Origin of the sequence: Aeromonas sp. CA23, assembly GCF_002587065.1 — a bacterium.
Classification (GTDB): domain Bacteria; phylum Pseudomonadota; class Gammaproteobacteria; order Enterobacterales; family Aeromonadaceae; genus Aeromonas; species Aeromonas bestiarum.
The window spans coordinates 2555083-2612753 of the sequence record NZ_CP023818.1 but is presented as its reverse complement, the minus strand read 5'-3'; the positions used below and the strand labels follow the sequence as shown (position 1 = coordinate 2612753).

Annotated in this window: 46 protein-coding genes and 1 pseudogene (2 of these 47 only partly in view); 26 read left to right on the top strand and 21 right to left on the bottom strand. The window is 61.6% G+C overall.

All coding sequences use genetic code 11. The features are described 5' to 3' along the window. A protein-coding gene (gene azu / locus CK910_RS12275) for an azurin (RefSeq protein WP_042871224.1) crosses the window boundary here: on the bottom strand, positions 1-362 show its 5' portion. It extends 79 nt beyond the left edge of the window; only the first 362 of its 441 coding nucleotides appear in the window; it begins with the start codon at positions 360-362; the stop codon falls past the left edge of the window. Positions 363-694: 332 nt separating this feature from the next. Here azu and CK910_RS12270 point away from each other — a divergent pair, with 332 nt between their 5' ends. From CK910_RS12270 to CK910_RS12220, 11 genes are all read left to right on the top strand, one after another. Then, complete coding sequence (locus tag CK910_RS12270) at positions 695-1735, top strand: FAD:protein FMN transferase (RefSeq protein WP_098983339.1); 1041 nt, start codon at positions 695-697, stop codon at positions 1733-1735. A gap of 110 nt (positions 1736-1845) precedes the next feature. Continuing rightward, positions 1846-3492 carry a tetratricopeptide repeat-containing response regulator gene (locus CK910_RS12265; RefSeq protein ID WP_043134270.1) on the top strand — a complete coding sequence of 549 codons (1647 nt, stop codon included), beginning with the start codon at positions 1846-1848 and terminating at the stop codon, positions 3490-3492. A 60-nt stretch (positions 3493-3552) separates the two neighbouring features. Continuing rightward, complete coding sequence (locus tag CK910_RS12260) at positions 3553-4515, top strand: ion channel (RefSeq protein WP_043134271.1); 963 nt, start codon at positions 3553-3555, stop codon at positions 4513-4515. Between the two features lie 225 nt (positions 4516-4740). Continuing rightward, complete coding sequence (xthA, locus tag CK910_RS12255) at positions 4741-5547, top strand: exodeoxyribonuclease III (protein ID WP_042871215.1); 807 nt, start codon at positions 4741-4743, stop codon at positions 5545-5547. 340 nt (positions 5548-5887) lie between these two features. Continuing rightward, positions 5888-7087 (top strand): efflux RND transporter periplasmic adaptor subunit, encoded by a 1200-nt coding sequence (locus CK910_RS12250; protein ID WP_098983336.1) that lies wholly within the window; start codon positions 5888-5890, stop codon positions 7085-7087. 9 nt (positions 7088-7096) lie between these two features. Beyond that, positions 7097-10225, top strand: coding sequence for an efflux RND transporter permease subunit (locus CK910_RS12245; RefSeq protein WP_098983334.1), 3129 nt, complete (start codon positions 7097-7099; stop codon positions 10223-10225). A 217-nt stretch (positions 10226-10442) separates the two neighbouring features. Next, a complete protein-coding gene (locus tag CK910_RS12240; RefSeq protein WP_098983331.1) occupies positions 10443-10895 on the top strand; it encodes a hypothetical protein in 453 nt (150 codons plus the stop codon). 322 nt (positions 10896-11217) lie between these two features. Then, positions 11218-12747, top strand: a complete 1530-nt coding sequence (locus tag CK910_RS12235; protein WP_098983329.1) for an efflux RND transporter periplasmic adaptor subunit — start codon at positions 11218-11220, stop codon at positions 12745-12747. Next, the gene (locus tag CK910_RS12230; protein ID WP_098983327.1) at positions 12744-15872 is read left to right on the top strand and encodes an efflux RND transporter permease subunit; all 3129 of its coding nucleotides are present in this window, start codon (positions 12744-12746) and stop codon (positions 15870-15872) included. The genes CK910_RS12235 and CK910_RS12230 overlap by 4 nt, the downstream gene beginning before the upstream one ends. A gap of 46 nt (positions 15873-15918) precedes the next feature. Next, on the top strand, positions 15919-16275 hold the full coding sequence (locus CK910_RS12225) for a copper-binding protein (protein ID WP_098983324.1): 357 nt from the start codon (positions 15919-15921) through the stop codon (positions 16273-16275). Between the two features lie 410 nt (positions 16276-16685). Further along, positions 16686-18221 carry a glycosyl hydrolase family 18 protein gene (locus CK910_RS12220; RefSeq protein WP_098983322.1) on the top strand — a complete coding sequence of 512 codons (1536 nt, stop codon included), beginning with the start codon at positions 16686-16688 and terminating at the stop codon, positions 18219-18221. A 224-nt stretch (positions 18222-18445) separates the two neighbouring features. On the opposite strand, the gene CK910_RS12215 is transcribed toward CK910_RS12220, so the two are convergent. The 3 genes from CK910_RS12215 to CK910_RS12205 form a co-directional block, all read right to left on the bottom strand. Further along, complete coding sequence (locus CK910_RS12215) at positions 18446-19234, bottom strand: hypothetical protein (protein ID WP_098983319.1); 789 nt, start codon at positions 19232-19234, stop codon at positions 18446-18448. Positions 19235-19463: 229 nt separating this feature from the next. Continuing rightward, the gene (locus CK910_RS12210) at positions 19464-21158 is read right to left on the bottom strand and encodes a pyridoxal phosphate-dependent decarboxylase family protein (RefSeq protein ID WP_098983317.1); all 1695 of its coding nucleotides are present in this window, start codon (positions 21156-21158) and stop codon (positions 19464-19466) included. A gap of 176 nt (positions 21159-21334) precedes the next feature. Then, positions 21335-22351 (bottom strand): lipoate--protein ligase A, encoded by a 1017-nt coding sequence (locus CK910_RS12205; protein WP_098983314.1) that lies wholly within the window; start codon positions 22349-22351, stop codon positions 21335-21337. A gap of 443 nt (positions 22352-22794) precedes the next feature. Between CK910_RS12205 and CK910_RS12200 the strand changes: the two genes are divergently transcribed. Further along, positions 22795-25227, top strand: coding sequence for a diguanylate cyclase domain-containing protein (locus tag CK910_RS12200; RefSeq protein ID WP_098983311.1), 2433 nt, complete (start codon positions 22795-22797; stop codon positions 25225-25227). Positions 25228-25348: 121 nt separating this feature from the next. On the opposite strand, the pseudogene CK910_RS12195 reads toward CK910_RS12200, so the two are convergent. The 3 genes and pseudogenes from CK910_RS12195 to CK910_RS12185 form a co-directional block, all read right to left on the bottom strand. Continuing rightward, a pseudogene (locus CK910_RS12195) lies at positions 25349-25782 on the bottom strand (DUF6691 family protein). A 12-nt stretch (positions 25783-25794) separates the two neighbouring features. Then, positions 25795-26208 (bottom strand): YeeE/YedE family protein, encoded by a 414-nt coding sequence (locus tag CK910_RS12190; RefSeq protein ID WP_098983309.1) that lies wholly within the window; start codon positions 26206-26208, stop codon positions 25795-25797. Beyond that, the gene (locus CK910_RS12185; RefSeq protein ID WP_098983306.1) at positions 26208-26525 is read right to left on the bottom strand and encodes an ArsR/SmtB family transcription factor; all 318 of its coding nucleotides are present in this window, start codon (positions 26523-26525) and stop codon (positions 26208-26210) included. The genes CK910_RS12190 and CK910_RS12185 overlap by 1 nt, the downstream gene beginning before the upstream one ends. A gap of 515 nt (positions 26526-27040) precedes the next feature. On the opposite strand from CK910_RS12185, the gene CK910_RS12180 reads away from it, so the two are divergent. Together CK910_RS12180 and CK910_RS12175 are read left to right on the top strand one after the other, a co-directional pair. Continuing rightward, complete coding sequence (locus CK910_RS12180; protein WP_043556778.1) at positions 27041-27415, top strand: hypothetical protein; 375 nt, start codon at positions 27041-27043, stop codon at positions 27413-27415. Positions 27416-27633: 218 nt separating this feature from the next. Beyond that, on the top strand, positions 27634-28362 hold the full coding sequence (locus tag CK910_RS12175) for an MgtC/SapB family protein (protein ID WP_043134302.1): 729 nt from the start codon (positions 27634-27636) through the stop codon (positions 28360-28362). Positions 28363-28453: 91 nt separating this feature from the next. Here the strand turns inward: CK910_RS12175 and CK910_RS12170 are convergent, their stop codons facing one another. The 6 genes from CK910_RS12170 to CK910_RS23730 form a co-directional block, all read right to left on the bottom strand. Continuing rightward, a complete protein-coding gene (locus tag CK910_RS12170) occupies positions 28454-29464 on the bottom strand; it encodes a substrate-binding domain-containing protein (protein WP_043134305.1) in 1011 nt (336 codons plus the stop codon). Positions 29465-29491: 27 nt separating this feature from the next. Continuing rightward, positions 29492-30907, bottom strand: coding sequence for a glycoside hydrolase family 32 protein (locus tag CK910_RS12165; protein ID WP_098983304.1), 1416 nt, complete (start codon positions 30905-30907; stop codon positions 29492-29494). Continuing rightward, on the bottom strand, positions 30907-32271 hold the full coding sequence (locus CK910_RS12160) for a sucrose-specific PTS transporter subunit IIBC (protein ID WP_098983302.1): 1365 nt from the start codon (positions 32269-32271) through the stop codon (positions 30907-30909). The genes CK910_RS12165 and CK910_RS12160 overlap by 1 nt, the downstream gene beginning before the upstream one ends. Before the next feature lie 83 nt (positions 32272-32354). Further along, on the bottom strand, positions 32355-33311 hold the full coding sequence (locus tag CK910_RS12155) for an aminoimidazole riboside kinase (RefSeq protein WP_098985069.1): 957 nt from the start codon (positions 33309-33311) through the stop codon (positions 32355-32357). A 115-nt stretch (positions 33312-33426) separates the two neighbouring features. Next, positions 33427-34917: a carbohydrate porin gene (locus CK910_RS12150; protein WP_098983300.1), complete on the bottom strand. Its 1491-nt coding sequence runs from the start codon at positions 34915-34917 to the stop codon at positions 33427-33429. 183 nt (positions 34918-35100) lie between these two features. Then, a complete protein-coding gene (locus CK910_RS23730) occupies positions 35101-35259 on the bottom strand; it encodes a hypothetical protein (protein ID WP_157774614.1) in 159 nt (52 codons plus the stop codon). 861 nt (positions 35260-36120) lie between these two features. On the opposite strand from CK910_RS23730, the gene mgtE reads away from it, so the two are divergent. Then, on the top strand, positions 36121-37500 hold the full coding sequence (mgtE, locus tag CK910_RS12145; protein ID WP_043134317.1) for a magnesium transporter: 1380 nt from the start codon (positions 36121-36123) through the stop codon (positions 37498-37500). 116 nt (positions 37501-37616) lie between these two features. Here mgtE and dnaJ read toward each other — a convergent pair whose 3' ends face one another. The 3 genes from dnaJ to grpE all read right to left on the bottom strand — a co-directional run bounded on the left by dnaJ (position 37617) and on the right by grpE (position 41673). After that, positions 37617-38759 carry a molecular chaperone DnaJ gene (dnaJ, locus tag CK910_RS12140; RefSeq protein WP_042871174.1) on the bottom strand — a complete coding sequence of 381 codons (1143 nt, stop codon included), beginning with the start codon at positions 38757-38759 and terminating at the stop codon, positions 37617-37619. 113 nt (positions 38760-38872) lie between these two features. Then, on the bottom strand, positions 38873-40798 hold the full coding sequence (dnaK, locus tag CK910_RS12135) for a molecular chaperone DnaK (RefSeq protein ID WP_043556785.1): 1926 nt from the start codon (positions 40796-40798) through the stop codon (positions 38873-38875). A 299-nt stretch (positions 40799-41097) separates the two neighbouring features. Next, on the bottom strand, positions 41098-41673 hold the full coding sequence (grpE, locus tag CK910_RS12130; protein ID WP_043556786.1) for a nucleotide exchange factor GrpE: 576 nt from the start codon (positions 41671-41673) through the stop codon (positions 41098-41100). 267 nt (positions 41674-41940) lie between these two features. On the opposite strand from grpE, the gene nadK reads away from it, so the two are divergent. Both nadK and recN read left to right on the top strand, forming a co-directional pair. Then, positions 41941-42825, top strand: a complete 885-nt coding sequence (gene nadK / locus CK910_RS12125; protein WP_042871168.1) for an NAD(+) kinase — start codon at positions 41941-41943, stop codon at positions 42823-42825. A 114-nt stretch (positions 42826-42939) separates the two neighbouring features. Beyond that, positions 42940-44604 carry a DNA repair protein RecN gene (gene recN, locus CK910_RS12120; protein WP_098983297.1) on the top strand — a complete coding sequence of 555 codons (1665 nt, stop codon included), beginning with the start codon at positions 42940-42942 and terminating at the stop codon, positions 44602-44604. 136 nt (positions 44605-44740) lie between these two features. Here recN and CK910_RS24080 read toward each other — a convergent pair whose 3' ends face one another. Then, positions 44741-44935, bottom strand: coding sequence for a hypothetical protein (locus CK910_RS24080; protein ID WP_172955187.1), 195 nt, complete (start codon positions 44933-44935; stop codon positions 44741-44743). Positions 44936-45133: 198 nt separating this feature from the next. On the opposite strand from CK910_RS24080, the gene CK910_RS12110 reads away from it, so the two are divergent. The 7 genes from CK910_RS12110 (at position 45134) to CK910_RS12080 (ending at position 53943) form a co-directional block, all read left to right on the top strand. After that, positions 45134-46027 carry a DHHA2 domain-containing protein gene (locus CK910_RS12110; protein ID WP_098983295.1) on the top strand — a complete coding sequence of 298 codons (894 nt, stop codon included), beginning with the start codon at positions 45134-45136 and terminating at the stop codon, positions 46025-46027. Between the two features lie 410 nt (positions 46028-46437). Beyond that, positions 46438-46878 (top strand): universal stress protein, encoded by a 441-nt coding sequence (locus CK910_RS12105; protein WP_043134323.1) that lies wholly within the window; start codon positions 46438-46440, stop codon positions 46876-46878. Positions 46879-47137: 259 nt separating this feature from the next. Continuing rightward, entirely contained in the window at positions 47138-48301 is a 1164-nt protein-coding gene (locus tag CK910_RS12100) for an efflux RND transporter periplasmic adaptor subunit (RefSeq protein WP_098983292.1), read from the top strand. Next, a complete protein-coding gene (locus CK910_RS12095) occupies positions 48298-50238 on the top strand; it encodes a MacB family efflux pump subunit (protein ID WP_098983290.1) in 1941 nt (646 codons plus the stop codon). Before CK910_RS12100 ends, CK910_RS12095 begins: the two co-directional genes overlap by 4 nt. After that, positions 50235-51608, top strand: a complete 1374-nt coding sequence (locus tag CK910_RS12090; protein ID WP_098983287.1) for an efflux transporter outer membrane subunit — start codon at positions 50235-50237, stop codon at positions 51606-51608. The genes CK910_RS12095 and CK910_RS12090 overlap by 4 nt, the downstream gene beginning before the upstream one ends. Before the next feature lie 153 nt (positions 51609-51761). Beyond that, positions 51762-52568 carry a siderophore-interacting protein gene (locus tag CK910_RS12085; protein ID WP_043134329.1) on the top strand — a complete coding sequence of 269 codons (807 nt, stop codon included), beginning with the start codon at positions 51762-51764 and terminating at the stop codon, positions 52566-52568. A gap of 268 nt (positions 52569-52836) precedes the next feature. Beyond that, a complete protein-coding gene (locus CK910_RS12080) occupies positions 52837-53943 on the top strand; it encodes a 3-deoxy-7-phosphoheptulonate synthase (RefSeq protein WP_043134364.1) in 1107 nt (368 codons plus the stop codon). Between the two features lie 591 nt (positions 53944-54534). On the opposite strand, the gene CK910_RS12075 is transcribed toward CK910_RS12080, so the two are convergent. Both CK910_RS12075 and CK910_RS12070 read right to left on the bottom strand, forming a co-directional pair. Next, complete coding sequence (locus tag CK910_RS12075; RefSeq protein ID WP_043134332.1) at positions 54535-54945, bottom strand: H-NS family histone-like protein; 411 nt, start codon at positions 54943-54945, stop codon at positions 54535-54537. 402 nt (positions 54946-55347) lie between these two features. Continuing rightward, positions 55348-55770, bottom strand: a complete 423-nt coding sequence (locus CK910_RS12070; protein ID WP_043134333.1) for a GNAT family N-acetyltransferase — start codon at positions 55768-55770, stop codon at positions 55348-55350. Positions 55771-55956: 186 nt separating this feature from the next. Between CK910_RS12070 and CK910_RS12065 the strand changes: the two genes are divergently transcribed. Further along, a complete protein-coding gene (locus tag CK910_RS12065) occupies positions 55957-56457 on the top strand; it encodes an SRPBCC family protein (protein ID WP_011706794.1) in 501 nt (166 codons plus the stop codon). A gap of 45 nt (positions 56458-56502) precedes the next feature. Here the strand turns inward: CK910_RS12065 and CK910_RS12060 are convergent, their stop codons facing one another. Together CK910_RS12060 and CK910_RS12055 are read right to left on the bottom strand one after the other, a co-directional pair. Further along, positions 56503-56985, bottom strand: coding sequence for a hypothetical protein (locus CK910_RS12060; protein WP_098983282.1), 483 nt, complete (start codon positions 56983-56985; stop codon positions 56503-56505). Then, positions 56982-57323: a DUF805 domain-containing protein gene (locus CK910_RS12055; RefSeq protein ID WP_098983279.1), complete on the bottom strand. Its 342-nt coding sequence runs from the start codon at positions 57321-57323 to the stop codon at positions 56982-56984. The genes CK910_RS12060 and CK910_RS12055 overlap by 4 nt, the downstream gene beginning before the upstream one ends. A 187-nt stretch (positions 57324-57510) precedes the next feature. Here CK910_RS12055 and CK910_RS12050 point away from each other — a divergent pair, with 187 nt between their 5' ends. Then, positions 57511-57671: the start of a helix-turn-helix domain-containing protein gene (locus CK910_RS12050; protein WP_098983277.1), read on the top strand. It continues 883 nt past the right edge of the window; the window shows 161 of its 1044 coding nt (coding positions 1-161); it begins with the start codon at positions 57511-57513; the stop codon falls past the right edge of the window.

Sequence of the window (57671 nt, the reverse complement as noted above, 5' to 3'; positions counted from 1 at the left end):
AGGCCGTCGGTCTTGAAGGTAACGCTGGTGCTCTCGCCACCGCCCACCAGCTTGGTGTGGGCCAGCACGCGCGGATCATCCTTGGGCAGGTAGTTGTTGTCGGCACCGGCACTCATGCCTGCGGTGGCCACGGCCTGATAGTCGGCGGTATTCGCCAGCGCCCAGTTGTGGCCCATGGCGGTCACCGGCATCTTGCCGGTGTGATTGAGGGTCACGGTCACCTCTTTGCAGGTGGCAGGTACGCTCATCTCCTTGAGGTTGTACTGCATGGCATCATTGCCTTCGATGACCAACGCGCACTCATCGGCCAGAGCCGGGGCAGCCAGGGTACTCAGAAACAGCAGGGTAATCGCCTTTTTCATCATCCTCTCCTTTGATTGGCAATAGATGGCAACACGATTGCCTGCAGGCGAGCGCCCGGACTGGCAAAGATGCTGTCAAAATCGACCTTATTCTACTCAAATGTTGTCAATCGGCTATGGCTTTAGCGCAAAGCTGCGGGTCAGGTCACCAGATTGACCTTGTTCACAACAGACGCTGAACCTGAATGGATACGCATCAACCCCTCTCCCGGCCCACCCCTGTTTAATTTTCTCCCGCCATTTTCCACACGGCCACTCGCCAGCCGCCAGCCGCTTGGCTAAGCTGGCGGCCCATGGCACCAGGCCCTGTTCAAGATATAGAGATATTGCTTATGTCGTTTCCCCCGGTATTGGCCCTGCGCGGCCTCCTGCTGACCCTGGTACTGGCGCTGACCGCCTGCCAGCCTGCACCGACCCAGACCCGCATTCAGGGCAAGACAATGGGTACCTATTACGTGGTGACTGTGAGCCATCCCTTCCCGGGGGGCGAGCTTGCGCTGCAACAGGAGGTCGATTCCCTGCTGGCGCGCATGAACCACGAGATCTCCACCTATGATCCGAATTCCCTTATCTCACGCTTCAATCAGAGCACGGGCAAGCAGCTCACTGTCATTCCAGCGGCCATGGCCAGGATAGTGCAGCAGGGTATCGACGCCGGGCACCTCACCCAGGGCAAGCTGGACGTGACTGTGGGGCCGCTGGTCAACCTGTGGGGATTCGGCCCGGACAAGCGCCCGCTCAAGCGGCCAGATGCCGGGCAAATTGCCGCAGCTCGCCTCAAGGTAGGCATAGACAAGCTGAGCCTGACGCCGGAGGGGGATCACTTCCTGCTCGGCAAGACAATCCCGGCGCTCTACCTCGATCTCTCCACCCTGGGTGAGGGGGCCGCCTCGGACGAGATAGCCGGCCTGCTCGAGAGCAAGGGGGTACACAACTACCTGATCGAAGTGGCCGGTGCCGTGCGCAGCAAGGGCAACAACGGCAAGGGCAACCCCTGGCGGGTGGCCATAGTCGAGCCGTCCGATCAACCGGGGGCCTTCTCGGACGTGGTGAGCCCGAACGGCATGGCGCTCAGCACCGCCGGCAGTTATCGCAACTATTACGAGCTCGATGGCCAGCGCTACTCCCACATCATAGATCCCGCCACGGGCGCACCTGTGACCCACAAGCTGGTCTCCGCCAGCGTGATCACCCCGACCGCACTGGAAGCCGATGCCCTCGACACGGCGCTCATGGTGATGGGCCCCGAGCAGGCGATGGCCTTCGCCAGGGAACACCAACTGGCCGTCTACCTCATCATCAAGACGGAACAGGGCTTTCGGGCCGACTACAGCCCGCAATTTGCCCCCTATCTGGTGCAGAAAAAGCCATGAATAACGGGGCTTTGCCGAAAAACAGCAGGGCCACCCCATGTTCAATTGCCTGTCTGCGCGCTTTGGTGGCACACTTCTGTTATCCGCCCGTAGCGCCCTGACCCAGACAGATGCAGACACCGGAACCCGAGCCAGAAAAAAAAGCCCCGCCCAAGCCCAAGCGCATTCTGCTGGTCAACGAACAGCGATCCTTTCAGGTGATGATGAAGGCGATGCTGATCAACATCGGCATCAGTCGCATCACCTATGTCAATTCGGCCGAGGAGGCCAGACGTCGCTGTCAGAAAGAGACCTTTGACATCTACCTGCTCGATTACGAACTGGGGGTCGGCGAGAACGGCCGCCAGTTGCTGGAGAGCCTGCGGGATCAGAAGCTCATTCCCCCCCAGAGCGTGGTGATCATGGTGAGCGGCGACAGCTCCCGCGCCATGGTGTTGAGCGCGCTGGAGGCCGAGCCCGACGAATACCTGATGAAGCCCTTCTCCCAGGAGCAGTTCTCGTTTCGTCTCAAACGCGCCCTCGCCCGTCGCCTGGCGCTGGAGAGCGTCTTCATCGCCCTCGCCCAGGACGATCTGCCCACCCTGCTGGCCGCCTGCGCCGAACGGGCCGATGCGGTGCCGCGCTTTGCCAACTTCTGCCGCTGCCTGCAGGCCGATACCCAGCTCAAGCTGGGGCAGGCCAAGGAGGCGCGCAGCCTGATGCGCCAGCTGCTGGCCGGGCAGGAGAACAGCTGGGCCCGACTGACCCTGGGCAAGGCGTGCCATACGCTCGGACTTAATGAGGAGGCGGTGAGCCACCTGCAGGCGACCCTCAAGAATACCCCGCTGATGGTGGAGGCCCACCTCTGGCTGGCGGAATCCCAGCTGGCACTCGGCAATGACGAGCAGGCCCAGCAGGAGCTCAGACGGGCGGTGGACATCTCCCCCCAGTCGGTACAGCTCTCCCGCCGGCTGGCGGAGGTGTGCCTGCTGCGCCACGACTACGCCCAGGCCAAGGACGTGCTGCTGTCGCTCATCGACCTGTCGCGCAACTCCATCCATCGCACCCCCCACTATCTGGGGGCCTATATCCAGGCGCTGACCCTGTACGCCCTCAACAGCAACGACATCTACCACATAGCCAACCTGCAAAAGCAGGTGAATTCGGCCCTCTCGCGCATTCGCGATTCGCTGATGATGTCGGAGTTCAACTACCCGGTGTTCGAGCAGATCTGCCAGGCCCGGGTGCAGATCGCCCTGGGCGAGTTGCTCAAGGGCAAGAAGATGCTCTATCGCGCCAACCAGAACTGGCTCGATCAGCCGGGTACCATGCCCCCCAGCCTGCTGGGCGAGACCATACTCGCCCTCTACCAGCTCGGCGAATTCGAATATGCCGAGACGCTGCAGGCGCTGCTGGCGGAGGATGAAGACAGGCTGCTCACCACCTGCATCCAGGCCACCCGCGACGACAAGACTGTGCTCGAGCGCCGCCAGCGTTATCAGCAGCTCAACGAACTGGGCATCAAGGCCTACCAGAGCGGCGAGCTGGAGCAGGCCCTGGGCCACTTTCGCGAGGCGCTGCGCCGAGCCCCCGCCAATACAGGTGCCGCCCTCAACAAGATCCAGGTGCTGCTGCAACTGATGCAGAAGAACCGCAAGAGCCCGGAGTTTGGCGCCGAGTGCAAGGAGACCCTGGAGGTGCTGGACGGCATTCCCCTGAACCCGGCACAGCAGGATCGTTTTCGCAAACTGCGTCAGGAGTTTACCCAGCTCAGTTGACCCCGGCCACGGCCCGCTCGCCTATGCTGATACAGACTCGGCGAGGGGAGGAAACAGACGATGGCCATGTGTCGATATCTGGTGGCGGACGGGCGCCACTGCAGCGAGGAGGCGGAGGAGCACGAACTGTGCCGCTGGCACGATCCCCACGCCGATCATCAGAGTCCCCATACCGCTCGCGAGCTGGAGCACTACATCCAGCAAGGGGGTCTGTGCCACGGCCTGCAACTGGCCCGCGCCAACCTGGCCGGCCTCAACCTGGTGAAGAAGGGGGCCCCGCAGGGCTTCTTGCTGGAACAGTGCAACTTCTATCGCGCCAACCTGCAGGGAGCTCACCTCTACGGCATCCGCATCAAGGGCGGCAGCCTGATGAAGGCGGATCTCAGCGAAGCCAATCTGCACTGCGCCGAGCTCGACGACGTCAACCTGCTCGGCATTCGCTGGCACAACACCCGGCTCGACAACCTCAACACAGGCAAACGGCTGATGCAGGAGCGGCGCGGCCGCAAGGAGCGCGATCCCGTGCAGGCCCGCATCTGGCTGAAAGAGGCCGAGGAGACCTACCGGGATTTGCGCAAGGCTTCGGAGGCCCAGGGCATCTTCACCATGTCCGGCCGCTACATACAGCAGGAGCTCACCATGCGCCGGCTGCAGTTGCCGCTCTGGTCGACCCAGCGCTTCACCTCCTGGATCGTCGATCTCTTCTGCGGCTACGGCGAGGCGCCCATGCGGGTGGTGCTCTTCTCCCTGCTGCTCATCTTCATCTGCAGCATCTTCTACTTCTTCTTTGGCCTCAGCTTCAACGGCAACCACCTCATCTACCGGCCAGACGCCCCCCTGGAGCAGAACGCCATCTTCCTGCTCGAGTGCCTCTATTACAGCGTGGTGACCTTCACCACCCTGGGTTACGGGGACTTCACCCCCATAGGCCTGTCACGGCTCTTCGCCGCCTTCGAGGCCTTCACCGGCAGCTTCACGCTGGCACTGTTCGTGGTGGTGTTCGTCAAGAAGATGACTCGCTAAAAACCTATCCACGATCTTGCTGCGAGGCCGTGATCAAGGCTCATGTGCTGCTCGGAATCCTCATGTATATCTATACGCTCCGGTTCCTGCGCTGCGCTTCACCTTGCTGACAGCCTCTCGTGACAGCTCGTGAACAGGTTACCGATAGCCCGGCACCTGAACTTGCATCCAGGGCGGATTCCTAGTCCAATAGCGACTTATAAAAATGACATGAGCATCCCGGACATGAAGATCATCTCTTTCAATATCAATGGCCTGCGCGCCCGTCTTCATCAGCTGCAAGCCATCATCGACAAACACCAGCCGGATGTGATCGGCCTGCAGGAGATCAAGGTGCACGACGAGGCCTTCCCGCTGGCGGATGTGGAGGCCATGGGGTATCACGTGGAGTTCCACGGCCAGAAGGCCCACTACGGGGTGGCCATCATGAGCAAGCAGAAACCGGTCGAGGTGCAAAAAGGCTTCCCCACGGATCCGGAAGATGCCCAGCGCCGCATGATCATGGCCACCTTCAAACGGGAAGATGGCTCCCTCATCAAGGTGATGAACGGCTACTTCCCCCAGGGCGAGAGCCAGGACCACGAGACCAAGTTCCCGGCCAAGCAGAAGTTCTACGAGGATCTGCAGCACTATCTGGAGACCCATCACACCCCGGACGATCAACTGGTGCTGATCGGCGACGTGAACATCTCCCCCACAGATCTCGACATCGGTATCGGCGAAGCGAACCGCAAGCGCTGGCTGCGGGATGGCAAATGCTCCTTCCTGCCCATAGAGCGGGAATGGATGGAGCGCCTCAAAGGGTTTGGCCTGACCGACACCTTCCGCGCCGCCAACCCCACCGAGTGCGAGCGTTTCTCCTGGTTTGATTACCGTTCAAAGGGCTTTGACGAGAACCGCGGCCTGCGCATCGACCTCATCATGGCCTCCAACGCCCTCAAGGACGCTGTGACCGAGACCGGCATCGACTACGAACTGCGCGGCATCGAGAAACCCTCGGACCACGCCCCCATCTGGGCCTGCTTCGCCTGATGACGACACACAGTGGGGACGTTTGACGCCCCCACTGTGACCCGGCCCCCACTTCCCCGCCCTTTTCCTTCTTATAATGCCCACCAGACCACCCGTGCCGCGCGCAACGCTTATAGTGAGTGCGTCCGTCACCGGGACACAAGTTGTCGCTGGCTCGCCTCTCTGCCGCCATTGGCACTGATAACTTCCATCCCCGAGCAGCTTGGGTTCAATATTCGTGCTCTATCATGAAAAATTGTCAGTAATCCAATGAGTTGAATTTGTAACCATGCTGTTGATGATGTCAGTTCAGAAGAAAGGTGTGCACGGCGATCGCGATCCATCCAACAGGAGTGTGATGATGAAGGTGCAAAACGTCAGGGAAGATAGGTTCAAGCGTTGTGGTATTGCCCTGGCACTGGCCAGCCTGTTGACCGCCTGTGGCGACGAGCCGACCGCCGGTGCCCAGGCGCTGCCTCCCGTGCCCGTGGTGGTGGCCGAGGTCAAGCTGACCGATGTGCCCCTGACCGCCGAGATGGTGGGTGAAACCGCCGGTTTTCGCGAGATCGATGTCCGCTCCCGGGTGAGCGGCATACTGCTCAAACGTACCTATGTGGAAGGCCAGCCGGTCAGCGCCGGCCAGGAGCTGTTCCTGATCGACCCCGAGCCCTACAAGGTGGCGCTGGAGCAATCCAGAGGCACACTTGCCCAGGAGCAGGCCCGTCTCAACAAGGCCCGCGCCGATCGGGATCGCATCATCCCCCTGTTCAAACGCCAGGTGGTGAGTCGCAAGGACTATGACGACACCATAGCCAACTACGAGGCCGCCATCGCCAGCCATCAGGCGGCCCAGGCCAAGGTGAAGGAGGCGGATCTCAACCTCAGCTACACCCAGGTCACGGCCCCCATCAACGGCATGGCGAGCAAGAGCTCCCAGTCCGAAGGCAGCCTCATCTCCACCAGCGGCGAAAATGGCCTGCTCACCACCATCACCCAGTTCGACCCGCTCTACGTCAACTTCTCCTACTCGGAGCAGGATCGTCTCAACTTCGAGAACTCGGTGAAAAAGGGATTGATTGAGGCCAAGGATGCCACCAACTGGCGCACCCACATCCGGCTGGCCGACGGCTCCGTCTATCCAGAGGCGGGCAAGCTCAACTTCTCCGACAGCCGGGTCGATCCCCAGACCGGCACCATACGTGCCCGCGCCATCTTCGACAACAAGAAGGGCGCCCTGCTGCCCGGCCAGTTCGTGCGCATGACCATCGACCTGGGGCTGCGCAAGAACGCCATCCTGGTACCGCCGCGGGCCATAGTCCAGTCCCAGGCCGACCGCATGGTGATGGTGGTGGATGCCGACAACAAGGTGGTGCCAAGGCCGGTCAAGCTGGGCTCCGTGGTCGACAGCGGCGTGCTGATCGACAGCGGGCTCGCGCCCGGCGAACGCTACATAGTCGAGGGGTTGATGAAGGCCCGTCCCGGTTCCGTGGTCAAGCCGGTTTCGGCCGCCGAGATGAAGGCCATCAGCGCCAATATGGTCAGCCAGGCCGCGGCCAAGTAAGGAGTTCGTATGTTTTCCAAGTTCTTCATCGAACGCCCCATCTTCGCCAGCGTGATCTCCATCATCATAGTGCTGGCTGGATTGGCGGCGATGCGATCCCTGCCCATAGAGCAGTACCCGCAGATCACCCCGCCAGTGGTGTCGGTGACTGCCTTCTACCCGGGCGCCACCCCCGAGGTGATCTCCCAGACGGTGGCCGCGCCACTGGAGCAGCAGATCAACGGCGTGGAGCGGATGCTCTACATGCAGTCCGGTTCGGCCTCCAACGGCCAGATGAACCTCAACATCTATTTCGAGATCGGCACCGATCCGGATCAGGCCACCATCAACGTCAACAACCGGGTCTCGGCCGCCATGGCCCAGCTGCCGGAAGAGGTCAAAAAGCAGGGGGTGACGGTCAAGAAGAAATCGACCTCGATCCTGCAGGTAGTGACCCTGCAATCCCCGGGCGGCACCTTTGACACCACCTATCTGTCGAACTACGCCCTGCTCAACATCATAGATGAGCTCAAGCGGATTCCCGGAGTCGGCGACACCACATTGTTCGGCGGCACCGACTACGCCATGCGCATCTGGCTGCGGCCGGACCGGCTGGCCCAGCTCGAGCTCACCCCGAGCGACGTGATCGGCGCCATCCGCGAGCAGAACACCCAGTTCGCGGCCGGCAAGATAGGCGCCCAGCCCACCACGGCCCCCATCGACTTCACCTACACGGTGCAGACCAAGGGGCGCCTCGAGGATGTGAAAGAGTTCCAGAACATCATCATCCGCTCCATGCCGGACGGCTCGAAAATCCGGGTCAAGGACGTGGCCCGGGTCGAGCTCGGCGGCAAGGATTACGACCTGCTGGCCAAGGCCAACGGCAAGCCCGCCATCGGTATCGCCACCTACCTGCAACCGGGCGCCAACGCCGTGGCGGTGGCCGATCAGGTGCATGCCACCATGCTGCGCCTCAAGGAGCGCTTCCCGCAGGACATCGAGTACCAGATCCCCTACGACACCACAGAGTTCGTGAAGATCTCCATCGAGGAGGTGGTACACACCCTGTTCGAGGCGATCCTGCTGGTGTTCGTGGTGGTCTACCTCTTCCTGCAGAACTTCCGTGCCACCCTGATCCCCTGCATCGCGGTGCCGGTATCGCTGATCGGCACCTTCGCCGGCATGCTGGTGCTGGGCTTCTCCATCAACCTGCTGACCCTGTTTGGCATGGTGCTCGCCATCGGTATCGTGGTGGATGACGCCATAGTAGTGCTGGAGAACGTCGAGCGGATCATGCAGGAGAAGAAGTGCTCGCCCAAGGAGGCCGCCATCCTCGCCATGCAGGAGGTATCGGGCCCCGTCATCGCCATCGTGCTGGTGCTGTGCGCCGTCTTCCTGCCGGTCGCCTTCATGGGCGGCATGACGGGGGTCATGTACAAGCAGTTCGCCATCACGGTCGCGGTGTCGGTGGCCATCTCAGGCCTGGTGGCGCTGACCCTGTCACCGGCCCTCTGCGCCGTGCTGCTGAAAGAGGGGCACCACAAACCGGCCCGCTTCTTCGTCTGGTTCAACAACGCCTTCGATGGCCTGACCCGTCGCTACGTGCGCGGGGTCGCCTTCCTCAACCGTCGGGTCGGGGTGGCGTTCACCATCATCGCCTTCATCCTGGTCTCCATCTACGGCTTGCTGCTGAAGGTACCCGGGGAGCTGGTACCGAACGAAGATCAGGGCTACCTGCTCTCCGCCGTCATGCTGCCGGATGCGGCCTCCCTCACCCGCACCCAGGCGGTGGCGAACGACTTCGACCGGATGGCGATGGCCAACCCCAACGTCAAGGACGTCATCACCTTCTCGGGCTTTGACATCCTCTCCAACGCCATCATCAGCAACAGCGGCATCAGCTTCATCACCCTCAAGGACTGGAGCGAGCGCCAGGGCGCGGGGCAGGACTCCTTCTCCCTGGCCAAGACCTTCCAGGGCATGAGCCTGATGGGGCTGGCGGATGGCTTCGTCGCCTCCTTCAACCCGCCGCCCATTACCGGCATGTCCACCACAGGCGGGCTTGAGGCCTATCTGCAAAACCGCAGCACCGGCAACGCCCAGGCCTTCTCGGCCGAGGTGCAGCGCTTCCTGGAGGCGGCCAAAGAGCGTCCCGAGTTCGCCAGCGTCACCTCCACCTATCGCGCCAACGTGCCCCAGGTCTACCTGGATCTGGATCGCGAGAAGGCCAAGGCGCTGGGGCTGCCCATCAATGCGGTGTTTGACACCATGCAGGCCACCTTCGGTCAGGTCTATGTCAACGACTTCAACCAGTTTGGTCGTACCTACCGGGTGCAGTTGCAGTCAGAGGCGGACTACCGAGCCAAGAAGAGCGACATCCGCAACGTCTATGTGCGCTCCGACAAGGGGGAGATGATACCGCTCAGCAGCCTGGTGACGGTGCGCGATGCCACAGGCCCCGAACTGGTGGAGCGCTTCAACATCTTCCAGGCGGCCAAGATCATGGCGCAGCCGGCGCCGGGCTACAGCTCCGGCCAGGCCATAGCGGCGCTGGAGGCCGTGGCCGACGAGTCCCTCGGCAACGACGCCAAGCTGGAGTGGACTGGCTCCGCCTATCAGGAGAAAGCGGCCGCCGGCAGCGCCGGCACCGCCTTCGGCTTCGGCATAGTGATGATCTTCCTCATCCTGGCGGCCCAGTACGAACGCTGGAGCCTGCCGTTTGCGGTGATCACCGCCGTGCCGTTCGCCCTGTTCGGCGCCCTGCTGGCGACCTGGCTGGTGGGGCTCACCAACAACGTCTACTTCCAGATAGGGCTGGTGACGCTCGTCGGGCTGGCGGCCAAGAACGCCATCCTGATCGTGGAGTTTGCGGTGATGAAGCACGAGGAGGGAATGAGCCTCATCGAGTCGGCGCTGGAGGCGGCGCGGCTGCGTTTTCGCCCCATCGTCATGACCTCGCTCGCCTTCATCCTCGGCTGTGTGCCGCTGGTGACTTCGAGCGGTGCCGGCGCGGCGAGCCGTCACGCCCTCGGCTGGCCGGTCATCGGCGGCATGCTGGCGGCGACCTTCATCGCCATCTTCTTCATCCCGCTCTTCTTCCGCCTCATCATGAAGCGATCGGAGCGACCCCGCGCCCCCGCGCCCCAGCAGAAACAGTGACACAAGCCCCCGCCGATGCGGGGGCTTTTCTATACCTACGCGGCTCATCTGTCGCCCCCTCCTTGCGCTTCCATCTGCGCCTCCCATCCAGGCAACCCCTTACCTCTTCAGGCAAAGCGCAGGCGGGATCACAACCACGCCGATTGGCTTGTACTCACCTTGACCTTACTCTCAAGGTAAGGTTTACAGTGACCCCAATCATCATCAGGACATGTCCATGCTGTCATCGAGATTGCCCACTGAGCGCATTGCCCGGCTGTTGCTGGCGCTCATGCTCGTCTGCAATCTCACCCTCTGCATCAGCTGGCACGGGGCCGAGATCATCTCCCCCGCCATGGCGACCGGCAGCGACGACGCAACCATGAGCGCGACCGCCATGCAGGGGCTCGCCTGCCACACAATGGCACCCGATGATGGCGCGCAGGGCGATGCCATGAGCCAGGGGGAGTGCCAGATGCACGGCGGCCTCACCTCGCCAACCGGTGCCGGCCTGCCACTGCTGGCCGCGCTGCTGACTCTGCTCGTTCTCCCTTTGTTGCTGCTGCCCCATCTGGGGATCGCCAGCCATCTGTTCGATCACTGGCTGCGAGATCCCTTCCTGCGATCTCGCGGTACTCACCCCCCCTCCTGGCCCCGCCGACATCTGATGCTGTCGGTGCTGCGCCATTAGAAAGCACTTCTCTCGCGTGCTCGCGGCAAGGCTCATCTTGTCGCCTATGCACGCCCTTGCCTGACCCTGTCACGACTGGCCATGCCAGTCACCACAGGGAGCCGTGCGCGCTGACACAGCTGCGCCCCGTTTGCCGCCCTGCCCGTGTGTGCTGCCGTGATAACGACAGCCAGGTGCCACTCTGGCGCACTTGTCACCACGACAGCCCGGCGGCCTGACAGAAGAGAAGATATATGATGTCATCTGCCCGCATTCCCGGACACAGCGCCAAGCGCTGCGTCGAACCAAGTGCCACCCGCCTCCCGCAGACAGGAGGTGTGCGATGAGCCAGAAACTGCTGGTCGCTGCCCTGCTGCTCGCCCTCGGGGCCGGTGGCGGCTACTGGGTAGCCAAACAGACGACCGACGGCGCCAGCGCCAAGGAGAAGACGCCGCTCTACTGGGTCAACCCCATGGATCCCCGCGACAAGCGCGATGCCCCCGCCAAGGACAACATGGGGATGGACTTCATCCCCGTCTATGAGGAGAAACAGGGCGGCTCGCCGGGCACCATCACCATCAGCCCCGAGATCCAGCAGAACCTGGGGGTGCGGCTCGCCAAGGTGGAGAAGCTCCCCATCCACCAGCAGATCGAGACCGTGGGTTACGTCGGTTATGACGAAGACAGGCTGGAGGCGGTCAACGCCCGCATGGCGGGCTGGATCCGCACCCTCGCCATCAAGAGCGAGGGGCAGAAGGTGACCAAGGGAAGCCTGATTTACGAGCTCTACGCCCCGGATCTGGTCAACGCCCAGCACGAATACCTGCTGGCGCTCGGCGTAAGCAATACAAAAGGCACCGCCAACCCGCTGCTGCTGCGCGCCGCCGAGGGCAAGCTCAAGTCCCTGCAGGTACCGGCGGACCAGATAGCCGCCCTCAAGCGCAGCCGCCAGGTGCGTGAGACCATCAGTATTTATGCCCCCAGCAGCGGTTATGTCTCCGAGCTGAAGGTGCGCGAGGGCCAGTACGTGGAGCCCGCCGCCGCCCTGTTCAACATCAGTACCCTGCAGCAGGTGTGGGTGAGCGCCGAGGTGTTCGAACGCCAGGCGGCCCAGCTGAAGGTGGGGGATCCTGTCACCATGACCCTGGATTACGCCCCCGGTCGCAGCTGGCAGGGCCGGGTGGATTACCTCTATCCGACCCTGGATGCCGCCACCCGCACCCTCAAGGTGCGGCTGCGCTTTGACAACCCGGACGAGTTCCTGAAACCCAACATGTTCGCCAAGGTGAGCATCCGCACCGGCAAGGGTGAACCCCAAATGGTGGTACCGAGCGAAGCCGTGATCCGCACCGGCAACCAGAACCGGCTGGTGCTGGCACTGGGGGATGGCAGCTTCAAGTCGGTGGCCGTCACCCTGGGCGCCCAGTTTGGTGACAAGGTCGCCATCGAGGAGGGGGTGGAAACGGGTGACAGCATAGTCAGCTCGGCCCAGTTCCTGCTCGACTCCGAATCGGCCATCGACTCGGACTTCCAGCGCATGACGGCGGTGCGCCCCACCCAGGTGTGGACCCAGGGCGAGGTGCAGGGGATCACTCTTGCCAACCGCACCCTGACGGTCTCCCACCAGCCTATCCCCGAGTGGCAGTGGCCCGCCATGGAGATGGATTTCACCGTGGCGGACGGCGTCGACATGACCAAGCTCGCATCGGGCCAGACCCTGCATCTGCAGGTGGAACAGCAGGGGGACGAGTACCGCATCACCAACATCCATGTCGAGGATGCCCCCGCCAACAAGGCCGCGCCTGCCAACGATGACATGACGGACATGGAAGGCATGGACCATAGCCAGCATGATATGGGAGCCAAGCAATGATCCCTTCCATCATTCGCTGGTCGGTGGGTAACCGCTTTCTGGTGTTGCTGCTGACCGTCATGCTCACCGCCTGGGGGCTCTGGTCGGTCAAACAGACCCCGGTGGATGCCCTGCCGGATCTCTCCGACGTGCAGGTGATCATCAAGACCTCCTACCCGGGTCAGGCGCCCCAGGTGGTGGAGGATCAGGTCACCTACCCGCTCACCACCGCCATGCTGGCGGTGCCGGGCTCCACCACGGTACGCGGCTACTCCTTCTTCGGCGACTCCTTCGTCTACGTGCTGTTTGACGACAACACGGATCTCTACTGGGCCCGCGCCCGGGTGCTTGAGTATCTGAGCCAGGTCGCCCCCAATCTGCCGGCCGAGGCGAAACCCCAGCTGGGCCCGGATGCCACCGGGGTGGGCTGGGTCTATCAGTACGCTCTGGTAGACAGAAGCGGCAAGCACGATCTCAGCGAGCTCACCTCGTTGCAGAACTGGTTCCTGAAATACGAGCTGCAGACCGTCAACGGCGTCTCCGAAGTCGCCACCGTCGGCGGCATGGTGCGCCAGTATCAGGTGCGGGTCGATCCGGACAAGCTGCGCGCCTACGGCATCCCCCTCTCCCTCATCCAGACCGCCATCGAGCAGGGCAACCAGGAGACTGGCGCCTCCGTCATCGAGATGGCGGAAGCGGAATACATGGTGCGCTCCAACGGCTACCTGAAGAGCGTCGAAGACCTCAAGCAGATCCCGCTCGGTACCCAGGTCAGGGGCGCGCCCCTGCTGCTCGGCGATGTGGCGGATGTGGTCACGGGCCCCCAGAGCCGGCGCGGTATCGCCGAGCTCAACGGCGAAGGGGAAGTGGTGGGCGGCATCATAGTCATGCGCTACGGCGAGAATGCCCAGCACACCATAGACGGGGTCAAGGCGCGGCTGGCGGAGCTGAAAAGCAGCCTGCCACAGGGAGTGGAAATCGTCACCGTCTACGACAGATCCGATCTTATCCAGCGCGCCATCGACAACCTCTCCGGCAAGCTGCTGGAGGAGTTCGCCGTAGTGGTGCTGGTCTGTCTGGCCTTCCTGTTCCACCTGCGCTCGTCTCTGGTGGTGGTCATCACCTTACCCATCGCCATCCTGACCGCCTTCATCGTCATGCACCTGCAAGGGATCAACGCCAACATTATGTCCCTTGGCGGCATCGCCATCGCCATCGGCGCCATGGTGGACGGCGCCATAGTGATGATCGAAAACGTGCACAAGCATATGGAGCGAGAGGCGCTCACCGACAAGAACCGCTGGCGCATCATCACGGAGGCGAGCATCGAAGTGGGGCCTGCCATCTTCTTCTCCCTGCTCATCATCACCATGAGCTTCTTGCCGGTGTTTGCGCTGGAGGCGCAGGAGGGACGCATGTTCCATCCGCTGGCCTACACCAAGACCTACGCCATGGCGGCGGCGGCCGGGCTCTCCATCACGCTGGTACCGGTGATCATGGGGTATTTCATCCGTGGCAGGGTACTGGCCGAACAAGCCAACCCCCTCAACCGTGGCTTGAGCCAGGCCTATATCCCGCTGCTCAAGGCCGTGCTGGCGCGCCCGAAAACCACGCTGGCCGCCGCACTGCTGGTGACGGTGGCGGGCTTCTGGCCACTCCAGTATCTGGGCTCGGAGTTCATACCGCCGCTCGATGAGGGGGACATAATGTACATGCCCACCACGGCGGCCAACATCTCGGTGGGCAAGGCGCGGGAAATATTGCAGCAGACCGACAAGCTGATCCGTACCGTGCCCGAGGTGCAGAACGTGTTCGGCAAGGCGGGCCGCGCCGATTCGGCCACAGACCCCGCCGACCTGGTAATGATGGAGACCAGCATACAGCTCAAGCCTCGCGACCAGTGGCGCCCCGGCATGACGCCGGAGAAGCTGAAGGAGGAGCTCGACTCCCTCATCCGCTTCCCCGGCCTCACCAACGCCTGGGTGCCTCCCATCAAGACCCGCATCGACATGCTGGCCACCGGCATCAAGACCCCGGTCGGCATCAAGATAGCCGGGCCCGACCTCAAGGTGATCCAGCAAGTCGGCCAGCAGCTCGAGCAGATCGTCGGCAAGGTGGCGGGGGCAGCGTCTGTCTACGCCGAACGGGTGGCCGGTGGCCGCTACGTCAAGGTGGATATAGACCGGCTCAATGCCGCCCGTTATGGCCTCAACATCGCCGACGTGCAGGCGGTGCTCGCCACCGCAGTGGGCGGCATGGACGTGGGCCAGACCATAGAGGGACGCGAGCGCTACCCCATCAACCTGCGCTATCCCCAGAGCTATCGCGATTCCGTGGCAAGCCTGGAGCTGCTGCCGCTGATCACCCCGAGCGGTGCGCGCATCGCGCTGGCGGACGTGGCCCGCGTCTACATCAGTGACGAGGCCCCCATGCTGCGCAGCGAGAATGCGCGCCTGAACGGCTGGGTCTACGTGGATATTCGCGGTCGCGACATCGGCACCTTCGTCGCCGAGGCCAAGGCCGAGGTAGGCAAGCAGCTGGTGCTGCCGGCGGGCTACGCCCTCACCTGGTCGGGTCAGTACGAATACATGGAGCGGGCCAAGGCGCGCCTCGCCTACGTGGTGCCGTTAACCATCGCCATTATCGTGCTGCTGCTCTATCTGGCGTTTCGCCGCATGCAGGAGGTGTTGCTCATCCTCACCACGCTGCCGCTCGCCGTGGTGGGCGGGATCTGGACCATATGGCTGCTGGATTTCAACCTCTCGGTGGCGGTGGGGGTGGGCTTTATCGCCCTGGCCGGGGTGGCGGTGGAGACGGGCGTGCTGATGCTGGTCTACCTCAACCACGCCTGGGATGACCTGGTAGCCCAGGGCAAACCGGACAAGGCGGGCCTGCACCAGGCCGTGATCCACGGCGCCGCCCTGCGCCTGCGCCCCAAGATGATGACGGTAGTGACCATCATCGCGGGTCTCTTGCCCATCATGTGGAGCCAGGGCACGGGCTCGGAGGTGATGCAGCGCATCGCCGCCCCCATGATAGGCGGCATGGTGAGCGCTCTGGTGCTGACCCTGCTGGTGCTGCCCGCCGCCTACTACCTGTGGCGCAGCCGAAGCCTTGGCAAGAGCGCGCACCAGGAAGCCGAATAACCCGAATTTACAACCGATTTTGAATAAACGACTGAAGGAAAACATCATGAATTACAAGACGCTGACCCTGACATTGCTGCTTGGCCTCGCCTCTCTCCAGACCTGGGCCGAAATGACCATGAGCCACGAGGGGCACGATATGGCCCAGATGGAGGGGATGGATATGCAGGCGATGGGAGAGAGCGTGATGACCAAGGGGGTCATCAGCCGTATCGACGAGGCCAGCGGCAAGGTGGGGATCAAACACGAGGCCATCGACAACCTCAAGATGCCCCCCATGACAATGGTGTTCCTGCTGGCCGATCCCGCCCTGACCAAGGGGCTCAAGGTGGGAGATGCGGTGAGTTTTCACGCCGAAAACCCGGCCGGCAAGCTGACGGTCACCCAGTTGCAGAAGCGGTAAAACGACCGCCGTGAAACTGGAATATGGAAGGCGGATACCCTCCGCCTTTCATATTCCCTTTCTTTATTCTTGATGCCACCCCAGCCGGATTATGGTCAAACATCCAAATATAATTCAACAAAGACCTCGGCAAGCAGGCTGGATATATAACCACGAGCTGTTATTTGCATTTAAAACAATGATGAAACACTGACAACAAAGTTAATAAAACAAGCTTGACAGCCATTCAGTTTATATTCAGCAAAAACCAGTCATCTCACCTTATTATCAGGGCTCCTTATTCATAACCGGAGTCACATCAGACCAATAAAATAAACAACCGATAATGTCATCCAAGACAACCCTGTATGAGAGCAAGGATGTTGCTTTCGGCTCTACTGCGCTCTTGTAGAGATCAATAAGGATATTATATGAAACATCACACCCTGTTCGGCGCGATCCCGCTGCTGTTTGCCGGCGCTGCCATGGCACAAACACCAGAAATAACCGCCTACTATCTGAGTGGCTCGGATGCCCCGGCCAATACACCTGGCTACTATGCATCACTGGACAATCTGGCAACCTTGAGCAATCAGGTGGCCAGTCAAAAGAGCAATTTCAACAAGCTGGTACTGTCATTTGTCCAACCCAGCCTGGTCAATTACACGCAAAATGACCTGGCCTGCACCGGATTGTTTGGATATATCTGCGATACCACAACCCAAAACAATCTGGCTGATAATAATAAATCCATCGCCGACTTTTCCCAGCTCAGGGATATTATCAACACCTTCAAACTCCATGGCGTCGAGACCTATATTGCCGTCGGGGGCTGGAACTTCAGCTGCATCCCGGAATACTACGATGTCACGGCGGGCAAGGTGGATGCCTGTGGCCCGGCCGGAGAGCAATACGACTCCTTCCCCAACCCGGGCCCCCGCAACCGCTTCGACAATCCGATATCCGGCCAGGCCGCGGATCAGGCGTATCGCAACGTGGTGCAGCTGGCCAATGACCTCGGCGTGGCAGGCATTGATCTGGACTACGAGGAGTTCTGGCACGCGGATCTCAACGCCTACAGCTGGCGGCTAACGCCGGATTCGGTGCAGCCGCCGGCCAGCAACGTGGAATACCTGGACACGGCTACCCTGATGAGCAGAGGCAAGGGAGTGCGGGTCTACAACGACAGCATGCAACTCAATCCCGCCGAGCAGCCCTATCCCAGGATCATGCCGGACACGGTCGACAAGTTTGCGGCCATCATGCGCTCCCTCTACCAGGCCATCGATGCCATCAACCCCGAGCTGGCACTGAGCACGGCGGCCCCCGCAACCGGCGGTATCCCAAACATGTCGGCCAACTGGGGCAGCAATGCCTATACCAGCAATACCTATGGTGGCGCCTGGTGGGGCGGTAATTTATATGGCCTGATTTACAATACCGCGCTGCAATATCCGGATCTGGTCGATCGGCTCAGTACCATTGGCATAATGTCATATGACCTGAGCGAAACAGACTGTGGGGGCGACACCAATATTCCGTGCGATCTGGCAGGACAGGTTGATTATTATTACGGGGCCTTCTTCAGCTGGCTGAAATCCGGTGACACCATACGACCTGGACACGCAGTGGTAAAAGGATCGCCGAGTTATGCCAGCGCCGCCATTCAACCGCAAAAATTGCTGATAAGTCCAGCCATCACGGTCGGATTTGAAGTTGGCAGACCGGCGACAGGCAATTTACTGCTGAGCAAGGATCTCCTCACGGATATCGCCACGCGCACGGCCAGATATTCCCCCTCCGGCATGATCATGTGGGATCTGTATAAAGACAAACGCCATGATGAACCTATGGGTGGCTGGGATCCTGCATGGGCTCGTCCCAATGATGTGTTGACAGCGACCTGTCATATCATGGGATTAAGTGGCGAACAATATGATTGCGCCAGTACAGTGCCGACTCCCTGATCCCATCACCTTCAATATACCTTGATCACATCATGCCGGTGCACCTTGCACCGGCATGTCTCTATTACGCCGCACTAATGACGCCACACTCGGGCACAAGACGATATTATCCAGGCCGGTGTGAGCCCGCAGAGGCAATCCATCCGATGCCTTGGCGCCTCGCCCGTCATGATGACAAACAGGCCGGCCCCCTGACCCGGCTTGCACTGCGCCATCAGCGCGGCTCACCCGTTCGGATAAGCCTGGGCTATGTTGGCCTGCGCCACCCCCATCAGCTGGGCCGAGATATCCTGCAGCACATAGAGGTCGCGGCGGCGGGTCCAGGGTTGATCGGATTGCTCGTCATACCAGACGGGCAGTTCGATCCCCTCCGGAGCATGGCTCGCCACCTTGCGGGCACGGCAGGTGATGATGCAGCGTTTGACGTGGTCGCGGTGACCTATAACGGCCGCCATGCCGAGAGTGGCGGCATCTCCGCCTGCATAATCCCTGACGATAGCCTCCACCACTCCGTCCGTGCTGAGGTAGATCAGCTTGCCCTCATCATCCCAGTAAGGCTCGATGGAGATGACATCCCGGGCCGGGATATCGGGATAGCGGTCCGAATCGAGGAAGCGGGCTATCTCCCACTGCACATACATGGGTACCGGTTTTTGCCGATAGAGGGCGGCGCAACAGGCGGCCAGGGCCTCGTTCATGGGGCCGGGTTCGGCCAGCTCATCCGGGTTGCCCGAGGCGTTGGGGCGGTTGCCAAAGGCAAAGGCTATTACGCAGTTGACGCTGTCGATGACGACCCGGGACGGCGTCATGTTGAAGCAGGCCTCCTCGATGAAGGGGGCCAGCCGGCGGGCCGTCTGCTCGTCGTGCAATTCGGCGCTCAGCCGGTCTGTCAGGGTGGTGCTAAAGTCGACCGGGCTCCCTTCGCTGTCGTTGCTGCTGTTGCACCCGGCCAGGGTGGCGACCAGGGGGGCACTCAACAATCCCAGGGTGACTCTGCGTCTATGCTTGTCCATAACGGCTCCTTTTGTTGATATCCAAGGCTGAACGTCAGCCCGTTGGAGTCCATACCGTACGGAAAAAACAGGGCGAGAAAAGTCAGAAAGGGATGCAGAGGGGCGTAACGTGCAGAGCTTCACATTTCCCGGGGGATTCGCAAGCAATCCCTTTTGATTCAATTGATTGACGTATCAAAAAAGCAGAGCGCAGGGGGAGACCCGCCTGCGCCCCGTCATTCATCCGCCATCAGCCGCGAATGTGTGCGATGAAGGCATCGATCTGCTCACGACCGCAGGCGGGGTTCATAAAGACCGCTTTTTCCCCTGCGATGTAGGAGTATTTGCCGCGGGCATCGTAGTCGGAGTGGGCTATGGCCTCCACCCAGTTGGTGTAGAGCCCCACCTTGCCACGCCCGGTAAAGAGCCCGCGGTGATAGTCGGTGTTGCGCTGCAGCCGCGCCTTGTAGGCCGCATCCGGGCTGCGTGCCAGCTCAAAGGCGAACTCGGCGTCCGGATCCTGCACCCACTCGGGGTTGTAGATCTTGAAGCCCACGCTCGGCCCCTGATTCTCCTGGGCCACCAGCTTGACGTTGCCGAGCTGGCTTAACCGGAAGCGGAAGTAGTTGGCATTTTGCAGGCAGTGGGCCAGCACGGTGCGATAACCCTCGACCCCCAGGTAGTTGAGCGCCGCATAGGCACCGAACAGACCGCTGGCGCCACGGGAGCACTCTATGGTGGACTGCAGGTGGGTCTGGCCCTGAATGTCCCGCTCAAAATAGGAGAAGTTCTCCGGGTCGTTCTCCATCGCCTTGAGGTCATCCTGCTCCTTGATCATCACCAGGCTGGAGGTGTAGGGCACATAGCCCCACTTCTGGAAATCGACGGTGAAGGAGTCGGCGTATTTCAGCTCGGCGAAGCGGGCCACGTTGCGCTCGATCCCCGCCAGGGTAGCGCCGTTGATGGCGAGCGGGTTGGCGCCAAAGTCGTAATCCAGGAAGAAAATCATCGACCAGCCGATGGCGGCATCCACGTGGATGTGGGGCTTGACCGACACCTCGAACCGCTCGCAGAGGCGATCCCGCAGCTCGACCACGGGTTTGACCCGGTCCACCCCGAAGGTGTCCGTGGTCCCCATGGTGAGCATGATGGTGGGCACCACATGTTTGAGGGCAAAACAGGCGGTCAGGGTGCGTTCCAGGTGATCGAGATCGATGTCGTTGTTCTCGCCGACCTGAATGCGGATGGTCTTGTTCTCTATGTCGACCCCGAGCAGGGAGAGGTTGGTGATGTTGGAGTAGTGGCCGCCCTGGGAGTTGATGATGCGGTAATCCTGATAGTGGCCGAGCCCCTTGTGCTTGGCCTCCGGCAGGCTCTTGCGAATGCCGAGCAGGTAGCCGTAAAGGTTACAGAAGGTCCCCCCCTGGGTGAAGATGCCGGTGGCGCGGGCCGGATCATAGCCCGCCAGCAGGGCTATCTGGCGCACCACCTTCTTCTCCAGCTCCTCGGCCACCCCGGCATACTCGGAGTAGACCAGGTTGGGGTTGGCCAATATGCCCATCTGGGCGCCGTAGATGGCGGGATCCGCCGACATTGTGATGACGTTCTCGACGCTGGAGGGGTTCTCCCAGTCTTTCGACAGGGCCCCGGCAAACAGCAGCTCGGTCATGGGCTCGCCCGGGGTGCGCATCTGCGCGGGCACCGGCATGGTCTCGCAGAGATCGGCGAGGCGGGCACGGCCATCTGGCCAGGCGTTCAGGCGGGCATCCGGCGCCAGGCCACGGGCACGAAACTCGTTGAGGGTGGCGAAACCGGGCTCGCGAAACACCGGCCAGAGATCGGGATTGCGCGAGAAAAAGTTGGCTTTGACTGTGGCGAAACGGGCGGAGAACTCGGGGTGAACGGCGTTGACGCCTTCATCTTTCAGATAAACTAAGTCACTCATTTTTATACCATTAGTACAGCAAGTGTGCTGCCCTTATACCCCTGAGCCGCTGTTTGAAACAGCGACAATATCTAATGGCCTCCCCTACTTTTTGTCATGATGAGCCGTGGCGTGGGCTGGCAAAAAGGCGCCTTTTGGGCGCCTCTTTTGATTTCGTGATCGGACAGGAAAAAACCTCAGCGCAGGGCGGCCAGCAACCAGCGGGAAAGCTCGTCCAGCTCGGCTTGCTGGGCCGGGAAATCGGCCCGCAGTTGTGACAGCCCCGCAGCTATGGCCTCGCGGCGATAGGCGAGGCCAACCAGCCGTTCGGCCAGCGCATCCAGCGGCGCCGGATCCAGGCTGTCGCTGAAGATCTGCGCCCGGCCTATGACCCCCTTCTCCACATCGAAGTGCAGCTCGACCCCGCCCCAGCCGAAGCGCTCGTCCAACTGATGGCTGAACGCAGGCGCATGGCCGAAGTTCCACTCCCAGCTGCGCTGGCGGGCGAAGGTGTCAGCAAAGCCGGGCAGGTCGGGCAGTTGGCTCGGAGAGATGTGCTCGGGCAGAACCCGCTCGCCGTAATGGGCAAAGAAGGCCTCGCAGAGGGCGTGGCTCAGCTGGTTGTGGTCAATGCCAGGCAGCAACTCGCACAGGTTGGCCACCCGGCTGCGCACCGAGCTGATGCCCTTGGCCGCCAGCTTCTTGGGATCCGGATTGAGGTAGTTGGCGAGCCGGCCCAGATCGGCGTCCAGCAGCAGGGTGCCGTGATGAAAGCCGCGATCATGGGTTTCCCGATAGGCCGAGCCCGACACCTTGCGCTCCCCATCCGGGGTCGCCACCAGCAGATCGTTGCGCCCGGAGGCGAAGGCGCTCACCCCGAGCCGCTTGAGCGCATCCAGCACTATGGCGGTGGAGATGCTCTTGTCATAGCCGGGCTTGCCCGCCATGAAGGTGAAGCAGCTGTTGCCAAGGTCGTGAAACACGGCGCCGCCCCCGCTGCTGCGCCGGGCCAGGGTTATTCCATCCTCTTCCATACGACGGGTGTTGCACTCCTTCCAGGGGTTCTGGGCGCGGCCAATCACTACCGTATTGGCGTTGCGCCACAGGAAGAGCACCCGCTGGTTCGGGTCCATCTGGCGAAAGATGCACTCCTCCACCGCCAGGTTGAACAGGGGATCGTGAGAGTCGGACAACAACAGACGCAATCGGGACATGAGAGAGCCTCAACGAGAAGGAAGAGCCGCTATCATACCACCGCTGGCGACCGGATTTGGGCCCTTGCCAGCTGGGCTCCATCGTTACCGATTAACAACCTAATAGAATCAATCCGGATACATTCCCACAGCATCAGAAAAGTATCTTTTGATACGGCGACACAGGTTGACGCATTGCACCGTGAAAAAAGCAATCACTCACTATTACTGAGGTAAACAACAGGTAAATACGACTAAAATGCGACCGTTTTTATAGGCCATATGGCTCCTTAATTATTCGCATAATTGACAAAAATACCGAGCATGAAAGCCAAATGTGATAAACGACACAGAAATCACTTTTTTTGTCACCCATCCCCCATTCCAGCGGCCTTTCGCCCCCTTGCGGGCAACAAGGAATTGTTTGACTCTAGGATCGAACCCGTCTCCCGAGAGGAATGTATATGACAGGCGTAAATTCCTCCCTTCATCGCTTGCTCTGGTATCTGCCAATGCTGGGTATGGCGATCTGCTACAGCGTCACCTCTCTGCCCCTGAGGGCGGCAGATCAGATAGTGGTGCAACTGCCATGGCAACATCAGTTCCAATTCGCCGGTTATTACGCCGCCCAGTTCAAGGGCTTTTATCGTGATGCCGGTCTGAATGTCGCGCTGCGCGCCGCCACTCCGCAGACCAATGTGGTCAACGAGGTGGTGTCGGGCAATGCCCAGTTCGGGATCAGCGGCAGCGACTTGCTGCTCGCCCGTGCCGCAGGCCGTCCGGTCGTGGTACTGGCGGCCATGCTGCAGCACTCGCCGCTGGTCCTGCTCTCGCTGGAACGGCCCGACATACTGCACCCCTCTGATCTGGCGGGCAAACGCCTGATGCTGGAACCAGGCTCCAGGGAGTTGCAGGTCTATCTCGGCCGCCATGCCCAGCCACAGAGCTGGACCAAACTGCCCTATGAACAGGGGCTGCAGGCCTTGCTGACCGGACAGGTGGATGCCATCAGCGCCTACAGCACCACCGAGCCCTTCTATCTGGCCCAGCTGGGGATCCCCTACCGGGTATTCTCCCCCCGCGACATCGACTTCGACTTCTACGGTGACAATCTGTTTACCTCTGAGCGTGAGCTGGCGGGCAGGCCGGAGCGGGTCTATGCGTTCCAGCAGGCCAGCCTCAAGGGATGGCGCTATGCCATGGAAAACCCGGAGGAGATGATCAGCTGGATCATGGAGAACTATCCCAGCGGTTATGGCCGTGAGCAGCTGGAGTTCGAGGCCCGTGAAACCAGGGAGCTGATGCAGCCGGATCTTATCGAGCCCGGCTACATGCAACCCGAGCGCTGGCAGCAGATCGCCAGAACCTACCTGGAGGCGGGCTTGCTCAGCTCCCTGCCCGATCTGGAGCGCTTCCTCTACAACCCGGACCGGGAGCGGATGCGCCAGCAGCGGCAGCTGTTCGACAAGAGCGTGGCCGTCGCCATGCTGATCACCTTCACCCTGCTGACCCTGCTCGGCATCTTCTGCCATCTCTACCTGCGCCTGCGTCAGGAGGCCCGGGATCGGCTGCGGCTCACCCGTGAACTGGCCCAGAGCGAACAGCACTACCGGTTCGTGGCGGAGAACAGCGCTGACGTCATCTGGACCATGGATACCGCCACCCTGCGCTTTCGCTACGTCAGCCCGGCCATTCTGCCGCTCAGCGGTTACGAGGCGATCGACATCCTCAGCCTGCCCCTCAAGCAGCTGATCCCGGAAACCTCCAGAAAACAGCTGCGCGATGAGCTCAGTGACTCCCTCGCCGCCTGGCAACGGGGCGACCACGAGCAGACCCGCTGCGTGATCCGCACCCAGTTGCGGCACAGGGAGGGGCATCTGGTCGCGACCGAGACCATCACCACCTTGCACGGCAACGAGAAAGGCCAGCCAGACGCCATCCTGGGGGTCACCCGCGACATCACGGAACGCGCCGCCAGCGAGGAGATGATGCACCGCCTCGCCTTCTATGATCCGCTCACCAACCTGCCCAACCGTCGCCTGCTGCAACTGCGGCTGAAGGAGGCCATGGCCGACGAGGGGAGAGAGCTGGCGCTGATGTTCATCGATCTGGATCACTTCAAGCCGATCAACGACACCTTCGGCCATGAAACCGGCGATGTGCTGCTCAACATGGTGGCCGAGCGCATGCGCCACTGCGTGCGGGAACAGGATCTGGTGGCCCGCCTCGGGGGCGATGAGTTCGTGATCCTGCTGCCCGATACCAGTGACGAGGCGCTGGCGGTGGCGGATCATCTGCACCAGAGCCTGCGTCATCCGTTCCGGGTGGATGAAGAGCAGGAGTTGCGGATCTCCAGCAGCATAGGGGTGGCGCTCTACCCGGAACATGGCACGGATCCCAAGACCCTGATGCACCATGCCGATCAGGCCATGTATCAGGCCAAGGGACGGGGCCGTGGCCGGGTCTGCCTGTTTACCGCCGGGCTGGATCCCGAGCTGGGCTCACTGCTGTGGCAAAACAGCCACGAGTGCGGCCACCCCCGCATCGATGCCGAGCATCGTCAGCTCTTCGTGCTGACCAACCGGCTGCTGGAGCGCATGAAAGACAACAGTGAACACCCTGCCCTCTATCTGGAGAGTCTGGAAGGCTTGTTCGAGATGGCGCGCCACCACTTCGCCTTCGAGGAGCAGATGCTGGCCGAGCTGGACTATGCCGAGCTGGCCAGCCACCAGCAGGACCACCAGCGGCTGCTGCACAGGGCAAGCCAGCTGATGACCGCCGCCAGGGCCGGCGAGCTTGGCAACGACGAATTGCTCAACTTCATCATTCAGGAGCTGGTTGTCGGCCACATGAGCCAGGCCGACCGACGCTACTTCCCGCTGATGAAAGGACGCTGACTCAGCGCGCCAGCCACCTGAACGTGTGAAAAGAGGAGGGCCACCCAGGTGGCCCTCTCGCTATTGCGCCTGCCTGACTCCGGCACGGATGCCGGGACTGCGGCATCATGGCGCCGGGGGATCAGGTGCTGCGGGCGGGCCACAGCGTCGGCCATACCCTGTCCACCAGCAAGATCCCGCTCACCATGGCCGCCACGAACAGCAGTATCATGGGCTGACCGCTGGAGATGAGGCTCAAGGCAGGCCCTGGGCAGATGCCCACCAGGCCCCAGCCGATGCCGAACAGGGCCGAGCCACCGAGGAGGCGACCGTCCACCTGCCGGGCCTGGCTGAACGAATATGGCTCACCGAGCAGGCTCTGGCGGCTCGGTTTGACCAGCAGAAAGTAGCCCGGCATGAACACCAGCAAGGCCCCCCCATCACGAAGGCCAGGCTGGGATCCCAGGCCCCCGCCACGTCGAGAAAGCCGATGACCCGGGCCGGATCCACCATGCCGGAGATGGCAAGGCCGCTCCCGAACAAGAGGCCGGCCAACAGACTGATAAAGAGTTTCATCTCATCGCCTCGTTACAACAGATGCAGGGTGACAAACACGGTGAGGGCACCGGTTGCCATGAAGGTGAGGGTAGCAAGGATGGAGCGCACAGAAAGCCGACCCATGCCGCAGATGCCGTGACCGCTGGTGCAGCCATTGCCAAGACGGGTACCGATCCCGACCAGCAGCCCAGCCAGCAACACCAGCGGCCAGGCCGGCAGGGTGTCGAAGCTCGGCAGCCTGGCCCAGTCCAGGAAAAATGCCAGCCAGGCACCCGCCCCCAGTCCCAGCAGAAACAGCCAGCGCCAGGCGTGCCTGTGTTGCATGGCGCCCGCCAGAATACCGCTGATCCCGGCCACCTTGCCGTTGAACAGCATCAGCATCAGGGCGGAGAGCCCCACCAGCATGCCCCCGGCCAGGGCAAGCAACCATTGGGTTTCAAACATCAGGACACCTCGTCATCTTGGGAGTGGCAAAAATGGGTACGCAACACGGCCAGTACATCCGCCGCCGCCTCGTTCGCCAGCGAGCAGTAGATCTGCTGGGCAACCTTGCGCGACCGGATCAGGCCGCTGCGCCTGAGCACCGCCAGCTGCTGGGAGAACGCCGACTGCCCCAGCGCACTGTGCGCCAGCAGTTCACCAACACCCTTCTCGCCATCAAGCAGCTGGCAGAGCACCAGCAACCGCTCGGGATGGGCCAGCGCCTTGAGCAGGGCGGCCGCCTCGCTGGCATGCCGGGTCATCTCATCGAAAGGGGCCATAGGTATAAATTAGCAGTTGCTTATATTAAGCTTCATTATATAAATAAAACCTAAATTAGCAATATCTAATTTTATATGGGAGTGAACCCTAAGCATGGCCGTGGATCACGGCGCAGGCTGCCGCTGTCACGGGCCCGGCGCCTGGGATGGCGCAGGCCTTGGCCGGGCTGGTATGGATGTAGCCAAGTGGCTCAGGTTATTGACAAACTTGTATCTAAATGTTGCTGAACGCGGATAAGGCTTTACCTCATCGCTCTGGATGAGTACCATCTGGCCGTTCATCAACAGCGGAGACCATCAGTGGGCAATTCATCAAGTGACAGTTGTAGGCCGACCCAGTCAGTCGGCACCCAGGTCGCGAGATAGCCGCAGGTCTTCCTCTGCCGCGTTCTCGCAACCCTGCGAGAAGCGGAAATCCACTCCCCTCTTCTCTTTTTACACTTGACGTCAGGTGACCCAAGCCCAGGCCTGGACACCTTGCCTGCATAGTTTCTGCTTCCCACAAGGAGGCTGCTATGCGTTTTATTTCAACCAAGTCCGGATCCACCCAGGCTCACCCCCTGCTGAGCAAGCTGGGCCGTGGTTTGTTGCCACTCTGGCTGCGCGCCAAGCCGAGTCAGCACCACTACAGGTTGCAGATCCGTTGCCAGGATCGCGCCGACATGGAGCAGGTGCTCGACATGGTGACTCATACCCTGCAACCGGCCGGGCTGCGTCCCATGCAGTCCCTGAGGCCAGGACGCAGCGGAGGTCGGGAGCTGGTGCTCAATCTGCACTGCACCCCGCCACAGCGCCGTTATCTGGTGCAGTTCGTGCATCAGGTCGGGGTCGCCCACCCGGTTCGCTGGGAGCTGCGTCCCCGTCGCGACGCCGAGCCGCTGCTCAACTAACCGGTATCGCGTAGATCGGGGGCCAGCCATGCTGGCCCCTTTCCATCTGGCCCGACAATCTGCTCGCCATTCTGAGTGCGCGGGCCCGTTTGACCGTGCGCCCGCTTTCATTTCCCATGATGGCCTTCACCGCGCGCACCTCTGCGATTCATCAGGAATGCTCACTGGGCCTTCTATCCTGTATCCCGAAGGCCATCTCAAACCAGAAGGAGTACGCCATGAGAATGTGGCAGCAATTTGACATGATTTCCCTGCTCGACACCCTGGCCAGCCTGTTGCTGGCCTTCGTGCTGGGCAGCCTGGTCGGGCTGGAGCGCCAGTACCGCCAGCGTACCGCCGGTCTTCGCACCAACGTGCTGGTCGCAGTGGGGGCCGCCCTGTTCGTCAGCCTGGCCCAGCGCATCTATGACCTGCACGGCGGCAACTACAACGTGGTCCATGTGGTGGCCTATATCGTCTCCGGCATCGGCTTTCTCGGCGCCGGTGTCATCATGCGCGAGTCTGGCAATATCCGCGGCATCAACACGGCCGCCACCCTGTGGGGCGTGGCGGCTGTGGGCGCGGCCAGCGGGGCCGGGCTCGCCATGGAGGCAGTGCTCGGCGCCCTGTTCGTGCTGGCCGCCAACACCCTGCTGCGACCGCTGGTCAACCAGATCAACCGCCGCCCGGTGGACAATACAGATACCGAGGTGACCTACAGGGTCACGGCCCTCGCCCAGCGCGAGTATCAGAAGGAGGTGCTGCACTGGCTCGAAGAGATGATGGAGCAGGCCAACTACCCTTTGAGCGAGCTGGACATAGAGCCGTTCGGTGAACAGGATCTGGAGATCTCCGCCGTGCTGCTGGCTACCTCCATCGACGGCGACGAGCTGGATGCCCTGATGGTGAAGCTGGCCATTCATCCCCATATCAAGCAGGTGTTCTGGCGCGCCAGCACCACGGATTGAACCGGCTGGGCATGTCTGTGTGCCCTCCCCGATAAACAAAAAAGCCCCGCCAATTCTGGCGGGGCTTTTGTATGGGAGCAAACCTGCGCGACTAGCGGCGGGTGCGCCAGCGTACCCTGGGGCTGATCACCTGGGCGGTCTGCGCGGGGGGATTGCCCGCGATCAGTTGCTGCATCAGCTCGAAGGCGGCGCGGGCCAGCGCCGGACAATCCTGCGCCACCGAGTCGATGCGCATCGGTATGCAGTCGAGCAGATCGTGATCATCGAAGGTGCACAGCCGCATGCCCGTCTCCATCAGCCCAGCCTCGTTGAGATAGCGCAGCACCCCTTCCAGCAGGGTAAAAGAGGCGGTGAAGAGCCCGCGGGGCGGCGCCCCCAGCTCGGCCACCAGCTCGGCCATCAGCTGATAGCCCGAGCTCGGCTGATAGTCACGATGGCGCACCCGGATGGCGTCCGCCTCAAGCCCGGCTCGATGCAGCCCCAGCTCATACCCGGCAAGCCGATGGCGGCTGGGGGAGAGATCCAGCAGACCGCCGAAATAGTAAATTTCCTCGCCGCATTCGCCAGCCATGTCCCGCACCAGCTCGGCGGTGGCCTTGCAGGCGTCCGAGATCACCATGGGCAGGCGCGACTCGCCTATGTGGCGATCCAGCTGCACCACCGGCAGGCGGTCGTGAATGCGGGCATAGATGTCGTCGCTGTGGCCGCTGGAGGCGACGATGAGGCCATCCACCTGACGGCTGATGAGGTTGTCCACCACCGTCTGCTCCAGAGTGGGATCATCCTCGGAGCAGGCGATCAGCAGCTGGATGCCCGCCTCCCGGCAGTGAGCCTCGAGGGCGCGGGCGATGCGGGCAAAACCGAAGTTGGTGAGATCGGGGATCACCAGACCCCAGGTGTAACTGCGGGTCTCGCGCAGGGCGCGGGCATGAAAGCTCGGCTGGTAGTGGCACTCATCCGCCACCGCCTGGATGCGCTTTTGGGTCTGATCGGCAATCCGGTACTCAGCACTCTTGCCGTTGAGCACCAGACTGGCGGTCGCCTTGGACACCCCCGCCAACTCGGCTATCTGGGCAATCGTGATCCGTTTCTTCTTCTCCACCTGGCCTCCCGGCTGACTAGCACCGGGCTATTGTACTAGGCAAGCCGACAGCGGCCAGTGATTGAGGCAAATTTTGCAGCCCCCACCCGCGTTCCCTGCCGATAGCTGCGGCTTTTCACCGGGGAAGTAGCGGGCCGACAGGCTGTGGCGACCGCCATCGATGAAACACTCCAGACTGGAACGATCGCACAGCACAGTGATCCGCCCACCCAGCCAGGGGGCGGATCGCGTCTCCCATTCCCCGCTCTGCCAGTTCTGGCGCCGCAAGGTGATGCGCCCAGGCTGCCACACCAGCTCGGCCACGGCGCCGAACCAGAGGCTTCCCTCACCGCACAGATCCAGATCGAGCCAGGCCGAGTCGATGGCCAGCCCCGCAAATTCGCCTGGCGTCCCCTCGAACCGGGTCAACTCCCCCTTCAATGCCGCCAGCTCCGCCACCGGCCGCTGGCAGAGCCACTCCCCCTGCCAGAACAGCTCCCGCGGGCAGCTCATCTGATGGATCCAGCCATAGGGGATAGTGGGCTGGCTCATCTCGTTCTCCTCCGGCAGCCCCAGCCAGCCGAACAAGAGGCGCCGCCCCTGACTGTCCTGGGTGGTCTGTGGCGCATAGAACTCGAAGCCCCTGTCCAACTCGTGGAAAGCCCCGTGCTTGAAGTGCTCGCCGTCAAAATGGCCCGCCAGCCAGCCACACTGGTAGAGATTGCGATAATCCTCCCCCACCGGGGCAATCCCTTGCGGGCAACTTATCAGCACGTGGCGACCCCCTAGCGGGAAGAGATCCGGGCACTCCCACATATAGCCAAAGTCGCCGAGACCGCCATGCCCGCTGCCGGCGATGGAGCCCAGCAGCTGCCACTTGTCCAGCGTCTCGCCGCGATAGAGCAGCACTTCGCCCCTGTCATCCAGAGTGCGGGCCCCCAGCACCATGAGCCACTGCTGGCCGTCGTGCCACACCTTGGGGTCGCGCACATGGCCGCTGTAGCCTGCGGGCAGTTCCAGCACAGGCCCCAGCTTGACAAAGCCACCCTCACCATCGGCGCGAGCCAGACACTGGTAGGCGGTACGGCTGCCATCCGGGTATTTGACGTTGCCTGTGTAGATAAGGGTCAGGCACCCCTGCTCGTCGCTCACCGCCGAGCCCGAGTAGCAGCCGTGGCTCTCATAGACTTCGGTGGGCAGCAGCGCCACCGGCTCGTGCTGCCAGTGCAGCAGATCGGTCGAGCTGACATGGCCCCACCCCTTGTTGCTGTGCTCGCAGCCGAGCGGATTCCACTGGTAGAAGAGGTGGTAGCGCCCGTCGTGCTCGATAAAGCCGTTGGGGTCGTTGAGCAGCCCCACCGGGGCTGCCAGATGCCAGCGGGGCCTATGGGGATCGGCCGCCGCCTTGAGCTGTCCGGCCAATAGCGACCGGACAATCTGGTTAAAAAGATGGCTTTCCTTCATCACTCCACCTTGTACTTGAGCAGCCAGGAGGCGGCAAAGGCGGCGCCAAAGGCGATCACCAGCCCGATGACGTAGTGTATGAGGCTCATGGGCTGGACTATGGCCATGCCCGGAATGCCGGTCAGCCCCACCGCCGTCATGCCCACCTTGGCCGCCACCACGTAGGCACCGCCCAGGGCACCGCCGAGCAGACCGGCCAGGAAGGGCTTGATGTAACGCAGGTTGACGCCGAAGATGGCCGCCTCCGTGATGCCGAGCAGGCAGGACATGGCCGCCGGCACTGTGATCGCCTTGATTTTCGGATCCCGGGTCTTGAAGTAGACAGCCAGACAGGCCCCCCCCTGCGCCACGTTGGCCATGGCCCAGATGGGCAACAGGAAGTTGACGCCTATGGCCGGATTGGTGAGCAGCCCCGCCTCTATGGCGTGGAAGCTGTGGTGGATGCCGGTGATGACGATGAGGGAATAGGTGCCGCCAAACACCAGCCCCGCCAGCCAGCCTGCCTGCTCATAAAGCGCACTCAGGCCGAAGGAGATGCCGTCCCCCAGCACCCGACCCGCCGGGCCGATAAACAGCAGCGCCACGAAACCGGTGATGATGACGGTGAGAAACGGCGTGAGGATCAGATCCAGCGCGTCCGGAATGCGCTTGCGCAACTGCTTCTCCAGATGGGACATGAACCAGACCGCCAGCAGCACAGGGAAGACTGTGCCCTGATAGCCGATCATGGCGACATCGAGACCGAAGAAATCCATGGTCTTGAAACCACCGGCCACGCCCCAGGCGTTGGTCAGCGCCGGATGGGTGAGGATGCCCCCCATGGTGGCCCCCAGATAGGGGTTGCCGCCAAACTCACGCGCGGCCGTGAATCCGATCAGGATCGGCAAAATGATAAAGGCCGCCGAGCTGAACATGTCGAGCATGACGAAGAGGGCGCTGTCGGCATTGACCCAGCCGTAGGTGCGCACCATGCCGAGCAGCCCCATCAGCAGGCCGGACGCGACGATTGCCGGAATGATGGGCACGAAGATGTTGGACAGCGTCCGCGCCAGGCGCTGGGCCACATTAAGCTTGGCCGTCGCCATGTCGGTCAGCTCCGACTTGCTGGCGGTACCGGTACCGGTCAGGGCGACGAACTCCGCATAGACCTTGTTGACCAGACCTGTGCCGAAGATCACCTGAATTTGACCCGCATTGCTGAAGCAGCCTTTTACCCCGTCCAGCTTGTCGATGGCGGCCTTGTTCACCTTGCTGTCGTCGGCCAGCACCAGCCGCAGCCGGGTGGCACAGTGAGCGGCGCTGACGATGTTCTCCCTGCCCCCGAGCAGGGGCACCAGATCCTTGGCTATCGCACTGATATTCATATTCTTCCTCTTATGACCCGCCGCGCTGGCGGGTCCTTGTCACATGAGAGTAGGGGCTGTCGACCCGGGCTTCTAGCCGCAGATCAACAGCCGCTTGTGCCTGATCGCAAAAAGGCATCCAGTTCTGTGCGGGTCGGCAGCGCCGTCATGGCCCCTTTGGCGGTGGTGGCGAGCGCCCCGCAGCCGTGGGCCTGAGCCAGGATGGCGGGCAGCTCGGCCAGCGTGGGCAATCGCTCACCCTGCGCCAGCGCGGCCAGGAGACCGGCGACGAAAGCATCCCCCGCCCCCGTGGTGTCGAGCGGGGTCACTTTTTGCCCCACCCACTCCAGCAACTCGCCATCCAGGCGGGCCACCACTCCGGCCGCCCCTCGGGTCACCAGCACCAGCGCCGGGCCCGAGAGGGTGGCGAGCCCCGCGGCCAGCTCATCCTCGCCACTCAGCAGTTGCAGCTCCTCGCCGGAGAGCTTGACCACGTCCGCCAGGGCGATGGCCGCGCTTACCTGCGGCAGCATCTCGGCGGGCTTGCCCCACACCTCGGGCCTCAGGTTGGGGTCGAAGCAGACCCGTCCGCCTGCGGCCTTGATGGCTGCCATGGCTTGCAGGCAACTGCTGCGCACCGGCTCGTTGGCGAGCGCGATGGAGCAGGTGAGCAGCCACTGACCGGCGCCAAAGCTCGGCAAATCCGCCGGAGTGAGGAACTGGTCGGCACTGGGGCGCACCATGAAGGTGAAGCTGCGCTCCCCCTCGTCATCAAGTGCCACCAGCACAGTGCTGGTGTTATGGTCAGGATCGAGCCGCAGCGCGGCGATATCCACCCCCTCCCCGCTCAGGGTCTCGGCCATAAAGCGGCCGAAGGGATCGGCGCCGACCCGGCCGATAAAGGCCGCATCACCGCCAAGCCGTGCCACCCCGACCGCCACATTGGCGGGGGCGCCGCCCGGACACTTGAGGTAGTGCAATTCCCCTTCCGGGATCAAGTCCACCACAGCATCCCCCATTACCCACACACGATTCGTCACCTTGCTACTCCACTGCTGCACAGGATTCATTGACGGGGCCAGGCCCTCATCTCTTGGCTTTCATTATCAGCTAAACCGATTTAGCCAACCAACAGATCTCGGCACTGGCTGCCATTTTTGTGATCGGGATAACGAACTAGAACCAGGTTTCCATCTGCACGCCAAAGTTCCACTCGCCACCGGCGGTGAAGTTGCTCTGGCCCATGGCATCGTCGCTGGCGTAGTTGTCGAGCTCGGATGACCAGTCCATCCAGCTGGCGAACACCCGCAGTTCGGGACGTTCGAAGAAACCGGCGGTCTGCGCCTTGAAGGTGGGGGCGAAGGTGAGCTTGGTGAAGTTGCCGCTCACCGCCTGGCGGCCCTTGTAGCCCTTGGGATCCAGATCCATGTACTGCCAAGCCGCCTCGTAGACCAGCTCGACGTTCTGGCTCAGCACCTGGGCCACCCGGGTATTGAGGGTCAGCCACTGGTATTCATCCCCCTTTACGTAACGGTCCTGACTCTGCTCTGCCAGCAGGGCCGGCGCGAAACGCCAGCGCGGGTTGAGATCCGTGGAGCCAAACACCGCCACTCGCACCGCATCGGCATCCGGCAGCAACTCGCTGTCGGAACCCAGCCCCTTGAGCTCAGCCCCCAGGCCATGACCGTAGAGGATCGCCGCCTTGGAGAAGCCGGGGTTGATGCCAAAGAAGCTGTCGGCGTGATAAGCCAGCAGGGTGTGCGCCCCCTTGTTCGCCGCCTCGCTTCCCTTGCCACCGTCGTTGATGCGCGCCTCGTTGTCCTTGGCGGAGAGGCCGTTCAGCATCCACTGCCAGTTGCCGACGCGGTTGTTCATGGTGAGGATATGGCTCTCTATGTCCGACAGGCCGCTGGCGCTGATGTCGCCATAGTCGCGCCCATAGAGGGAGAAGTTCGCCTTCCAGCTGTCGGCCAGCTGCACGTCGTAGACGCCACCGCCGGTCCCGGCCAGGAACACCACGTCCGAGTCGAGCCAGTGGATGTCGAAGTTGTCCCGATCGAAGCGCTTGCCCGCCCACAACACCGCATGCTTGAAGGGGCCGTCGAAGCTCGCCAGATTGCCGATTTCGGCAAACACCTGGCGGGTATTGAGGCTCGAATCGCTGGCGGTCCAGTCGTTGCTGGTCTCCACGCCATCGGCCAGCATCAGCTTGTAGCGGGCCCAGCTGCCGTCGTCGAAGGTCTGGGTCTTCAGCAGATTGGCCTCCATGTAGGTGTCATCCTCGTTGCCAAGCCGGCCAACAGCCCCGCCCACCGATCCGGCCGGCGTGATGTAGGGCCCACCGCGCCCGCCGTTGCCATTGCCGTTGACCAGCAAGCCCGAGCGGGCATAGCCGTGAAACTCGAAGCCCTGCGCCCCCGCCGTCTTCTCATCCACCTTCTGGCTGCGGCTGTTGGCGACCTGGGCCTGCTCACTGGCCGCACTCGCCTTCACCTCGGCCTGACTGGCACGACTTTCCGCCGCCTCAGCTCGCGCTTCGGCCGCCTGTACCCGCGCCTCCAGCGCTGCCAGCCTGGCTTCGATACCACCCTCGGCCGCCCACAGCGGGCCGCTCATCCCCAATCCCAGCGCTACCGCCAGCGCCAATCTGCTCTTGAACATCATCATCTTCCTCACCTGTCGTGTGTTGCCCGGTCGGGCTCTGTTTTTATCGGCGAAGAGAGCATAGCTAAACCGCTTTAGCTAACTCAATACAGCAGCTAAACCGTTTCAGCCACTCTGTGAGCGGGATAACATTTGTACAGAATGAATTGGCTGAACTTGTGAGGTGGATCCCTCATCGGGATCCACTCAATAGGGCGGATCCACATCCGCAGACCGGCGATCCCGGCTGGCGGTGTGGATGAAGGGCCGCATCTCGCCGGCAATATGGGCCAGGTGCAGACGATGGGCCTGCCGGGCATTGGCATCCCCTGCGGCATGCGCCATCCTGTGAGTGGGCGTTGACACACGCAGTGCACCATCTGGGTCGGCGGCGAAGCGGCAGATAATGATGCCGAGCCCGGCGCGTAATATGGCCGCGTACCCGATGATCCTGTCGTTCAATCACGAAACATATCAATAAAGATGTTTCTAAATGTTTCTGGCTGCGGATTAATTATTTACCAATAAGTGTCATTCCAGTAGCATCGCCGCATTGATTAATAACGGAGACCATCAGTGGGCAATTCATCAGATGACAGTAGGTTGTTGAGCTCGTCAGCCAATACCTGAGTCGCGAGATCCCGCAGAGTCTTCTGCCGCTATCTCGCGCTATGCGGAGAGCGGTTTATTTGCACCTGAGTGCACCCCTTCCCTGTATTCACTCGATGTCTATTACTTGCGCCATCCAGGGTCACCCGCTGGATGACGTCAATCATGCCTGCATGGATCTTCTCCTGATATCAGGACCCGCATGTCATTACCGCTGTCTACCCATCAACCCATGTTGCTCCGCCCATGGCGCGAGTTGCCAATGGCGAGCCCGGTTTGCCGAGGGTCAGTGGCCATGCGGCTTGCCGGCGAAACCGCAGGGGACATGGCAGCCGCCGATCACCGGGTTGCGTCCGTCTCGCCATCCGGTCTCCCTTGCTGCACGCTTGCCGAGCGTTGCACCAGTTCAGTTCCCCTTTCGTTGCCCATGACGGGCAAGAATATGGCCGTTTTCTACATCAATCAGGAGGTGCCTTATGGACCCTGACCCTGGAGCCAGTACTGGCGACTAGCCCGAGTTAATTTTCGGGTGTTATTTCTTTATCTATTTTTGCTGATGTGATGTCAGTCGGGACTCTATTTGCCATTTTTCCGGCTGATGTATTAAAGGATATATAAATGCAATACCAAGATATTCACCAACAGCTGTACGTACTGCTGCAAAACAAGGATCGCATGGGGATCCAGAGCCTGAGCCTGAATATTCATGAAGTCGATTTGGCTCAAGCGATAAAGCGCCTGACAGACAAGCATATTCACACCTTCCTCAGCCTGGTGCCTGCATTGCGGGCCGCTCGCATCTTCCGCCATCTGCCCAGCGACATTCAGGCCAGTCTGGTGCGCTCCATGGCCAAGACCCAGCTGGAGGAGCTGTGCACCCGCCTCTCCCCCGATGACAGGGCCGACCTCTACAATCGTCTGCCCGCCGCCTTGCGCCAGATCCTGCTCGATGCGATGACGGAGGAAGAGCGGGAGGATACCCAACGACTGGCCTCTTACTCCGACAGCCTGGTCGGCTCCATCATGAGCTCGGATTGTGCCAGCCTGCCGGCCGACATCACGGTGGGCGAGGGGCTGCAGCGCCTGCGCAGCACTGCCGCTGACAGAGAAAGCATCTACACCCTGTATGTCGTGGATGAAATGCGCCGCCTCATCGGGGTTGTCTCGCTGCGAGAGCTCTTTCTGGCCGACAGCAAGGCCCCCATATCAAGCATCATGCAGCGGGAGCTGGTGAGTATTCAGGCAGATGCCCACAAGGGAGCCGCTGCGGACATGATAGCCCGCTATAACCTGCTGGCCCTGCCGGTGTTGAATAATGACCGACAGCTGCTCGGCATGGTCACAGTGGATGATGCGATGGATGTGGCCGAGGAAGAGGATGCCAACCGCATTGCCCGTTTCGGTGGCACGGCGGCTCTGGGTGGTCCCGAACTCGATCTTCGCGCATCCAGCACACTGAGCATGTTCAATGCCCGTTTCTTCTGGCTGGCGGTACTGACCATCTTTGGCATTCTCACCAGCAATCTGGTCGCGGCCCAGGAGGATCTGCTCAGCGAGGTCCTGATCCTCGCCGCCTTCATTGCCCCCATCATCGACATGGGCGGCAACGCGGGCAGCCAGTCTGCCACCCTGGTGATCCGCTCTATGGGCATGGGGCAGCTCAAGCTGAGCTTGCGTGACTTCTTCTTCGTACTGCGTCGCGATCTGCCCGTGGCCGTGGCGCTGGGGGTGGGTGTCGCCGTGCTGGAAGGCGTGATGGCATTCTGGAGCAAGAGCATAGGTTGGGACATAGTGCTGATCGTCAGCCTGTCGGCCATGACGGTGACCGTCGTTGGCAGCCTGCTCGGTTTGGCTCTGCCATTCGTGGCGCGCAAGATAGGCACTGACCCGGCCACCCTCAGCTCCCCCATGCTCACCTCGATCATGGATCTGCTGGGTGTGTTGATCTATTTTGGCTTCGCCTATGCCTTCCTCGGCAGCACGCTGGTCGGCGCCTGATATGGACAGCTCTGCACATCGGGATGACGGGTCGCGATAGCGCTCGGATCAAGACGACAAAAAAGAGGGAGGCATCATGCCTCCCTCTTTCTATCTTGGTGCCGGACCGGCTGCCATCAGCGGGTCAGGTCGTCGAAGAAGCGTTTCACCCCTTCGAAGAAGCCTTCCGATCTCGGCTTGTGGGTCTTGGCGGCGGCACCGCTGAACGACTCGTCCAGCTGGCGCAGCAGCTCTTTCTGGGACTCGGTCAGCTTGACCGGGGTCTCGACCACCACCTTGCACATCAGATCCCCCACCTGGCCGGAGCGCACGGACTTGACGCCCTTGCCCCGCATGCGGAACATCTTGCCGGTCTGGGTCTCGGGAGTGACCTTGAGCTTGACGCGGCCATCCAGGGTCGGCACTTCGATCTCGCCACCGAGTGCGGCGGCGGTGAAGCTGATGGGCACTTCGCAGTAGAGGTTGTTGCCGTCACGCACGAAGATCTCGTGCTCCTTGACGTGCACCTGTACGTAGAGATCCCCGGCCGGAGCCCCGGCTTCCCCCGCTTCCCCTTCGCCGGAGAGACGGATGCGATCGCCGGTATCGACGCCCGCCGGAATTTTCACCGACAGTGTCTTGGTCTTCTGGTAGCGACCCTCGCCATGGCACTTGCGGCACGGATCCTTGATGATCTTGCCGCGACCGTGACAGTGCGGACAGGCTTGCTGCACCGCGAAGAAGCCCTGGCGCATCTGCACCTGACCGGCACCGTGGCAGGTCGGGCAGGTCTGGGCACTGCTGCCGGTGTGGGCGCCGGAGCCGTTGCAGACCTCGCAGTGGACCAGGGTCGGCACCTTGATCTCCTTGGAGACGCCGCGCACCGCTTCTTCCAGGGTCAGCTCCATGGTGTAGCGCAGGTCGGAACCCCGGGCCGGACCACGACGACCGCCGCCGTTGCGACCGCCAAAGATGTCGCCAAAGATGTCGCCGAACGCATCACCGAAATCGGCTCCGCCGCCAAAGCCACCGTGGCCACCGCCACCCTGGCTCTGATCCACGCCGGCATGACCGTACTGGTCATAACGGGCGCGCAAGTTGGCATCGGTCAGGACCTCATAGGCTTCCTTGACCTCTTTGAACTTCTCTTCGGAGGCGGCATCACCCTGGTTGCGATCCGGGTGAAACTTCATCGCCAGACGCTTGTACGCCTTCTTGATCTCGCGCTCGTCGGCATCTTTCGATACCCCGAGCACTTCATAGAAATCGCGCTTTGACATACTGATCCTGTTGCTACGTAAACAGTTATGCAGACGGGCGTTGGTCACCCAACGCCCGTAAATTCATCGTTCAAGCCGATGGGCAGAGCGGACTCTGCCCATCTGGGTGTGGCTTATTTCTTGTCGTCTTTCACTTCTTCGAACTCGGCATCGACCACGTCGTCGTCAGCCTTGGCGGAAGAAGAGGACTGGCCGGCATCGGCGCCAGCACCCTGAGCCTGGGCTTGCTGCTGGGCAATCTCCATCAGCTTCTGGGAGGCTTCCATCAGCGCCTGTTGCTTGGCTTCGATGACCGCCTTGTCGTCACCCTTGATGACGGCTTCCAGCTCGCTCAATGCGGTTTCGATCTTGGTCTTGTCGTCGGCAGGCAGGGCTTCACCGGCTTCGGCTACCTGCTTGCGGACCGAGTGGACCAGACCGTCAGCCTGGTTGCGGGTCTGCACCAGCTCTTCAAACTTCTTGTCTTCGGCCGCGTTGGCTTCCGCCTCGCGTACCATGCGTTCGATCTCTTCATCAGACAGACCGGAGGAAGCCTGGATGGTGATCTTCTGCTCCTTGTTGGTCTCCTTGTCTTTGGCAGAGACGTGCAGGATACCGTTGGCATCGATGTCGAAGGTCACTTCGATCTGCGGCAGGCCACGCTGAGCCGGACGGATGCCTTCCAGGTTGAACTGGCCCAGGGACTTGTTGTCGCTGGCGCGCTTGCGCTCACCCTGCAGCACGTGAATGGTCACGGCAGACTGGTTGTCTTCGGCGGTGGAGAACACCTGGGACTTCTTGGTCGGGATGGTGGTGTTCTTCTCGATCAGCGCCGTCATCACGCTGCCCATGGTTTCGATACCCAGAGAGAGCGGAGTGACGTCCAGCAGCAGTACGTCGGTCTTGTCACCGGACAGTACGGCGCCCTGGATGGCTGCCCCCATGGCCACGGCTTCGTCCGGGTTGACGTCTTTGCGCGGCTCTTTGCCAAAGAACTCGGCAACAGTCTTCTGCACCATAGGCATGCGGGTCTGACCGCCTACCAGGATGACGTCGTCGATCTCGCCAACGGCCAGACCAGAGTCTTTCAGGGCGGTACGAACCGGCTCGAGCGAGTCTTTCACCATGTCTTCCACCAGGGATTCCAGCTTGGCGCGGGTCACCTTGATGTTCATGTGCTTGGGACCTGTGGCATCTGCAGTGATGTACGGCAGGTTCACGTCGGTCTGCTGGGCGGAAGAGAGCTCGATCTTGGCTTTCTCGGCGGCATCTTTCAGACGCTGCAGGGCCAGCTGGTCGTTGCGCAGGTCGATGCCCTGCTCACGCTTGAACTCGTCTACCAGATAGTTGATGACACGGTTGTCGAAGTCTTCACCACCCAGGTGGGTGTTACCGTTGGTCGCCAGTACTTCGAAGGTGGTTTCCCCTTCGACTTCGTCGATCTCGATGATGGAGATATCGAAAGTACCGCCCCCTAAGTCATACACGGCAACCTTGCGCTCGCCCTTGACCTTGTTCACGCCGTAGGCGAAAGCCGCGGCAGTCGGTTCGTTGATGATGCGTTTTACATCCAGACCCGCGATGCGACCGGCATCCTTGGTAGCCTGACGCTGGGCATCGTTGAAGTAGGCCGGTACTGTGATGACGGCTTCGGTCACCGGCTCGCCCAGGTAATCCTCGGCGGTCTTCTTCATTTTTTTGAGCACTTCGGCAGAGATCTGCGGCGGTGCCATTTTCTTGCCCTTCACTTCAACCCAGGCATCACCGTTGTCAGCCTTGGCGATGGCGTACGGCATGATCTTCAGGTCACGCTGCACTTCTTCATCTTCGAAACGGCGACCGATCAGACGCTTGATGGCGAACAGGGTGTTCTTCGGGTTGGTGATGGCCTGACGCTTGGCCGGCTGACCAACCAGGATCTCGCCATCATCGGCATAGGCAATGATGGACGGAGTAGTACGATCGCCTTCTGCGTTCTCGATCACGCGAGCGGTGTCGCCATCCAGAATAGCGACGCAGGAGTTGGTAGTACCCAGGTCAATACCGATGATTTTACCCATTTGACGAATCTCCAAATACTTTGAATAAACTGGCGAGGAACTCGCCTTAATGCGTTAACGGCTAGGTGGGGGCAGCCAGAGTGGCTTTCAAGCTCCCGGCATCAAATTTTTTGTGCCGCCGCGGCCTTGCAACCTATATGGGGTCTCAAGTTGTCGCTTCAAGCCCCGCCCTCAAAAAACCGCGCATTCTTGCCCTGTTTACGGCTGAATGCTTGCCAAATGGCGCCACTGAATACGCAGAATGGCGCCGCTATCAATAAAAAGCCCGCCGAGCGGCGGGCTCAGCACAGCGATGACTCTCAGGCCGGCGCCTTGGAGACCATCACCATGGCCGGACGGATCACCCGACCGTTGAGCTCGTAGCCCTTCTGCATCACGGCGATGACGGTGTTCGGTGCCAGCTCGCCATTTTCGATCATGCTCATCGCCTGATGGGCGTTGGGATCGAACGGCTGATTGAGCGGATCCAGCGGATTCAGACCAAACTTGCCCACCGAGCTCTGCATGGATTTGAGGGTCAGCTCGACCCCTTCGATCATGGGCTTGAGGGCATCGTTCTCTTTGTCCGCCAGCTCAATGGCGCGCTCCAGGTTGTCCAGTACCGGCAGCAGTTCGGCGGCGAATTTCTCCAGCGCAAACTTGTGAGCCTTCTCCACGTCCTGGGCGGCGCGGCGACGCAGGTTTTCCATCTCGGCGACGGCACGAATGGCACGCTCGCGCTCTTCATTGGACGCCAGCCGGGCGGCGTCCAGTTGGGCCTCCAGCTCGGCAATGCGGGCCTGCTCGGCTGTCACTTCACTGTCTACATCGGTCGGCTCGACTGGCTGGACTTCCACTTGCTCCATCGCTTCAACCTTTTGTTCTTCGTGGTTCATGACATCTCCAATTTCAGGGTTGCTTGTTAGGGTCTGTTGACGTTCGGGTGCGCGACAAGTCGCTAACAGACCCTGTAATGGCGCTATTATGGGGACGCAGCCCCGGCTTTCAAGGGGAAAAGGGCGCTATCGTCGCCAATGAGCCGAGCCAACGGCCAAATTGCCACTTTTCATGGCGCTATGCCCACCAGTCGACGCCGGCAGCAGACAAATCCCCCACAAAGCGCGGTATACTCCCCCCAATACTCATCCCAGACCCGACAGCATATGGATTCTCCGTTCAAAACCATTGCCCTGATTGGCAAACCCCACCACGAAGGGGCCAACCAGACCCTGACCGGTCTGCATCAATATCTCACTACCCGAGGTTTTCGGGTGCTGGTGGAGAGCCGGGTGGCCCACACCCTCGGCATCATGGATGAGAACGTGATGGATCTGGTCCAGCTCGGTGAGCAGGCGGATCTGGCCATAGTCGTCGGCGGGGACGGCAACATGCTGGGGGCGGCCCGGGTGCTGTCACGGTTCGACGTGGCGGTGATCGGCGTCAACCGGGGCAATCTCGGCTTTTTGACCGACCTGTCGCCGCAGGATTACCTGCTGCCGCTGGAACAGGTGCTCTCAGGCCACTACAAGAGTGAACACCGCTTCCTGCTGGAGGCCGCCGTCTATCGTCACGGGGAGCGTAAATCGAGCAACCTGGCGGTGAACGAAGCCGTGCTGCACCCGGGCAAGATAGCCCACATGATCGAGTTCGAGGTCTATATCGATGGCAGCTTCATGTACAGCCAGCGCTCGGACGGCATCATAGTCGCCACCCCGACCGGCTCCACCGCCTATTCGCTATCGGCGGGCGGCGCCATCCTCACCCCCAAGCTCAACGCCATCACCCTGGTGCCCATGTTCCCGCACACCCTCAGCAGCCGCCCCATAGTGCTGGATGCGGACAGCGAGGTGCGGTTGCTGGTCTCGCCCGACAATCAGGACGATGCCATGCAGGTGAGCTGTGACGGTCAGGTGACCCTGGCGGTCCACCCGGGTGACGAGATCCTCATCAAGAAGAGCAGCCACAAGCTGCACCTGGTGCATCCCCTTGATTACAGCTACTTCCACGTGCTGCGCAACAAGCTCGGCTGGGGCAGCAAGCTGTTCTAAGCCGCTTTTCAACCCTTCCTTGTCCATCCTGTTGCGGGCCGACTCTTTACTGTATGTAAAACCAGTATATACTGGATGCATACACAGTAATGTTGGCCCATACAGGATGAGACCATGCTGACCCAGCTGACCGTCAACAACTTCGCCATCGTCAAGTTTCTCGAACTCGATCTGCAACCCGGCATGACCTGCATCACGGGTGAGACGGGTGCCGGTAAATCCATCGCCATAGACGCGCTCGGCCTCTGCCTCGGCGAGCGGGCCGAAGCCAGCATGGTGCGCCCCGATAGCGACAAGACAGAGGTCAGCGCCCGTTTCCTGCTGGACGGCAACCCGGCCGCCCGCGCCTGGCTCGCCGCCAACGAGCTGGACAACGAAGGCGAATGCATAGTGCGGCGGGTACTCTCCGCCGAGGGGCGTTCCCGCAGCTACATCAACGGGGTGCCCGTCCCCCTGACCCAGCTCAAGAACCTGGGTCAACTGCTGGTCAACGTCCACGGCCAGCACGCCCACCAGCTCCTGCTCAAGCCCGACTACCAGCTCAGCTTGCTGGATGGCTACGCCGGCCATCACCTGCTGCTGGACGAAGTGCGCCAGCATTATCAGCTGTGGCGCCAGCTGCAAAACGAGCTCAATCGCCTCAAGGCCGAACAGCAACAGCGGGAGGCCCGCCGTCAGCTCATCGAATATCAGGTGCAGGAGCTGGACGAGTTTGCCCTGCAACCGGGGGAGTTCGAGGCGATCGAAGAAGAGCATCAGCGGCTCGCCAACGGCACCGAGCTGATGCAGGAGTGCGGCGCCTGTCTCGATCTGCTCTATGACAACGAAGAGACCACCATCGCCGGCCTGTTGCAGGTTGCCGTCGACAAGGCCGAGGGTCTGGTGGGCATGGACAGCCGGCTCACCCCTGTGCTGGAGATGTTGAACGAGGCGATGATAGGCGTGCAGGAGAGCCACAGCGAGCTGCGCAGCTATCTGGATCGGCTTGAACTGGATCCCGAGCGCTTCAACGAGCTGGAAGCCCGCCTCTCCAAAGCCATCAATCTGGCCCGCAAGCACCATGTCAAACCGGCCGAGCTGGCCCTGCATCATCAGGATCTGGCCAGTGATCTCGCCCGCCTCAACTCTGATGAAGAGCGCCTCGAGGGCATGGAAGATGAACTGGCCGAGGCCCGCCTTGCCTTCGTGCAGGCCGCCGAGGCCCTGAGCCAGAGCCGTCAGCGTTACGCCCAGGAGCTAGGCACCAAGGTGACCGCCAGCATGCACGAGCTGGCGATGCCGGACGGCCGCTTCGCCATCGAGGTGCGACCGGATGCCCAGAGCAGCCTGTCACCACTCGGCATCGATCGGGTGGAATTTATGGTCACCACCAACCCGGGGCAACCGATCCAGCCGCTCGGCAAGGTGGCCTCGGGGGGTGAACTGTCGCGGATCAGCCTCGCCATAGTGGTGATCAGCGCCCGCAAGGTCTCGACCCCGACCCTGATTTTCGATGAGGTGGACGTGGGGATCAGCGGCCCCACCGCCGCCGTGGTGGGTCGTCTGCTGCGCCAGCTCGGTGAATCCACTCAGGTCATGGTGGTGACTCACCTGCCGCAGGTGGCAGGCAAGGGCCACCAGCACATGGTGGTGAGCAAGCACACGGACGGCAAGACAACTGAGACCCAGATGCAGGCACTGGATCAGGGAGCCCGCCTCAAGGAGCTGGCTCGTCTGCTGGGCGGCGACCATATCACCGACAATACCCTGGCCAACGCCCGCGAGCTGCTGGCCTCCTGAGCAAGCATCTCCAGGCAGGCAGTAAAAGGGAGCGCCAGACCCGCAGGGTTGGGCTCTCCTTTTTTGTTGCTCTCCCCTCATTGCCTCATGCTCTTTTCCTCTCCCACAATCCCCTCCTCTGGCTGGCCAGCCAATATCAGAGAAGCCTCTCTGACCCGGACCTGGCGCTGGCGGTAGACAGGACAACACCTGAGCTGCAGCCAAATTCCTGAGGCAGGATCTGGGTCTGGGTCTGGGTCTGGGTCTGGGTCTGGGTCTGGGTCTGGGTCTGGGTCTGGGTCTGGGTCTGGGTCTGGGTCTGGGTCTGGGTCTGCAATATGGTACTCGCCATGGCCTGCTCCACCCACACGGCAGGGGGCAGCAAGGGACTATAGGATCAGCCTGGTTGCCAGAACTAGCACAGCTGCATAGAGTGAAACCAGACTGGGGGCAAGCCCTCACTCCGTTTAGCCATCTTATCCGCGCCCCCTGCCCGATCTGCGTCATCGCGATCTCGGCCAGGCGAGCCTCCAACGTCAGGAATGTCTTTATGCTCCATGTGTTTGGCCACAAGAACCCCGATAGCGACAGCATCTGTACCGCCCTGGTCACCGCCGACTGGCTCAATCGACAGGGCCGGCAGGCCCAGGCCTATGCCCTGGGTGAACCCATAGCCGAAACCCGCTTCATTCTGGAAACTGCCGGGGTCGATGCCCCGCCCCTGCTGCAGGGCAGCGTGGCCAACAAATCTGTGTTTCTAGTGGATTTCAGCGAGCTGGAGCAGGGGCCAGAGGGGCTGGCCGAGGCCGACGTGCAGGGGCTGATCGATCACCACAGGATAGGCACACTCATCACCCGGGGCCCGCTCGATGCCTGGATCCGGGCCGTGGGTTGCAGCGCCACCGTCCTGCTGGAGCTGATGGGCTATGACACCCTCTCTCGCACCCAGGCTCGCCTGCTGCTAGGGGCCATCATCAGCGACACCTTCAGCCTCACCTCGCCGACCACCACGGCCCGTGATCGCGCCGCCGTCAATGCGCTGCTGCCCCTGGCCGATCTGGCGCTGGAGCCCTTCGCCCAGACCCTGCTGGAGCGGCGTACCCAGCTCGGTGACGCTCCTATGACAGAGCTGCTCGTCGCCGACGAGAAGGCGTACCAGATCGCCGGTTACAAGCTCTATGTCAGCCAGATCTGCGTGATGGATCCGGCGCAGATCCACACCCGCCAGGCCGAGCTGGCGCAGGCCATGCAAGACCGGCTGGAGCAAGATGAGCTGGATGCCTATGTGCTGATGCTGACCGATCTGGCCAAGGGCGGCAGCCTGCTCTACTTCGCCAGCAAGGGCATACTGCCCGAGCAGCCGACTCATCTGGCCGGCGCCGTCAGCCGCAAGAAAGAGGGGCTGCCCTGGTTGACCCAGTATCTCTCCTCAGACCCGGCTTGAGTTCAGTGGAGAGGGGCCGGCCCAGGGCCGGCTCCCTCTCCACTCTTCGTCGCCCACTCTTACCACCGCCACCCCCACGCCCCAAACAGCTCCCGCCCGCGATCTCATCGATGCCAAACCACAGGATCCTGGTTTTTGACGCCCATCCACAGCGCAAACATGCTGCCCTGTCAGGTTTTTCACTGCCAACAGACCAATGAACCGTCAAAAAGCAGGGTTCCCTTCATTTTCCATTCAACTCAGTCTGTTATGATGATGTGAACGAACATGGCTTTGCGATGCATCACCGACAAAGAGTGACGCCAGACGTGCGAAACCGGTTCGTTCTATGCGACACATAGCGGGAACACAGTGGTAGGGGACAGACAATTTGTCCCCGGTGCCCCGCGCCATGCCAAGGAGAACTGCTTATGACCTCAACCCATATTGTGCTGTTGCTGGAAGGCAAGGATTACGAGCAGGAGACACTGGCCAAAGCAAGCCGGTTGGTACAGGGAATGGGCGGTGAATTGACCCTGCTGCACCTGACCCACAGCAGCAAGATGCGCCGCAAGAGCCTGTCACTGTCCGAGGAGGAACGCAGTGCCCAGGGTACCCTGGATGCCAAGGCCATCATCAGCGAGCTCATCACCACCCTGCAGCACCCGGTGGATTACCAGTGTCTGGTGGTCGATGACGTGGTGCCCGATCTGAAGCGCTGGCTGGACGCGCACCCGGCGGATCTGTTGCTGGTGGGCAGCCGCCACCACTGGATGGAAGGGTCACTGGCCCGCCTGCTCATCTACAAGCTGCCGATCGATATCCAGATCTGCCACGAACCCTACGCCGAACAGCTCAAGGCCGTCGGCTGATCTGCCTGGCGCCCACCCCACGGGTGGGCGCCGCTTGCCAACACGGCATCGCCTCGCGTTACTCCCTCTCGCGCACGCCCTCGCACCTCGCCACCCTGTCCATCCAGGCCGCCGCCCAGCCACAGTCCTGACGGCAGGCAAGGCCGGTAATGACAAGGCTATCTACATGTTTCCTTACATATTCATCGCTGTTTTTTAAGCCTCGTTTGCTGCAGGATATTGCCCTTGCACGCCTTCGCACGTTTCTTTCAGGTGATAAATGAACATAACCCCCAAGCAGCGAAAATTCGCCCTGCTCATCCTGCTCCCGCTGGCTGCCATCTCCTGGCTGGCCTGGCCGAACAAGGCCCCCGAGCCCGTGCTGAGCGCGCCAGTGACTCGTCAGGATGTGGAGCAGACTGTGCTGGCCAGCGGCGTACTGCAGGCCATAGAGCAGGTGGATGTGGGTGCCCAGGTCTCGGGTCAGGTGACCTATCTGGCGGTCGAGGCAGGGCAGAACGTCAAGCAGGGGGAGCTGCTGGCCGAGATAGACCCGCTGCTCGCCCAGAACAACCTCAAGACCGCCGAGGCGGATCTCGCCAGTCGCCGCGCCCAGCTCAAGATCAAGCAGGCACAGCTCAAGCAAAACGAGCTGGCCTGGCGTCGTCAGCAGCAGATGTTCAGGCAGGAAGCCAGCTCCCGCGCCGATCTGGAGAGCGCCGAAGCCCAGCTGGCGGTCACCCGGGCCGAGCTGCAGAGCGCCCAGGCCGAGATCGAGAATGCGCTGATCAAGGTGGATCGCACCAAGACGGAGCTGGGCTATAACCGCATCCTGGCCCCCATGGATGGCACAGTCGTCAGCATAGTGACCCGCCAGGGCCAGACCCTGGCCGCCAGCCAGACGGTGCCGACCCTGCTCAAGCTCGCCAACCTGGAGACAATGACGGTGAAGGCGCAGATCTCCGAGGCAGATGTCACCCGGGTCAAGGCCGGCATGCCGGTCTATTTCACCCTGATGGGGGATGCGGACACCCGCTATCACGGCACTCTGCGCACGGTCGAGCTGGCCCCCACCAACATCAACGAGCAGGCCACCAGCACCACGGCCACCAGCAATGCCGCCGTCTACTACTACGCCCTGTTCGACGTGCCCAACCTGGATCACACCCTGCGGGTCGCCATGACCACGCAAGTCACCATAGTGCTCGGCGAGCGCAAGCAGGTGCTGACCATTCCACAGACGGCCCTTGGCAAGAAGCTGGGGGAGAACGAGTACGAGGTCACCCTGCTCAAGGATGACGATCAGAAAGAGACGCGCCGTATCAAGACCGGCATGAAGGATGACATCAAGGTAGAAGTGGTCAGCGGCCTGAGCGAGCAGGAGAAGGTCACCCTGGGCCAGGGCAAGCCGGTCAGCGACGGTGACATGGAGATAATGCTGTGAGCGAGCCGCTGATCCAGCTCAAGGGCATAGAGCGACGCTATCAGAGCGGGGAGCAGGAGGTTACCGTCCTGCATCCGCTGGATCTGACCATAGAGGCGGGGGAGATGATCGCCATCGTCGGCGCCTCCGGCTCCGGCAAATCCACCCTGATGAACCTGCTCGGCTGCCTCGATCGTCCAAGCGCGGGCCAGTACCTGTTCCGGGGCCAGGACACAGCCACCCTGGACGCCCTCTCCCTGGCCCGGTTGCGCTGCCACCACTTTGGTTTCATCTTTCAGCGCTACCACCTGCTGCCGCACCTCAATGCCGCCGCCAACGTGGAGATCCCGGCCGTCTATGCCGGCGCCTCCCGTCCCGAACGGCAGGTGCGCTCCCAAGCCCTGCTGGCACGGCTGGGCTTGAGCGATCGCAGCCATCACACCCCGGGCCAGCTCTCCGGCGGCCAGCAGCAGAGGGTCAGTATCGCCCGGGCGCTGGCCAACGGCGGCGAGGTGATCCTGGCGGACGAACCCACGGGGGCCCTCGACAGCCAGAGCGGCAAGGAGGTGATGGCCATCCTCAAGGAGCTGCACGCTCAGGGCCACACCATCATACTGGTGACCCACGACATGGCGGTGGCCAGCCACGCGGATCGTATCATCACGCTGCGCGATGGCCGGGTACTGGAAGACAGCGGTAAACCGGCCACGGCCACAGCCCCCCTTCAGCCCGCCCCACCCGCCGCCAGGGCCGGTGGCAACGACTGGGATCGCTATCGCGAGGCGGGGCGCATGGCGCTGCACGCCATGCTGGCCCACCGCATGCGCACCTTCCTCACCATGCTCGGCATCATCATAGGCATAGCCGCCGTGGTGAGCGTGGTCGCACTCGGTCAGGGCGCCCGTGCCAAGGTGATCGATCAGATCAACGCCATGGGCACCAACACCATAGACATCTTCCCCGGCAAGGATTGGGGGGACGAGAAGGCCGCCAGCATCCAGACCCTCAACAAGCGGGATCTCGATGCCCTGCTCGGCCAGCCCTATCTGGAAGGGGCCAGCCCCCAGATTGCCTCGTCGGGTCAGCTGCGTTATCGCAACAAAACCAGCAGTGGCAGCATAGTGGGAGTCGGCAGCGACTTCTTCCGGGTCAAGGGGATGAAACTCACCAGCGGCCGCCTGTTTGACGAGCGCGACATCCAGAACCGGGCCGCGGTGGCCGTGGTGGATGGCAAGACCATAAAGAGCCTGCTCGGCGAGGAAGATCCCGTCGGCCAGGTGGTGCTGGTCGGCACCCTGCCGGTGCGCATCATAGGCGTGGTGGAAGAGGAGACGGGGTTTGGCCGCAGCAGCCAGTCGGTCAATGTCTGGCTGCCCTACAGCGCCGTGATGAGCCGCCTTATCTCCCAGAACCACTTCAGCCAGCTCACCATCCGGGTCAAGGACGGGGTGCAACCCGCCCTTGCCGAACAGGCCGCCATCGAGCTGCTGACCCAGCGCCACGGGGTGAAGGACTTCTTCACCTTCAGCAGCGACAGCATCATAAAATCGGTGGAGAAGACCACGGCCACCATGACGCTGCTGGTCTCCGCCATCGCGGTGATCTCCCTCATCGTCGGCGGGGTCGGGGTGATGAACATCATGCTGGTCTCGGTGGTGGAGCGCACCCGCGAAATCGGGATCCGCATCGCGGTCGGCGCCCGCCAGTCCGACATCTTGCAGCAGTTTCTGATCGAGGCGGTGATGGTCAGCCTGCTCGGCGGCATGCTCGGGGTCGGCGTCTCCCTGCTCATCGGCCTGCTCTTCTCCCTGTTCGTGGAGAGCATACAGATGCAGTTCTCTCTCTTTTCCATCCTGATGGCGTTTGGCTGCTCCTCGCTCATCGGGATCCTGTTTGGTTACCTGCCCGCCCGCAATGCCGCCCGGCTCGATCCGGTCGAGGCGCTGGCGAGGGAATGACGATGCACAACTTATCCAGACTGGGGCTCTGCCTCGCCCTTGCCGCAGGCGTGAGCGCCTGCAGCCAGCAGAGCAGCTATCACAGACAAGATCTGGCGCTGGCCCCGAGCTGGCAGCAGCCGGACGAGGGTCTCACCCGGCAGCAAGCCGGCCTCTGGTGGCAAGGGTTTCATGATCCGGCGCTGGATCAGCTGGTGGAGGCCGTGCTGGCCGCCAACCCCGACATGCAGGTCGCCGGACTGAGGCTCAGAAGCGCACTGCTGGGTGCGGATCTCGCCGATACCAACCTGACCCCCTCGGTCAATGCCAGCCTGGGCGCCAACGGCACCAAGGATCTGAAGAGTGGCAAGGCCAGCGGCAGCATGGGCCCCACCCTGACCCTCGGCTACGAGGTGGATCTGTGGGGCCGGCTCGCCTCGGTGCGGGATCAGGCGAGCTGGGAAGCCCAAGCCTCCGCCCAGGATCTGGCAGCCACCCGTCTGATGCTGATCGGCAAGGCGCTGGAGCAGTACTGGCAACTGGCCTATCTCGGCTCGGCCGTCAGCCTGGGTGAGCGGCAACTGGCCAACTATGCCCGCGCCGAGCAGCTGACCCGGGCCAAATACCAGGCCGGCGCCGTCACCCGGCTCGATCTGGTGCAGGCCAGCCAGCAGAAGGCGGGCAAGCAAGCGGAACTCAGCTCGCTCCTGATGCAGCAGGAACAGGCCCGCAACGCCCTGCGGCTGTTGCTCGGTCGCAGCAGTGGTCCACTGCCATTTGCCCCGAGCGCACTGACGACGACGCCCGCGCCGTCGCTGGCGGTCGGCATACCGGCGGATGTGCTGGCACGGCGCCCCGACGTGCGCGCCGCCGAGCTGCGGCTGCGCAAGACACTGGCGAAAGGGGACGAGATCCGCACAGGTTTCTACCCCAGCTTGAGCCTCACCGGCGGGGCCAGCACCAGCTCGGATACCCTGACCCAGGTGCTGCAAAACCCGGTAGGCACCCTGGGCGCCACCCTGGCGCTGCCCTTCCTCGAATACAACAAGACCCGGCTCGCCATCGCGGGCTCAGAGCTTGACTACCAGATCGCCGAGTCCGAGTTTCGCAAGCAGCTCTACACCGCCCTGGTGGAGGTGGAAGATGGCCTGGCCGCCCGCCATCATGGCGAGCAGCGCCTGAGCTATCTGGCCGAACAGCTGGCGTTTGCCAAAGAGGCGGAGCGGCTGGCCAAGGCCCGTTTCCAGGCCGGTGCCACCGGGGTGCAGGCCTGGCTGGATGAGCAGAACCGGCTGTGGGATGCCGAGCTCGCCCTGCTCGGTCAGCAGAAGGAGCAGCTCAACACCATGGCCAGGATCTACAAGGCGTTGGGGGGCAGCGATCGCAGCTAACCCAAGGCCTGGCGACGTCGCCACTCATGCCATGAGAGGCGGTGTTTTTTTCCCCTTTTCATGCCCCCTTCCTGACGGACTGCCACACAAAGCAATTGATAATAGTTTTCATTTAATGAAAAATGGGCGCCATTATCAGTCAGGAGTATCCATATGTCTCAGCCCGCCCCGGTCAATCGTCCTCGTCTGCTCACGGTCAAACACATCCGGGATGTGAGCCCGCATCTGCGCCGAGTCTGCCTGACCAGCCCGGAACTCGCTGACTACCCCTTCACCTGCGGCGGCGCCCATATCAAGATCATGCTGCCCCAGCCAGGCCAGGCCCATGCCGTGCTGCCCACGCCCACCCCGCAAGGGCCGCGCTGGGAAGACCCGAGCCAGCGCCCCATCATGCGCACCTTCACCATACGGGCGTTTCGCCGCGAGGCGCTGGAGCTGGACATCGACTTCGCCCTGCACGGCGATGCCGGCCCCGCCAGCCGCTTTGCCCTTGAGGCCCAGCCCGGCGATCTGCTGGCCATCTCGGGCCCGGGCGGCCCGGATCCCATGCTGCAACCCGCCCGGCACTACTACATGGCGGGGGATCTCACTTCCCTGCCCGCCATCAGCGCCATGGCGGAGGTGATGCCCGCCGACGCCCAGGGCCATATCGCCCTGCTGGTGCCCTATCAGGAAGATGTGCAGGATCTGTCGCTGCCGGCTGGCGTCAGCCTGCGCTGGTTTATCGGCACCCCCGAACAGACAGAACCGCTGGTGGCCTATTTCACCGCCCTGCCGATGCAGGAGCAGGCGAGCTACTTCTGGTTCGGCGGCGAAGAGGGGCTGGTGGTGCCCTTGCGCCGTCACGTCAGGCGCACCCTGGAGGTGGATCGCACGCGCGTCTACGCCGTGCCCTACTGGCGTCAAGGCAAGGATGAAGAGGCCTATCACCACGCCCGTCACGACGTGATGGACAGCTGATCCCCCACATTTTTCCTCCCATTATCAAGCTCATGGCCTGCCGGTCATGGGCGTGATGGCTATCTGCCCTCCCCCGTTTTGACCCCTCTCCCCCCATTCTGGTGATCCGCTCGGTTGTGCTTGCATTTGAGACAGACAACAAGATAATGATAATCACTCTCAACAATAAACAGTGATGATGCCCCATTGCAGCACCCTCGCCATGACCTCATGGGTCAGGCGTGGCGCGCACGTCATTCACTCCCGTTTGCACAGCAAGGTAATCCAGATGGCAGTTTTGAACTCGGTAATGCGCGCCTTCGCGGTGGAGGCTCTCCCCACTCCTGCCGACCTGTTGGCACTTCATCCCTGTCCCGCCCCGACCACGGCGCTGATCGCACACCATCGCCAGCAGGTTCGCCAGATCCTGACAGGAGAGGACGATCGTCTGCTGGTGGTGATAGGCCCCTGCTCCATCCATGATCCGCTCGCCGCCCTCGATTACGCCCAACGGCTGGCGCGACTTGCCGACGCCTATCAAGACAGATTGCAGATAGTGATGCGCACCTACTTCGAGAAGCCCCGCACCACGGTCGGCTGGAAGGGACTGGTGTTCGACCCCCATCTGGACGGCAGCAACGACATAGGCCATGGCCTGCGGCTGGCGCGCCAGCTGCTGCTCGATATCAACCGGCTGGGGCTGGCCACCGCCACCGAGTTTCTCGATACCACCAGCTTCCTCTATCTGGCCGATCTCATCAGCTGGGGGGCGATAGGCGCCCGTACCACCGAGTCCCAGGTGCACCGGCAGCTGGCCTCGGCCCTGCCCTGCCCCGTCGGCTTCAAGAACGGCACGGACGGCAATATCCGGGTGGCCATCGATGCCATCCAGGCCAGTGAAGCCTCCCACCTGTTTACCGCGCCGGGCAGTCAGGGCGGCATTGTGGTGATCAAGAGCGAAGGCAACCCGGCCGGCCACATCATATTGCGCGGTGGTACGCGCCCCAATTACCACCAGAGCGACGTGGAGGATGCCGCCGAACGACTGACGCGACAGGGGCTCAGCCACCGCCTGATGGTGGACTGCAGCCACGGCAACAGCCAGAAGCTGCACAAGAACCAGATCCGGGTGGCGGGGGAGCTCTGTCGTCAACTGGGAGAAGGCAGCGACGCCATCGCCGCCGTCATGGTCGAAAGCTTCCTGCAAGGGGGCAGCCAGAAGCCTGCGCCCTTGAACCAGCTCGCCTACGGCCAATCGGTCACCGACGCCTGCCTGTGCTGGGACGATACCCAGACCCTGCTCGCCATGCTGGCCGATGCCGTGGAGGCCCGCCGCCAGCACAGCGTCAAGGTCCAGCCTGGCAAGGCGATCTGGGATGCCCAGCTGGCCAGTTGAACCCGGGAAGGCTCCCCCCGCGGGAGCCTGATTTCCCCTGTCTCTCCCCCCTGCAATGCAGCTCCCTCGCCACGCCCGCACGACCCGGGTGATCCGTTCAGGTTGAATATTCTGGATATCCGAGTCCGCAGGGGATAAAGAAAATATCCCTAGCCATGATAAACAACGGTATAGCGGCGCCCCATTATGCTGCGCCAGATAAAACTGAAAAACAGCTGGCTTAATGGCACAGACAAGCCCAATGAGTGAAAAAGAAGCACGGCTTGCTTGCGGGCAGCTTAATGCCCCCTAATTTTCTGGGGAATGGCAGAGAAGAATATGTACCGGGCTATATGAGTCCAACAGATTGACTCTCACGAGTAGTCGACAAGCGCGCTGCAATAAAATAGAGCGCAACATCACCACCCAGATGCAGACGGATCACAATTAATCGGCCAATAAAGGAGGCAAACACATGGACTGAACCGATGCGTCATACGACGACAAACGGGGTGGTACAAAATGAGTGGGGAATTGACAGGAGAGAGTTTCGGTGAGCACCAATAATAATGCCGCCTCGCGGGCGGCATCATTCATGACAGATCCAATGGATCAGATCAGGAAATCATTCAGATCCTTGCCCAGCGCAACTTGCTCGGCAATGGCTTTCGGCATACGGCCCTGACCGGTCCAGGTCTTCTCCTGGCCGTCTTCCTGGTACTTGTACTTGGCAGGACGCGGAGCACGCTTGCTCTTGGTCGCGCCAGCAGCGGCGGCCGGAGCAGCGGCGCTGTTGATCAGCTCGCGCGGGTCGATACCGGCTTGCTGCAGCATTTCAGTGAACTCGCTCAGCTTGCGCTGACGCTCTTCCTGTTCGGCACGCTCTTGTTCAACGGACTCGGCACGCTCGTTATATACCAGCTCAAACTTTTCTTTTGCTTCTTGCAGCTGTTCAAACGGCAATTCACGGATGGCAGCGCGCAGGCTGCGAATGTTCAGCAGAACTTTCAGAAACTCGTTCATTACTTCCTCACAGAATTATTTTTGTTTGTCACAGGGATAACACAGCTTGAGAATAGCATGCCTGTCTGATAACAACATAATGATTTTATAGCTGCTGTCACTTTCTTAACAAAAACTATTGGCTGAATATGTCAGCAACTTTATTCACCCATTGGTCATTGCGCAAGGCCAGCTGATCACGCTCGGCACAATTCCCCCATACCGGCCTAGCAAATAGGCATGGACCGCCCAGGTATATTTCTCATCACACTTGCGTCAGCTATTTTTACAATTGGCCACGGCTGTTAAAACCCATGCCACCCACACGAGACTCAAGGTAGACGATTGGCGCTATATATTGTCGTCAGGGGCCCATAGCCCCTGACATTTTTCATCCTCATTTTTACCTGCCGCTGACGAGCACTATTCGAGGCTGAGCCGACGCCAGGGGCCGGTGATCTCGCAGTGACCCGTCTCCTCCGTGTTCTGCCAGCCCAGGCGATGGTAGAAGGCCAGGGCAGCCGTATTATGGGTCGCCACCTTGAGCGAGGCCGGTTTCTGGAACGCCGCCAATCCCTGGGCAAGCAGGGCTCGCCCCAGCCCCTGACCATGCCAGTCGGCCGATACATAGAGATGATGCACGAAGCTCTCCTCCCCCCAGATGGAGACAAACCCGCAGGGGGCACCGCCCTGTTCGGCCACCCAGATCTGCTCGCCCCGGGTCTGTTCGTCGAAATCCTCCAGCCGAAAGTGGGAAGGATCGACCCAGTGAAAGGTCTGACGCCGCCCTTTCAGAAACAACTGCGCCAAGTAGGGAGTGTCTGTCTCTCGCATGACTCTGATCATCAAGCCTTCCTCGTCACTATGATCACCTGGCACCACTGTCGATGGATCGCCACATCATGTCAAATTGCCAGGCCAGTATGACTGACCGATGGATGGCACGGATGTGACACACCTCTGTCCATTTTATCGCCCGTGGGGCTATACTGCCTGAGTCCCATGTATGGATGGTTTGAGGCTCGCTGATTTATGGATAACAAGCAGATAGAAGGTAACATCTTTGTTCCGGCCCATATCGACGATGTCTGGCGCGCCTGGACAACCGAGAGCGGCCTGCGCAGCTTCCTGGCGCCGGAATGTCTGATGGTGCCCGAACCGAATGGTCCGTTCGAAATCTATTTCAGACCCGATGCCCCACTGGGTGAACGTGGCAGCGAAGGCTGCCGGGTGATGGCCGTCATGCCCCACGACCTGCTCAGCTTCAGCTGGAATTTCCCGCCCTCCCTGCCCCACATTCGCCTGCAAAAGACCCAGGTCAGCCTGCGGTTCGTGCCGGAAGGTCAGGGCACCCGGCTCTACTTCCTGCAAACCGGCTGGGCGAACGATCCTGACTGGGATCAGGGCTATGCCTATTTTCGGGAAGAGTGGCTGGAGACCAGCCTGCCCCGCCTGCAGTACCGCTTCACCCATGGTCCCATCGACTGGAATAACCCGCCGGACAAGCAGCAACTGAAATCCCTGGCCCAATAAGGCCCATAGTAAAACACCGCCCACAGGCGGTGTTTTTCAATGGGGTTACTGGCAATGCAGCATGGGCGCCTCATCCAATAGCCAGGAAATCCAGCGCCGTTTTGAATTGAGCACGAATCCTTCATCTGCCGCTATGCCTTTTACTATGTAACCATCTGCAGCGCGACGTTCCGCCAGCGCAACAAACTGCCATTCGTTGCTATTAATGCGCTCCCCCTTGATTAAGGCTTCGCTTAACCGTTTATTCATCACAATGATTGACAGTCCCTCCACAGCGTCTATCCCCAACCCGGTATTCGCAACACGACCCACTGCAACCGGCACCCTGATGGTACAGTGACGCCCTTCGCCATCAACACGGGTATAGCTTCCCTCACCAACCCGGCCCTGCAGCCACAACAGTTTCCCCTGGGTCAGACGCTCTACCGACAATATACCCTGCGCCCCCTTGGGGAATGGGTGAATATTGACGGCGTCAGCGAGTGCGACCGGACTTATCAGCATGAGCAACAAGAGGCAATGTTTCATGATGCCTCCCTCACGGAGGGGCGGCCTGAACAAGCTTGCCGAGCAAGCAAATAGATCAACACAAAGGGACCCACGCCAGGGACAAAAAAGATCCATCCCCACCATCCCGAGCGATCAATATCGTGCAGCCGGCGGACCATGACAGCGACCATGGGGATGGTGCTCACCACGCTATAACCAACCTCCAAGCCGCTCAGACCATTGATGCCCACATCCAATGCGATGCACATCAGGGTAACCAGCACATGAACCAGCATGAACATCCAGAACTCCTTTCTGGAGGAGCGACCGGAAAAATCAGCATAGCGGCGCCACACGAGTAAATAAAAAGAGCACATTCAGGCTATCTCCAGCGTTATTTGGTCACCCATCCTGGGGGCTAACGCAGCGGTAGACGTCCTGAAACCGGTTTTAGGACGTGCTAAAACCCGTCTTGGTCCGCGACATTCTTCTTTACCTGGATGCAAATCGTTATGCTGGCATGACGTTATCTTTTCACCACCATGACTGGGATCCGGATCGGTTATGCTCGCAATTCCCGTACCCTTTGTTGTCTCTTTGCTGCTGGTCTTGCTGGCGGTGATCCTGTATGTGCGATTGGCCGACCAAGCAAAAGCGGCTTGCCTGTTTTTGGCGCTCTGTGCGGCTACCACCGGGCTGGTTGGGCTGCGCTGGACATTCGATGT

Bases quoted from the DNA above. Each gene is read 5' to 3' on its own strand.
- CK910_RS12270 (WP_098983339.1), top strand. From the start codon at position 695: ATGTCGTTTCCCCCGGTATTGGCCCTGCGCGGCCTCCTGCTGACCCTG.
- CK910_RS12265 (WP_043134270.1), top strand. From the start codon at position 1,846: ATGCAGACACCGGAACCCGAGCCAGAAAAAAAAGCCCCGCCCAAGCCC.
- CK910_RS12260 (WP_043134271.1), top strand. From the start codon at position 3,553: ATGGCCATGTGTCGATATCTGGTGGCGGACGGGCGCCACTGCAGCGAG.
- xthA (WP_042871215.1), top strand. From the start codon at position 4,741: ATGAAGATCATCTCTTTCAATATCAATGGCCTGCGCGCCCGTCTTCAT.
- CK910_RS12250 (WP_098983336.1), top strand. From the start codon at position 5,888: ATGAAGGTGCAAAACGTCAGGGAAGATAGGTTCAAGCGTTGTGGTATT.
- CK910_RS12245 (WP_098983334.1), top strand. From the start codon at position 7,097: ATGTTTTCCAAGTTCTTCATCGAACGCCCCATCTTCGCCAGCGTGATC.
- CK910_RS12240 (WP_098983331.1), top strand. From the start codon at position 10,443: ATGCTGTCATCGAGATTGCCCACTGAGCGCATTGCCCGGCTGTTGCTG.
- CK910_RS12235 (WP_098983329.1), top strand. From the start codon at position 11,218: ATGAGCCAGAAACTGCTGGTCGCTGCCCTGCTGCTCGCCCTCGGGGCC.
- CK910_RS12230 (WP_098983327.1), top strand. From the start codon at position 12,744: ATGATCCCTTCCATCATTCGCTGGTCGGTGGGTAACCGCTTTCTGGTG.
- CK910_RS12225 (WP_098983324.1), top strand. From the start codon at position 15,919: ATGAATTACAAGACGCTGACCCTGACATTGCTGCTTGGCCTCGCCTCT.
- CK910_RS12220 (WP_098983322.1), top strand. From the start codon at position 16,686: ATGAAACATCACACCCTGTTCGGCGCGATCCCGCTGCTGTTTGCCGGC.
- CK910_RS12215 (WP_098983319.1), bottom strand. From the start codon at position 19,234: ATGGACAAGCATAGACGCAGAGTCACCCTGGGATTGTTGAGTGCCCCC.
- CK910_RS12210 (WP_098983317.1), bottom strand. From the start codon at position 21,158: ATGAGTGACTTAGTTTATCTGAAAGATGAAGGCGTCAACGCCGTTCAC.
- CK910_RS12205 (WP_098983314.1), bottom strand. From the start codon at position 22,351: ATGTCCCGATTGCGTCTGTTGTTGTCCGACTCTCACGATCCCCTGTTC.
- CK910_RS12200 (WP_098983311.1), top strand. From the start codon at position 22,795: ATGACAGGCGTAAATTCCTCCCTTCATCGCTTGCTCTGGTATCTGCCA.
- CK910_RS12190 (WP_098983309.1), bottom strand. From the start codon at position 26,208: ATGTTTGAAACCCAATGGTTGCTTGCCCTGGCCGGGGGCATGCTGGTG.
- CK910_RS12185 (WP_098983306.1), bottom strand. From the start codon at position 26,525: ATGGCCCCTTTCGATGAGATGACCCGGCATGCCAGCGAGGCGGCCGCC.
- CK910_RS12180 (WP_043556778.1), top strand. From the start codon at position 27,041: ATGCGTTTTATTTCAACCAAGTCCGGATCCACCCAGGCTCACCCCCTG.
- CK910_RS12175 (WP_043134302.1), top strand. From the start codon at position 27,634: ATGAGAATGTGGCAGCAATTTGACATGATTTCCCTGCTCGACACCCTG.
- CK910_RS12165 (WP_098983304.1), bottom strand. From the start codon at position 30,907: ATGAAGGAAAGCCATCTTTTTAACCAGATTGTCCGGTCGCTATTGGCC.
- CK910_RS12160 (WP_098983302.1), bottom strand. From the start codon at position 32,271: ATGAATATCAGTGCGATAGCCAAGGATCTGGTGCCCCTGCTCGGGGGC.
- CK910_RS12150 (WP_098983300.1), bottom strand. From the start codon at position 34,917: ATGATGATGTTCAAGAGCAGATTGGCGCTGGCGGTAGCGCTGGGATTG.
- mgtE (WP_043134317.1), top strand. From the start codon at position 36,121: ATGCAATACCAAGATATTCACCAACAGCTGTACGTACTGCTGCAAAAC.
- dnaJ (WP_042871174.1), bottom strand. From the start codon at position 38,759: ATGTCAAAGCGCGATTTCTATGAAGTGCTCGGGGTATCGAAAGATGCC.
- dnaK (WP_043556785.1), bottom strand. From the start codon at position 40,798: ATGGGTAAAATCATCGGTATTGACCTGGGTACTACCAACTCCTGCGTC.
- grpE (WP_043556786.1), bottom strand. From the start codon at position 41,673: ATGAACCACGAAGAACAAAAGGTTGAAGCGATGGAGCAAGTGGAAGTC.
- nadK (WP_042871168.1), top strand. From the start codon at position 41,941: ATGGATTCTCCGTTCAAAACCATTGCCCTGATTGGCAAACCCCACCAC.
- recN (WP_098983297.1), top strand. From the start codon at position 42,940: ATGCTGACCCAGCTGACCGTCAACAACTTCGCCATCGTCAAGTTTCTC.
- CK910_RS24080 (WP_172955187.1), bottom strand. From the start codon at position 44,935: ATGGCGAGTACCATATTGCAGACCCAGACCCAGACCCAGACCCAGACC.
- CK910_RS12110 (WP_098983295.1), top strand. From the start codon at position 45,134: ATGCTCCATGTGTTTGGCCACAAGAACCCCGATAGCGACAGCATCTGT.
- CK910_RS12105 (WP_043134323.1), top strand. From the start codon at position 46,438: ATGACCTCAACCCATATTGTGCTGTTGCTGGAAGGCAAGGATTACGAG.
- CK910_RS12100 (WP_098983292.1), top strand. From the start codon at position 47,138: ATGAACATAACCCCCAAGCAGCGAAAATTCGCCCTGCTCATCCTGCTC.
- CK910_RS12090 (WP_098983287.1), top strand. From the start codon at position 50,235: ATGACGATGCACAACTTATCCAGACTGGGGCTCTGCCTCGCCCTTGCC.
- CK910_RS12085 (WP_043134329.1), top strand. From the start codon at position 51,762: ATGTCTCAGCCCGCCCCGGTCAATCGTCCTCGTCTGCTCACGGTCAAA.
- CK910_RS12080 (WP_043134364.1), top strand. From the start codon at position 52,837: ATGGCAGTTTTGAACTCGGTAATGCGCGCCTTCGCGGTGGAGGCTCTC.
- CK910_RS12075 (WP_043134332.1), bottom strand. From the start codon at position 54,945: ATGAACGAGTTTCTGAAAGTTCTGCTGAACATTCGCAGCCTGCGCGCT.
- CK910_RS12070 (WP_043134333.1), bottom strand. From the start codon at position 55,770: ATGATCAGAGTCATGCGAGAGACAGACACTCCCTACTTGGCGCAGTTG.
- CK910_RS12065 (WP_011706794.1), top strand. From the start codon at position 55,957: ATGGATAACAAGCAGATAGAAGGTAACATCTTTGTTCCGGCCCATATC.
- CK910_RS12060 (WP_098983282.1), bottom strand. From the start codon at position 56,985: ATGAAACATTGCCTCTTGTTGCTCATGCTGATAAGTCCGGTCGCACTC.
- CK910_RS12055 (WP_098983279.1), bottom strand. From the start codon at position 57,323: ATGTGCTCTTTTTATTTACTCGTGTGGCGCCGCTATGCTGATTTTTCC.